Here is a 55,847-nt window from a genome sequence, read left to right as displayed (position 1 = left end):
CAGGCACCTGGCGGTGCACAAGCGGTTTAATCCTGAGGGGTTTTGTCGCTCGTTGCGATCTATTCTAGAGAGGGTTCCACAGTGAGTGCACTACCCGAAGTACCGGCGAAACCGTCGCACAGCAGTCCACCCAAACCCCGTCGTTTCGCCGTTCCGGCACCGCGAGTGTTCTACCCGGCACTCGGCATCATTTTGGCCGTCGTCATCGTCGCCATCACTTTTCCCGTGCGGACGGGCAGCGTTCTCGCCCTGCTGCAGGGTTGGGTGGTGGCCGGCCTCGGCCCGTACTATATGGTCATCGTCGCGGCTTTCGTCGTGTTCGCCATTTGGATGGGCCTGAGCCGTTTCGGCGACATCAAGCTGGGTAAAGACGACGACGAACCCGAATTCGGCCTGATGAGCTGGTTCTCGATGCTCTTCGCTGCCGGGATGGGCATCGGTCTGGTCTTCTGGGGGGCCTCAGAACCCCTCACCTTCTTCACGACTCCGAAGCCGGGCGTGACCGGCGATTCCGCGGATCTCGCCTCCGCTGCGATGTCGCAGACCTTCCTGCACTGGGGGTTCCACGCCTGGGCCATCTATGCCGTTGTCGGCCTAGCCCTCGCTTACTCGATCCACCGGAAGGGGCGGCCGGTTTCCATCCGCTGGGCCCTCGAGCCGCTCCTCGGGACGCGGCGGGTCAAGGGGCGCCTCGGTGACGCGATCGACGTGATCGCCATCGTCGGTACCCTGTTCGGTGTCGCGACCTCTCTCGGACTCGGTGTCAAGCAGATCGCCGCCGGATTGAGCTTTCTCGGTGTGGTCGGCGAGGTCACTAATACCCTGCTCATCATTTTGATCGTCGTCATCACCATCATCGCGACGGCTTCGGTTGTCAGCGGCGTCGGCAAGGGCATCAAGTGGCTGTCCAACATTAACCTCGGCATGGCTGGCTTTCTGCTCGTAGCCGTGCTGCTGCTCGGCCCCACGATGTACCTGCTGCGTTTGCTCGTGCAGTCGATCGGTGGCTACTTTCAGAACGTTGTCGGACTCACCTTTGACACCGGAGCGTTCACCGGCCAGGCTGGCCTCGACTTCCAGGGTGCCTGGACGATCTTCTACTGGGGCTGGTGGATCTCGTGGGCACCGTTCGTTGGCGTGTTCATCGCGCGCATTTCACGTGGACGCACGGTTCGCCAGTTCATTGCCGGCGTGCTGCTCGTTCCGACCCTGGTCACGTTCGTCTGGTTCGCGGTCATGGGCGGCAGCGCTATCCGTCAGGCCTGGGAAGGTGACGGCGGCGGGCTCTTCGACCCCAAGGTCGGCATTATCCCCGAGAATGTGCTGTTCAGCTTTCTGGGCACCCTGCCGTTCGGCGTGATCCTTTCGGTGCTCGCGGTGATCGTTATTGCGATCTTCTTCATCACCTCCGCCGACTCAGGTTCGCTCGTGATCGACATGCTCGCATCCGGCGGGGACACCAATCCGCCCAAGTGGAGCCGCATCATGTGGGCCGGCCTCGGCGGGCTCGTGGCCATCGCACTGCTGTTGGCTGGTGGACTGGCCGCTCTGCAGACCGGTGCGATTTTGACCGCTATTCCGGTGAGCATCGTCATGATCGGCATGTGTATTGCTCTCTACAAGGCCTTCCGCGTCGAACACGAGGATTTGGTGGCTGCCGAACGACGTCAGCGCCGGGAGGAGATGGCCCGCCGGATCGGTAAGTCCGTCACCGCGCATCTCGAGGAGAACTTTGACGACCACTTCGGTGACCAGGTCGACGGGCACATCGAGGCGGCACTGACCGACGATCCGACGCGTCGCCCGCGCTGGGGGCGTCATCCGAAGGCCTAACGCCTGAAATGGGTCAGGGGCGCTACATACCGTTGGCGGCCCTGACCCGGTTGACCAGATCGCGCCACGGCCCGTTCACTTGGGGTTCGGCGAGCACCACCTCGTGCGGGGAGCACCGAATGCGGTAGACGAATCGGTCGGGGGTAGCCTCGCTGTCGGTGACGTCGTCCCAGGGCAGGGAGTTCAGAAACTCGGCCCACGTATTCGGGTCGGGTTGTTCTTCGACTCGCACTTCCCAGGTCAGGCGGATGCCCGCCATCCCGCCGCTGCGGGAGACGATGACTTTCATACCGTGATGCTACTCCGGAGGTCGGGGTACGCCTGCCGGCCTCGGGGATGCCGGTGGGGCTGGTTGATTGGGAAGCGGCGACGGAATTGCCGCCACCACGCCCACCATCGCCCAGGCTCGCAGGACCGCGTCGTGGGCGGCACCGCCATTGCCGTAGAGGCGCGCCGCGGTATCGGCCGTTGCCGCGGCGAACGCGGCGAAATCGCTGGTGCGGGCCAGCGCCCCGCCGGTGAGGGTGTCGTACCAAATGTGGCCCGGCGTCTCCCAGGCGTTGCCGCCGAGGGCATCGGCGACCAGGTAGAACGCGCGGTTGGGAATGCCCGAATTGAGGTGCACTCCGCCGTTGTCGTCGTCGGTTTCCACGTACCCGGCCATGCTGTCGGGTTGTGGATCTTTGCCGAGCACATCGTCGTTGTATGCGGTCCCTGGCGTTTTCATCGAACGCAGGGCTACGCCCTCGACCTGGTCGGTGAACAGGCCTTCGCCGATCAACCAGCTGGCCTCAGCTGTGGATTGGTTCTTGACGTGTTGCTCGACCAGGGTGCCGAAGACGTCGGAGATGGACTCGTTGAGCGCCCCCGACTGGCCTTGGTAGGTGAGGTTGGCCGTGAACTGGGTGACTCCGTGGGTGAGCTCGTGCCCGATCACACTGGGCGAAATCGTGAAGCGCGTGAAAACCTGCCCGTCACCATCGCCGAACACCATGCGTTCGCCGTCCCAGAAGGCGTTGTCGTACTGCTTGCCGTAGTGCACGGTCGCGTCCAAGGGCAGTCCGTTGCCGTCGATGCTGTCGCGCCCGAACTGGGTCCAGAACAGGGCTTGCGTTGCACCGAGCCCGTCGTACGCCTCGTTCACGGCCGGGTCAGTGCCGGCAGGCTGACCCTCGGTGCGCACCCGGCGACCGGGCAGGCGTTCCTGGCCACCGGCATCCGAAATGGTGCGGTCAGACTCACCCGGGGTGCGCGCCGGCAGGGCGCGCGCCCCCGAGTAGGGAAACGGATGCGTCCCGCCCCGCAACTGCCGAATCTGCGAGTCCCGCAGCAGCGAAGCCCGGGCGGCCGCCGCAGCGTGCGCAAATCGGGGATCGTCAAGTTTTGCCAGCCGCACCAGCAGATAGGGCGGAACGATCGTGCATGTGGTGTGGAGCTCGCGAGTGTCCATGTGCAGAGTCTGGCACCCGCCGCCGACATTGCAACCGCGCGTTTTGACCCTGCTGAATAGACTCGGTTCATGCGCTTTGGAATCGTCATCCTTCCCCAGGACCCGTGGCCCGTTGCCCGCAGAAAATGGCTCGGCGCCGAGCAGTACGGTTTTGACCACGCCTTCACCTACGACCATTTGTCCTGGCGCTCGCTCGCCGACGAACCGTGGAACGCGACCATCCCCACCCTGACCGCCGCTGCGGCTGTGACCGAACGGATCACACTCGGCACCTTTGTCTCGTCGCCGAACTTTCGGCATCCGGTACCGTTCGCCAAGGATGTCGCGACGGCCGACGACGTGTCGGGCGGGCGATTTCTGCTCGGCATCGGGTCGGGCGGCACCGGTTTTGACGCGAGCGTACTCGGCCAGCCGGAGTCCAGCCCCCGGCAGCGCCACGACCGGTTCGCCGAATTCGTCACTGACCTCGACCTGCTGTTGCGCGGCGAGGAAGTGGGCTCAACCGACGGAATCAGTTTTGCCGGCGAATGGTACACCGCAGTTGGCGCGCGGATGGTGGCATCAACTGCCAGCGACCCGGCACGCCCGCGTGTGCCGTTCCTGATCGCCGCCAACGGGCCGAAGGGCCTCGGGCTGGTGAGCCGATTCGGGCAGGGCTGGGCGACGACCGGACGAGACGGTGCCGAGGGAGAAGAGTGGTGGGCCAGCCTGCGCGGCCTCGCCGACCGACTCGACGACGTCGTCAGCGACGCCGGTCGCGACCCCGCCGCTATCGACCGCTACCTCTCACTCGACAGCGGCGGAACATATTCCCTGCAGAGCGTGAACGCGTTTGAGGATGCCGTCGGCCGGGCCGCCGAGCTCGGCTTCACCGACGTGATCAGCCACTGGCCACGCGAGCACGGAATCTATGCCGGCGACGAATCCATCCTCGACACGGTGGCCGCCATGCTGAACTGAATCGGTCAAAGAAGCCGGTCGATCGGGGTTTTTCGGCCAGCGGATGTCTAGGCTGGGTTCATGCGCGCACACGACGACCCCACGCCCATCGTTCCCCGCACCCCCCTGACTGACCGGCTCGGCTGGCTAGGCCTGCGCAGCGGCCAGATTCTGCTCGTCATCCTGCTGGCCTCCGTGGTCATCTTCGGCCTGGTGCAACTCAAGCTCGTCGTCATCCCGGTGCTAATCGCCATCATCCTGGCTTCAGCGCTGAGCCCGGTCATCAATGGTCTGCGACGGCGCGGCGTCGCCGCCATCCTGGCCACCTGGATCACCCTCCTCGGTGGCATCGCCGTGTTCGGCGGTATTATCACGCTCATCGTCTTCGCGGTACGCGACCAGTGGGACGAGCTGTTCTCCTCGGCATCCGAAGGCATCGACCACCTGCAGCAGTTTGTCATTGACGGACCGATCGAGATTGACGAGCAACAGATCACCGACGCTCGCAATAATGTCGTCGATTTTCTCACCAGCAGCCAATTCGGCACCGGGGCGCTCGCCGGGGCATCCGCTGTCTTCTCACTGGTCACCGGTGCCGTGCTGCTCGTGGTCATTCTGTTCTTCTTTCTCAAGGACGGCGACCAGATCTGGAATTTCTTCCTGACCCCGTTCAAGGGCGAGCGCCTGGCCCGCGGACGCCGCATCGGTCAGACCTCGGTGCGCGTGCTCGGCGGCTACGTGCGCGGCACGGCGATCGTCGCCGCCGTCGATGCGACGGCGATCGGCATCGGCCTGGCCATTCTGCAAGTGCCGCTCGCCCTGCCGCTGGCCGTCATCGTGTTCATCGGAGGTTTCATCCCACTCATCGGCGCTACGGCGGCCGGGGTGCTGGCTGCGCTCGTCGCGCTGGTCGCGAGCGGGCCCTTCGTCGCGCTTATCGTCATTCTTATCGTGATCGGAGTCCAGCAGCTAGAGGGCAACTTTCTGCAGCCCGTCGTCATGGCGCAGTCGCTCAAGCTGCACCCGCTCGTGATTCTGGTTGGCTTAACCGCCGGAACCATCCTCGGTGGCATCGTCGGTGCCGTGATCTCGGTGCCGATCGCGGCTGTCGCGTGGGCCATCGCCAAGGCCTGGAACACCCCGGATGCCCCGCGTGCCATCCCGCCCAAGCGTCGCCTGCAGAAGCGCTGACCGCGGCATCCGTTCAACCCTGCTCGTGCCACCGCTGCCACCCGCGTGACTGGAGAACCATGATCGAGCAGAGTCCCTTTCACCTGCCACGCCCGCGTCTGACGCCCGAGCAGGCGACCGAGCTGGCCCGCGACCGGTTCGGCGTCTCGGGCGTTGTCACCGAGCTTGGCAGTAACCAGGACCGCAACTTTCGGATCAAAACTGATGCCGGCTCGCTCGTTCTCAAAGTCTCTAACCCGGCCATCACTACGGTGCAGCTCGAGGCCCAGAACGCCGCTCTGGCGCACCTCGGCACCCTGGGGCTCGACCTTCCAGCTGCGATCGCCGGGATCGACGGCGGCGAGATTCAGCGCGTAACGATCGACGGGCAGAACCTCGATCTGCGACTGCTGACCTACGTCGACGGGCAACCGCTCACCGACGTCGTGCGTCTGTCGGTCGGGCAGATTCGCGCGCTCGGTGACGTGGCCGGGCGCATGGTTCGGGGCCTCGCAGACTTCGAACACCCGGGGACCGATCGCTTTTCGCAGTGGGATCTGCGGCGCTGCGGCGAGGTCATCGATGCTCTTCTTGGCTACGTTGACGACGAGGTGCGCCGTGAGCGGTTGCGCACCGTGACCGACGCCGTCCGGCAGCAGCTCGCGCGGGTTGCGGCCGACCTACGCGTGCAGACCATTCACGGTGACCTGACCGACGACAACGTGGTGAATCGCGCTGACGCAGCCGAGACGATCACCGGGGTGATCGACTTCGGCGACGTAGCCCAGGGCTGGCTTGTGGCCGAACTCGCCGCGACCTGCGCCTGCGTGCTGTACCGGAGCCCCCAGCATCCGCTCGCCGTCCTCGACGCAATCGAGGCATTCACAAAGCAGGTGCCGCTGACCGACACTGAACTCACCGCCCTCTGGCCGCTGGTCGTGCTGCGCACGGCGGTGCTCGTGGTGAGCGGCGAGCAGCAGGTACACCTCGACGGCGACAACGACTATGCCGACGCCAACCGCTCCCGCGAGTGGCTCGCCTTCGCTACCGCGGCCGAGCAGGACGGTGCCGAACTCGAGGCCCTCATCCGTTTCGTGGTGACCCAGACCGATGCTTCGATCGCGTATACCGAACACCCGCTGGCGGGCGCCCTCGACCCCAAAGCGATCATCGACCTGTCGGTCACGAGCGCAGCGTTCGACGCCGGAGTCTGGCTCGAACCCGGCATTGACGCGCGGGTGGCAGCCGATACCGCCGCGCGCTCGGGCCACGCCGTCACCCGCTACGGCGAGTATCGCCTGTCGCAGACCCGCATCGACACGGCCGAGGAATCGGTCACCCTGACCCTCGCAATCGAGGTGTATCTGCCTGCCGGCAGCCCGGTGACAGCGCCGATCGACGGGACCGTCACGGTGGTCGATGTCGACACCGTGCGGCTTGAGGGCGCAGACTACGACCTGTGGCTGACCGGGGTTCACGGGGGAGGGCTCGATGGGCAACGGATTCAGGCAGGTTCCGGCCTCGGAACGACCACCGCCCGGGTGACCGTGCAGGTCAGTCGGCTGCGCGGCATCCGTCCCCCGTTTTTCGTCGCACCCTCGGGCGCCGCACTGTGGCAGCGGGTCTGCCCCGACCCCTCAGCCCTGATCGGGTTGGAGACTGCCCGCCCACTCGTCGATCCGGCCGCGCTGCTGCAGCGCCGTCACGCGTCGTTCGCGCGCGTGCAGGAGCATTACTACGCGGCCCCGCCGCAGATCGAGCGCGGCTGGAAGCACCATTTGATTGACACGCACGGGCAGAGTTACGTCGACATGGTCAACAACGTCACGACCGTCGGTCACGGGCATCCGCGCATCGCCGAGGCGGCCCGCAGCCAGTGGTCGCTGCTCAACACCAACTCGCGTTTTCACTACGGCGAGCTTGTGCGGTTTACCGAACGTCTCGCCGAACTCGCGCCCGACCCGCTCGACACCGTTTTTCTGGTCAACAGCGGCACCGAGGCCGTCGACCTCGCCCTGCGCCTGGCCCTCACGTACACCGGCCATGACACCGTTCTCTCGGTGCGGGAGGCGTATCACGGCTGGTCGATGGCGGCGGATGCCGTCTCCTCCTCGGTCGCCGACAACCCCAGGGCGCTTCAGACCCGGCCAAACTGGGTGCACCTGGTCGAGGCGCCGAACGCCGTGCGCGGCAAGTATCGGGGCATGCAGTCGGCGCCGCAGTACCTTAACGACCTTGACGGCGACCTGGCGGCCCTGGCGGACGACGGGCGAACGGTGGCCGCATTCATCGCCGAACCGGTGTTCGGCAATGCTGGCGGAGTGCTGCTGCCCGACGGTTACCTGACCGGTGTCTACGAGAAAGTGCGCGCCAGCGGCGGGCTGTGCATCGCCGACGAGGTGCAGGTGAGCTATGCGCGCCTCGGCCGATACTTCTGGGGTACCGAGCAGCAAAACGTGGTTCCCGACATCATCACCATCGCCAAGGCGATGGGCAACGGGCATCCGCTCGGCGCTGTCATCACCCGCCGCGAGATAGCCGAACGCTTTGCCGACGACGGACCGTTCTTCTCCTCGGCCGGCGGCAGCCCGCTCAGCTGCCGCGTCGGCCTCACCGTGCTTGACATCATGCGCGATGAAGACCTGCAAGGCAACGCCGAGGTCGTCGGACGGCACCTCAAGGTGGGGCTTGAACAGCTCGGCGAACGGTTCGACTTGGTCGGCGCGGTCTACGGCATGGGGCTCTACCTCGGCGTCGAACTGGTGCGCGACCGGGTCGACTTCACCCCGGCCACTGCCGCCGCCGCCCGGCTCTGTGATGAATTGCTGCTGCGGGGCGTCATCGTGCAGCCTACCGGCGACTTCAAAAACGTGCTCAAGATCAAGCCGCCGCTCTGCCTCACCGTAGCCAGCGCCGACCATTTTCTGCACGCTCTCGAAGACGTTCTCGGCGAGCTGAGCTAGCGGCGTGTTTTCGCGGGGCTCGGGCCGAAGGCTCGGGCTCGATGATGAGAACCAGGCCGCCGGCACTATTGGCTGAGAGCATGAGTGCCTCGATCCATTCCCGATTGATGGACGGGATTCGGCTACCGGAATACCGGTAGTAGTAGAGCGTGCTCGTCGGGTCGAGCCAGATGGGCGCTCCAGCCGCTGCCCACGTCGGCGGAATCGTCCCAGGTGCACACAAAACTTTCGCGCCGGCGCAGTTTGGTGCTGATCACGATGGGCTGCGCCAATTCCAGTAGCGTGTGTGCGTCGGCCGCTCACTCTGCTAATGTGTATAGGTTGCCGTTTAACGGCCGCGGATAAAGAGAGCTCAGGCATTTGGCCAAGGGCACCGCGCAGTGAGAGAAAGGGGATCCCACTTTATGGCACTCGAACCAGATGCTAAGAAGGCGATCATCGAAAAGTACGCTACCCACCCAGGCGACACCGGGTCCCCGGAAGTTCAGATTGCAATGCTCACGCAGCGCATTCTCGACCTCACGGAGCACCTGAAAGAGCACAAGCACGACCACCACTCACGTCGTGGCCTGCTTCTTATGGTTGGTCAGCGTCGCCGTCTGCTCGGTTACCTGTCGGACATCGACATCACTCGGTACCGCACACTGATTGGCAGCCTCGGCCTGCGTCGCTAGTTTTCGTGTAGCTAAGTTGCACGAAGCGAGGGCAGCGTTGATAACGCGAACTTCTTCACAACGGGTCGTCACCTTGTAGGTGGCGGCCCGTTGTGCGTGCGACTGCCGAACGGGGGTAGAACGGGGTTGCTAGCATGAGGGGTTGGCAATAACGAACGGATACCACTACGCATGAGCCTCTGGCGCACCAAGAGTATTGAAGATTCGATAGCAGACTCGCTGGAGAAGGGCCACAGCCTTAAACGCACCCTCGGCACCTGGGACCTCATGATCATGGGCGTCGCCGTGGCCGTCGGAGCTGGAATCTTCTCGGTCGGCGCCAAGGCCGCCGGCAGCTACGCCGGTCCGTCGGTCACCCTCGCCTTTCTGCTGGCCGCATTCACCTGTGCGCTGGCGATCATGTGTTACGCCGAATTCGCCTCGGCCGTTCCCGTTGCCGGTTCCGCGTACACCTTCACCTACGCCACCCTCGGAGAGCTGCTGGCCTGGATCATCGGCTGGGACCTCATCCTTGAGATGCTCACCGCGGCCGCCGTGATCGCAAAATACTGGGGCATCTACCTCAGCACGGTGTTCGATCTGGCCGGTTGGAATGTCCCGTCCACGATCCCCGTGCTGGGACTCGACGTGAGCTGGGGCGCCTTCGTCATTGTCGCGATCTTCACCACGCTGCTCGTACTCGGCACTCAGCTGTCGGCCCGGGTCGCGAGCGTGTTCACGATCATCAAGGTCGCGATCGTCGTCTTCGTCATCATCGTCGGTGCCTTCTTCATCAACACGGCAAATTACACCCCGTTCATTCCGGCCGAGGTAGCCACGACGGGGGGCGAGGGGGACGTCTGGATGCAGTCGCTGTTCTCGTTCATGACCGGTGCAGCTCCCGCTCAGTACGGCCTGTTCGGCCTGCTCGCCGGCGCGTCCCTGGTTTTCTTCGCCTTCATCGGTTTCGACGTCGTCGCCACGAGCGCAGAAGAGGTCAAAAACCCGCAGAAGACCCTGCCGCGAGGCATCTTCGCGGGGCTTGCCATCGTCACGGTGCTCTACCTCGGCGTGAGCCTGGTGCTCACCGGCATGGTGCCGTACACGGTGCTGGCTGACGACCCTAAGGCTTCCCTCGCGACGGCCTTCGTCGCTGTCGGCGCGGGCTGGGCCGCTCAGGTTATCTCGATCGGAATCCTGGTCGGTCTCACGACGGTGATCATGGTGCTGTTGCTCGGCCTCTCCCGCGTGCTGTTCGCGATGAGCCGCGACGGCCTGCTGCCGCGCTGGCTCAGCGTGACGAGCGAGAAACGCCGTACCCCGGCACGCATTCAGATTATCTCCGGCGCCGCCGTTGCTGTGATCGCCGGTCTCACCGACGTGGGTGTGCTCGAAGAAATGATCAATATCGGTACCCTGTCAGCGTTCGTGCTGGTCAGCATCGCCGTGGTCGTGCTGCGCAAGAAGCGCCCCGACCTGCCGCGCGCTTTCAAGGTGCCCTTCTCGCCGGTGCTTCCAATTCTCTCGGCCGTGCTGTGTATCTGGCTGATGCTGAACCTCACAACGCTCACCTGGGTGCGCTTCGCGGTCTGGCTGGTCGTTGGCTTCATTGTGTACTTCGCCTACGGACGCCGCCACTCAGTGCTCGGTATCAAGCAGCGTGCTGCCGCTCGCATCGCTACGGTCGATTCTTCCAAGCCGCTATAGTATACGGGATACCCCTATAGTTACAGGGTGCCGGCAATATGTTCTTGCTCGGTCATAAATTTTACCAACGACGGCAGGATGTCTATCATGAGCAACCCGATCGACACGAAACCGAGCGTTGTATTGTTCAGCGGACTGGCGACTCAGAAGGCCCTCGAAGCCGAAATATTCGCCGCTTTCACTGCTGAAACGGGCATAACGATCGATGCCCACTTCGACCCCACCACCGAACTGCAACGCCGCTTCGCTGCCGGGGAGCGGCCGGACATCGTCATCGTCGCTTCCCCGGCCCTCGCGAGCCTGGGCATTGACGGTGTCATCGACCCGTCGACCGTCGTGCCGCTGGTGACGACCGGCATCGGAATCGGCGTGGCTGACGGCGCCGACAAGCCCGATATTTCCACCGTGCAGGCTCTCACCAGCACACTGCGAAACGCTCGTTCTGTCGCATATTCCCAGGCCGGTCAAAGCGGCATCTACTTTCGCACGCTGATCGAGCGCCTCGGCATCGCCGCTGAAGTTGATGCCCGAGCCACTCCGCTCGCGAAGGGGTTTACCGGCATGGCCGTGCGGGACGGCCGTGCCGATCTCGCGGTGCAGCAGCTCAGCGAGCTCGCCTTCGTGCCCGGAATTGCCATCGTCGGGCCGTTACCAGACGAGGTCCAGCACCTCACCGAATTTGCGGCCGCCCTGAGCAACGCGGCGGCGGCGAAGCCGGAGGCGCTGGCGCTGCTCAAATTCTTGAACGGTGACGTCGCCCGCGCCGCGTACGAACGAAGCGGTCTGCGCGCTGTGTGACCGCACAGCGCTCTCCGCGACGACGAGGAAATAGCTATGCGCGAACACACCCCGCTCCGCCTGGACGCGAACCTCAAATGGCTCTTTACGGAACTACCGTTCCTGGAACGTTTCGATGCAGCGGCCGCGGCCGGATTCACTGGCGTCGAATACGCGAACCCCTACGATTTTCCACCCACGCAATTGCGCTGCAGACTGGCGGATGCCGGGCTGCAGCAGGTACTCATCAACACGCCAGCGGGTGCGAGCAAGTCCCCGTCGAGGTTCGGCTACGCCTGTCGACCTGACTCGGTCCGCGAGTTCCGCGATGGCATCTCTCGATCGCTGGAATACGCGTCCGGTCTCGGTGCGACGCGCATCCACGTCATGGGCGGCCTGGTTCCTGAGGGGGTCCGGTGGGATCGTGCTTTCGCGACCTATGTCACCAACCTGGCCTGGGCGGCCGAGCAAGCGGCGTCAACCGACGTGATTCTCGTGCTCGAAGCGATGAATCAGCGGGATGCTCCTGGATTCGTGCTCGCGTCCGTTGAACAGGCCGCTTCGGTGGTGGAAGCCGTCGGCAGCGAGTCCCTTAGAATCCTCTACGACGTCTACCACGCCCAGGTGCAGCAGGGCGATGTGATCAGCCGCCTGCGCGCGCTCTTCCAGCACGTTGCCCACGTGCAGATCGCCGACCCGCCCAGCCGCGCTGAGCCGGGCACCGGCGAGATCGGCTGGAATTCATTCTTTGCCGAACTGCGCACTCTTGGTTATGACGGGTGGATCGGCCTGGAGTACCGACCGGCCGGCGAAACCGTCGCTGGCCTTGCCTGGCGCGATACCTTCACAATCTGATCGCGTGCAGTTCATCCTGAATCATCAGGGCCAGTTGCCGCAGGAGCACGATGTCAATATCCGCACGAATGCGTGGTTCCGGGTCGAACACGCACAGAATACCGATTCGTTCCCCCGACGGTGATTCGATCGGAAACCCCGCGAAAAATCGCACGAACGGCGCACCCGTTACGTACGAGTTGCTGCGAAAACGCTCGTCTTTTTGGGTATCGCCAACCACGAGTGCTCCCGGCTGGATAACGACGGTGGCCGACAGGGAATCGGATCCCGCCGGATTGTCATCCGTCGGTCCTGCACTTGCCACCACTCGCAACCCGGAATGATCGCGAAGTAGGAAGGCCGCGGACTCGGTGCCGAAGGACTGTCGCGCCAAGGCTAGGACCGGATCAAAGCGCGCCTCCCGCACACGTGGTTCGTCACCAGCCTCAACCTCGCGCGGCGCTGTGATCGGCAGTGACCTGGCCTTGTTCGGGCCGAGATGGTCCTGGGCCAGATCGAGTCGATCGGCCATTTCGCGGGCCAGGAATTCGCCCCACAGACGGTAGTCCGATGAATTTCGATACCGACCGGAGACCAGGCCGGAGAGAAGAATTGTGTTCTTAGTTAGTGGCAGGTACACCGTTCGCGGGATGCCTCGGCACACCCTCTCCGTGCGCGCGGTCAAACGACGTGCGTGCGCGTTGGCGATGGACCCGAGCAAGCTGTCAAAAGCGGGGATTGTTCGAATCGGTTGGATGTCCATCACATACATGTACGTTCCGTCGGACGTTTCCCGTTCGAGGGCCCGGAGCAGCAGGCCCATGTTTCGCTCCCACGCCCGTTCAGTGGTGAGATTCACGGCATCATTCACGCCGATAAACACGACGACCGCATTGATCTGGCTCAGATCTTGTCCGATGAGCAGATTCGGGAGCCCTTCCAGAAATCCAAAGGGGTCGGCAACCAGGGTCACATCCGTACCGCGGCCCGTTCGAGTCGATAGTGCACGGGCCAACGATCCGGGCAGCGCTAGATCGTGGCTCGTGACTCCCCAACCGGCAGCGGTGCCGCCGCCAAGAATCAGCACACGATCGCTGTTCGTCCCCGGCGAGTGGGCCTGTGGAGGTCCGGTCGGCCGTGGAATAGTGTCACTGTTCTGCAGAGCCAGTTTCATCCACGCGCGCATAATCCCGACAACTAGTAGTCGTCTCAGTCCCTGCACAATCGCGCCCTCCTTTCAGTCACCGCTACTCTGCCCGAGACTCCGACCGTGCCCACCGACTACGTGGCCCCAGTTCGGGGCTGATTCTGGGTCTGATAAGCTCGGTACGGTCCTTCTTCGGAAGTGGCCGAGCAACCGGAGCGCAGCTGGTAGGAAGCTGGTCCTCGGTGGTGGTTCCCCAGGGCGTTGAATCTGGTGAATTTCTACTGGTGGCCAGCAAAGCGACAGCGTTGAAATAAAACAGTTGACGCGCACACTTAGTCCTGCCCGTTCGGGCTCCTCGTCCCACTCGCCTGTCATACGGGCACGCGAGCCTTCGTCGCCAGCATGGCGAGAAGCAAACTTAAAGGAGAAAACCCCCACATGGAGGGTCCAGAAATCACGTTCGCCGAAACCGTTATCGATAACGGCAAGTACGGCAAGCGCACTATCCGTTTTGAGACCGGGCGTCTCGCCCAGCAGGCGCAGGGTTCTGCCGCCGCCTACATTGACGAAGAGACGATGCTGCTCTCCGCCACGAGCGTCAGCAAGCAGCCGAAGGACAACTTCGACTTCTTTCCGCTCACCATCGACGTCGAAGAGCGCATGTACGCTGCCGGCCGCATTCCGGGCAGCTTCTTCCGCCGCGAAGGTCGTCCATCGACCGACGCGATCCTCACCTGCCGCCTGATCGACCGGCCGCTGCGCCCGTCGTTCGTCGACGGTCTCCGCAACGAGATCCAGGTTGTCATCACCGTCCTGGCCATCGAGCCCGACGAATTGTACGACGTGCTCGCGATCAACGCGGCCTCCATGTCGACCCAGCTCGCCGGCCTGCCGTTCTCCGGACCGATCGGTGGCGTTCGCGTCGCCCTCATCCCCGACGAGAACGGTGGCGGCCAGTGGGTTGCCTTCCCGAAGCACTCACAGCTGGACGACGCCGTGTTCAGCATGGTCGTTGCCGGCCGGGTAGTCACGGATGCCGCCGGCGTGCAGGACGTCGCGATCATGATGATCGAGGCCGAAGCCACCGACGCCGCCTGGAACCTGATCAAGGGTGGCGCCATCGCGCCGAACGAAGCCGTCGTTGCCCAGGGCATCGAGGCTTCCAAGCCCTTCATTAAGCAGCTCGTCTTCGCGCAGCAGCAGGTAGCTGACGCTGCCGCCAAGCCGACCGCTGACTTCGCGTTGTTCCCGCCGTACCAGCCGGCAACCTACGACGCCGTGGCTGCGCTGTCGTACGACCAGCTCAAGACGGTGTACACGATCGCCGACAAGGTCGAACGTCAGAACGCCGATGACGCGCTCAAGGCATCGGTCAAGACCGCCATCGCGGCCAAGGTTGACGCCGGCGAGCTCGACTCGAGCGCCAACAACCAGGTCAACGCGGCCTACAAGTCGGTCACCAAGCTCGTTGTGCGCTCACGCGTGCTCAACGAGGGCATCCGCATCGACGGTCGTGGGCTGGCAGACATCCGTCCGCTCGACGCCGAAGTAGCGGTCATCCCGCGCGTGCACGGCTCGGCCATCTTCCAGCGCGGCGAAACCCAGATCCTGGGCGTCACTACCTTGAACATGCTCAAGCTGGAGCAGTCGATCGACTCGCTGAGCCCGGTCACCAAGAAGCGCTACATGCACAACTACAACTTCCCGCCCTACTCGACCGGTGAAACCGGCCGCGTTGGAACGCCGAAGCGCCGCGAGATCGGCCACGGAGCGCTCGCCGAGCGTGCCCTGGTTCCCGTGCTGCCGTCGCGTGAGGAGTTCCCGTACGCCATCCGTCAGGTGTCAGAGGCGCTCAGCTCCAACGGATCCACCTCGATGGGTTCCGTCTGCGCCTCCACCCTGTCGCTGCTGAACGCCGGAGTGCCGCTGCGCGCCCCGGTCGCCGGCATCGCCATGGGCCTGATCAGCGACACCGTTGACGGTCAGACCCGTTACGCGGCCCTGACCGACATTCTCGGCGCCGAAGACGCCCTCGGCGACATGGACTTCAAGGTCGCCGGCACAAGCGAATTCATCACCGCGATCCAGCTCGACACCAAGCTCGACGGCATCCCAGCCTCGGTTCTGGCCGGCGCGCTGACGCAGGCGAAGGATGCCCGCACCACGATCCTTTCCGTGCTGAACGCGGCGATCGACGCTCCCGACGAGATGGCGCCCACCGCGCCCCGCGTCATTAGCGTGCAGATCCCCGTCGACAAGATCGGCGAGCTGATCGGCCCGAAGGGCAAGACGATCAACTCGATCCAGGACACCACCGGTGCCGACATCTCGATCGAGGAAGACGGCACCGTGTACATCGGCGCCGTCGACGGACCGTCGGCCGAGGCCGCTCGCGCCCAGGTCAACGCCATCGCGAACCCGACCAACCCCGAGGTTGGCGAGCAGTTCCTCGGAACCGTCGTCAAGATCGCCGCGTTCGGTGCCTTCGTTTCGTTGCTCCCTGGCAAGGATGGTCTGCTGCACATCTCAGAGGTGCGTAAGCTTGCTGGTGGCAAGCGCGTCGAAAATGTCGAAGACGTGCTCGGCGTCGGCCAGAAGGTTCTCGTGGAAATCACGAAGATCGATGACCGTGGCAAGCTGTCGCTCGCCCCGGTACTCGAAGAGCCTGCTGACACCGAGGGTCGCGCTGCGGCCTCCGACAGCGCAGACGCTTCGATCGAGGCCTAAGACCCAGGTCTGACCTGCCCCAATAGATCTCCCGATCACCTCTCGCCAGGTCGGTCGGGTAGACGGAAGGCCCGCACTGCTTGCAGTGCGGGCCTTTTCGCGCGCGTCGCCCGAATCCGAGTCGTTGACACGCCTTGCCGGGTCTGATGACCGGGTCTACGTTCGTGGCATGAAAAATCAACGATTAGTTTCGCGATTCCTGCCACGCCTCGGCACCGTCGCCGTGCTCACGGCCGCCCTGTTCGCCGGCGCGGTGAGCGCCCCGGCCCTGGCCCAGACCGATTCCGGTCCCGCAGCCTCGATTGCCGCTTCCGCTCCCGGCTATGTCGCTCTGGGCGACTCATTCACCTCGGGTCAGGGTGCCCCGCCCTACGTGCTCGACGGTACCACGTGCCTGCGCTCCAAACGGGCGAGCTACCCGATCTTCTCGGCCGTAGTCAGCCCCTATAGACTCGTGTCGAACAACGCGTGCTCCGGGGCTAGCACAGCGGATGTCCCGGCTCAGCTGGTGGGGGTCAGCCCCAGTACCGCTCTGGTCACCTTGACCGTTGGCGGCATCGATGCCGGCTCCAACGTCGTGTTGGCGGCCTGTGCGCCCGACCCGGCCAGTCCGGTCTGCCTCGGTGCCATCAACAACAGCCTGGCTCAGCTCAGCGCCCTCGCCCCCAAACTCGTGGGCACGTACGGCCTTGTAGCGGCGACGTTGCCGCGGGCGCAGATCGCGGTACTGAGCTACCCGCGCCAGTTCAAGCCCGGATTCTCCCCGCTGGGCGATGTACTCAATAGGGCCACAGACGCGCTGAACACGGTTATTGCCGGATCCGTTGCGGCCATGGCGACACCGCGCATCCGCTTCGTTGATGCCTCGCAGGAGTTCGCTGGGCATGGTATCGGGTCGCGAATACCGTATTTCGCCTTCGACCCGCTGAACCCCTTCGCGCCGGCCAACTTTCACCCGAACGCGCTCGGCAACGGCCTCGGCTACGCGCGTGCCCTCCTCAATGACGGGGTGCTGCGCCGCAGATGAGAGAGGCCCCATCTAGTTGAAAGAATCATAAGGTAGCGATATACTCAACCTGTGTTGTCTTCAGGTTTTCCCGCTGCCCAATTGAAGTCCGACTTGTTCAAGTCGCTCGGGCATCCATTGCGCGTGCAGGTGCTGGAACAGCTCGTCGCCGGCGAGCGTTCGGTGGGGTCACTCGCCGAAGCACTCGGCTGCGAGCTGTCCAACCTGTCCCAGCAGCTGGGCGTACTGCGCCGGGCCGGCGTCGTCATCACCCGCCGGGAGGGCAACTCCATCTTCTATGCGCTGCGCGACCCGAGTGCGATCGAACTTCTGGCCGCAGCGAAGCGCATGGTGCTGGCCAATCTCACCGACTCGCACGCACTGCTCCGCCACCTCGAACAGGAGTAGTTGCTGCTGCAGCCCGAACCTTCGCGAACCGGCCTAGAGGTCGTTGCCGGCATAGGAGAGGTTGAAGCTCTTATTGGCCAGCGGAAAGTCGGGAACGATGGTTTCAGCCAGGGCGTCCGGTACGGCCGGCCAGTTCAGGAACGACGGGTCGACGACCTTGACCCGGGCGAGCGTGCCATCGGTGGCAAGTTCAACCCGATGCGTTGCTGTTCCGCGCCACGCTTCGACGAGGGCCAGTCCGGTGCCGGCGGTCGTCGGGTTCACGCTGAACGCAGTGCCGGTGTGGCCCTTCAGACGCCGCAGTAGGTCGACGGCGACCGCGGTCGACACCTCTACCTCACGGGCGCGCACGGTATAGCGGGCGAGCACGTCACCGCTGTCTTCGGTCACGATGTGGAAGACTTCGCCAAGATTGACGAACGGATGCTCGTTGCGGGCATCCGTGTCGATGCCCGATGCGCGTGCGACGTAGCCGAGCGTTCCGATCTGGGTCGCGTGCGCGTTGGAGAGGCGGGCGGTGCCGGTGAAACGGCCGCGCACGATGGCATGGCCGAGCGTGATGCTGACCAGTTCGGCCATGGCCGCGGCAATGCGCACCAGATCGGCGGCTTCGGGAAGCGCGTTCACCCGGGTGCCGCCGACGCTGAGGGCACCGCGCAGGAGGCGGTGGCCGGTGACCGACCTATTGATGCGAAGTAATTGCTCACGGAGCCCCTGGGCGTGGGCGTCAATGATGCCGAACCCCACGTCATTGGCCAGGGAGCCAAGATCGGTCACGTGGTTGTAGAGACGCTCGAGTTCCAGAAGCAGAGCGCGCAGAAGCCGGTCGGGCTCCGAAACCTCGATTCCAGCGGCCTGCTCAACGGCCATGACGAAGGCGAGGGAGTGACCAACGGCGGTGTCGCCACTGATCTGCTCGGCCAGGAGTACTCCTTCGGCCGCACTCTTGCCCTCGAACACTTTTTCGACACCGCGGTGCAGGTACCACTGGCGGGCTTCCATCCGCACGATGGTTTCTCCGACCACGGAGAAGCGAAAGTGGCCGGGCTCGATGATGCCGGCGTGAATCGGACCGACGGCGATCTCATAGACGCCGGGTCCCTCAACGGGCGCGAAGGGGAATGATTCCACGTCGGGCTCGAACTCGGGCACGAGCGCGTTGGCGCGCAGCATCGGGTACCAGCCGCGCGGCCAGTGGCCATGGCGCACCAGACGGTGCGGCTGCGGGTGATTGCGAGGAACGACGCCGTACAGGTCACGGATTCCGCGCTCGAAGTTGCCGGCCGGCAGTGAGATCTCGGCCAGACTGGGAATCCAGGCATCGTCACGCGGCACAGTGACCACCAGGTCGGCCCGCAACGATGCGGCCCCGACGAAAGAATAGACGATGCGAAAGTTGTCGATGTCCTCGTGGCAGGCGACCAGGGCCAGGCGGCTGCCGGCATCCAGAAGCGCGCCGGCGGCGGCCGGCAAGGCCGCGCGGTCGAGGTGGCGGAGCTCATCGGCCATGAGTTCGTCAGCCATTAGTTGGTACCTCCGAGAACGGCTGTGGCCTGCAACAGAAGAGTGCCGACCGGTTCGGCCACGAATGCGATCGAGGCCGTCGTGGCCAGGGCCAGAATGATCGGCAGGCGCGGGCCGTGGGTCGAGTAGTCCGGGGTGAACGCTGCGCCGTCCGCGGGAGCACCGATAGTCATCTGCACGGTGAGGCGGGTGAACGCTGCGAAGATCACGAGCAGCAGCACGAGAGCCGCTCCAACGACGCCGCCGAGGCCCACCGACCAACCGGCCATAATGATGCCGACTTCGGAGAAGAAGATGCTGAACGGGGGGAAGCCGACGATGGCGGCCATGGCGATGAGCCAGGGCACGGCGAGGCCCGGCCGTCGCACCAGCAAGGCGCGCACATCCGAGATCACCGGGGTGCCCTCGACCTTGAGGATGCGGCCTGAGATTACGAACAGGGTGGCCTTGATCAGGCCGTGACCGAGGATGTACAGCAGCACCGAGGGGAGGGCGGCTGGGCCGATCGCCACACCGATCGCCATCAGGCCCATGTGCTCGATGCTGGAGTAGGCGAGCATCCGCTTGTAGTCGCGTTGGCGAATGAGCAGGGAGGCGGCCACGAGCAGCGACAGCAGGCCGCCGATGCTGAGCATGGTGCGCAGAAACTCCGGGCCGATCACGAGGTTGGTGATCGACTGGATGCGCAGGATCGCGTAGAGCGCGACCGACAGCAGCACGCCTGACATGAGGCCGGAGACCGGCGCTGGAGCCTGGCTGTGGGCATCCGGCAGCCAGCTGTGCATTGGGGCGAGGCCAGACTTGGTGGCGAAACCAAGCACGGCGAGGGCTCCGCCGGCGGTGATGAGCGCCGGGTCGAGGCCTCGCGTGGATTGGCTCAGCAGTACCCAGGACAGGGTCGGGGTGTCGGTGCCGACCGACGCGGCGTAGATCAACACGATGCCGAGCAGCGCGATTGCGACACCGACGGAGCCGAGGATGACGTATTTCCAGGCAGCTTCGAGGGAACGGCGGGTGCGGTGGTGGCCGACCAGGAATGCGGTGGCGATGGTCGTGGCCTCAACGGCAGCCCACATCAGGCCGATGCTGTCGGCCAGCACAGCGAGTGACATCGCGGCCAGGAACAGGGCGATGAGAGCCTCGTAGCCGGCGGCGTCCTTGGTGCGGCTCGACGCGGCGCTGCTGAGGCCGCCCCAGGTGGAGATGAGTCCGACCGCGCCGACGACGGTGAGCATGTAGGCGGAGAGGGCGTCGGCGCGCAGCATGCCGCCGCCACTTTCGGGTACGTCGCCGTTCAAGACAGCGCTGACTAGGAGCAGGCCGGAGACGAGCACGGCGCTTGACGCGGCAACGCCGACGAAACGGCGCAGTGCCGAGCCGCGCAGCAGCAGGCTGAGGCCGGCGACGGCGAGGGGGCCGACCAGGGGAATCCATAGAACAAATGACATCAGTCGTGCAACTCTCTGAGCTGATCGACGGCCGTGCCGCCGAACTTGGTGCGCATGCGGCCGGCGAACACGTGCAGAATGAGCACGACCAGCAGAACGTCGAGGGAGACGGCGAACTCGAGCAGGATCGGTACGCCGCCGCTGGTCAAGAACGCGATGGTGGCGATGCCGTTGTCGAGCAGTAGAAACCCGATGAGTTGGGAGCGGGCGCGGCGGCGACTGATCAGCAACAGAAAACCGATCAGCACCATGGCCAGGCCGATCGGGGCAGCATGGCCGGTCTCACTGTCACCGAGGCCGAAGACGCGGCTGACCACGACGTAGCTGAGAATGGTCAGTAGGGTGACGGCGAGCAGAGCGGCGGTCGGGTTGAGCCGGGGCGACTCCTGAATCTGCTTGATCGACGCCTTGGACTGGTGCGCGAGTACCCAGGGCAGGCCGACGCCCTTCACCGACAGGATCAGGAGCGACACCAGCACCAGTTCGGACTCGCCCTCGGCGATGCCGATCACCGCGACGAGTGCGGCGAGGGCGACGCCCTGCAGAGCGAGCAATCGGATCGAGGCGAGCAGGGAGTGACGCCAGACCATGAGCGCGCTCGTAAGCAGCAGGGCGCCGGTGCAGAGGCCGATCAGTTGGGGATAGAAAGTTTCAAACACGACGGATGCTCCTCAGGCGACCAGATAGGAGGCGGTGACGGCCAGAAAGGCGAGGGCAAAGGAACCCGCGAGCAGTTCTGGTACCTGGAACAGGCGCACCTTGGCCAGGAAGATCTCGCCGACGCTGAGGAGAACACCGAGTACGAGCACTTTCACGGCGATGCTGACAATGCCGATCGCGAGGCCGAGGGCGCTGAAATCGGTGACGACGCCCCACGGCACAACCAGGTTGCTGACCAGACCGAGCAGGGCGGCCAGTTTCAGCCAGGAGCCGACTTCGAGCCAGGCCAAATCACGGCCGCTCGCTTCGAGGGTCATCGCCTCGTGCAGCATGGTCACCTCGAGGTGGGTGCCTGGGTTATCGATGGGAAGCCTGGCGGTCTCGGCCATGATGGCGATGGACAGGGCCACGAGGGCGAGCACGCTGACCGGCGAGATGATCAGCTCGGGGGAGAGCAACCGGGTTTCAACGATGACCGACAGGGTGCTGGTTCCGGCCGGGATCGAGAACGCGTAAACCGAGAGCAACAGGGTGGGCTCAACGAGCGCGGCGACAGTCATGTGTCGGCTGGATCCCATGCCGCCGAAGGCGGTACCGCCGTCGAGGCCGACCAGGGCGAGGGCGACCACGCCGATCAGCATGACGGAAACGATGACGAACAGGTCGCTGGGAATCAGCGCGAAGGGAATCGTGCCGACGAGCGGCAGCAGCACGCACAGCAGCAGACTCGACACGACCAGGGCGACCGGACCGACCCGCAGCATCCAGCTGCTGTCGATGCCGCGCACCGGGTTCTTTGCGAGCAGCTTGCGCAGGTCGCGCCACGGCTGCCAGATTCCGGAACCGGCACGGCCCTCGATCGTGGCACGCACCTGCCGGATCACACCCATCAGCAGCGGGGCGAGGAACACGAACAGCACAACCTGCACGAGGGCGATGACGATGGCGCTCGACGCGGCATTCATAGCGAGACCACAATCAGCACGATCAACAAAGCGACAAAAGAATAGGAGAGGTAGCGGTGGATGCTGCCGTTGGCGACGTGCCGCACGACCAGGCCGTAGCGCTGGAACAGGTTGAGAACCGGACGATACAGCCGCGTCTCAATCACATCGGAGAGGCTCTGTTCGACCCGCACCCGTTCCACCAGATAACGGGATTCGGCCACGTGGGTGACCTGCACGTCGCGCGATGGCTTCAGCACGTCGTCGAAGACCCGCACGAGCGGCTCGGCATAGGACGTCGCGGTGTACTGCATGCGCGGCCGCGCACGGGAGCCGCCGCCGCCCCAGGGCAGGTCGACGGTGCGGTGTGGGTGGCGCCGGGCCGATACGATGATTGCCACCAACACCGGAATGGCGACGAGGGCCGAGAGCACGACGAGCATGATCGGGTCCAGCACCGCGCCAATACCCGGCAGGGACACACCCCCGAGACCTACCGACTGCACTGCGGCCGTCGGATCGGGGCTGACCGTGGTGGCCACGAGCGCGGCGACTGGTCCGGGGAGCAGCCCGAGTGCCAGCACGGCGAGCGCGCCCAGGGCGAGCGAAATACGCATCAGCGCCGGCACTTCTCGGGCGTTGGCTGCAGCGGTGCTGCGGGGGCGGGCCAGGAAAGCGATGCCGTAGGCCTTGACGAACGTGAGCAGGGCGAGGCCCGCGGTGAGGGCGATCACAGCCACGGCCAGCGGCATGGCGACGGATGCCGCGACCGAGACGACCGCCCCGTCAAGGCGACCGCCGTGGATGAGTGACTGCAGCAGCATCCACTCGGCGACGAAACCGCTCGTGACTGGGATCGCGGCTGCGCCGAGGCTCGCCACGCCGAACGCGGCGGCGGTCACCGGCATGCGGACACCCAGGCCGCCGAGGCGGTCCAGGTTGCGCTCACCGGTGGCGTGAATGACGGCGCCGGCGCCGAGGAACAGGGTGGACTTGAACGCGGCATGGCTGACCGCGAGCAGCAGGGCGGCGACGAGGGCGGCATCCGCTGCCGCGGTGGCGTCGTAGCCGCGCAGCAGCATGCTCGCGCCGAGGCCGAGAAAGACCAGGCCCATGTTCTCGGTGGTCGAGTAGGCGAGCAGTACCTTGAGGTCGCTCGACACGGACGCTTGCAGAATGCCGTAGAGAGCGGATGCGCCACCGACCAGCATGATCGCGATGCCCCACCAGACCGGACCGTCGGGCAGCAGACGCACGCAGACCAGCAGGCCCCCGTAGACACCGATCTTGACCATGGCGCCACTCATTGCGGCCGAGACATGACTGGGCGCTTCGGGCAGCACCCGGGGGACCCAGACGTGCAGCGGCACCAGTTCGGCCTTGCCGCCGAAACCGAGCAAAAAGAGCACGAAGGCCACATTCGCCGCCCAGGAACCGGGTTCGATCGCCTGCAGGTTGGCGAAGCTGGTTCCGCCCGACACGGCAGCGAGCACGGCGAATCCGGCGAGGATGAAGAAGAAGCTCAACTGGGACATGGCCGAGTACCAGATGCCGGCCGAGGCGACGGTGGCGCGGCTGGCGTGGTCGGCGAGCAGCAGCACGGTGGAGCCGAGCGTCATGATCTCCCAGGCCAACAGGAACGATACTGAGTCGGTCGCGGCCGGTACGAGTTGCATTCCCACGAGGAATACCGGCATGGCGACCCAGGCGGTGCGGCTCGCGTCGGGGCCACGGGTGGAACTCATCGAGTAGAGCGACACGAGAATACCGACGCCGGAGACGATCAGCATGAAGAGGCCGCCGAGGCGGTCGGGAGCCAGAAGGAGCGGGTCCATCGGCAGGGCGATCGGAATGAGCAGCCCGCCAGTGGCGCCGAGCAGGGCGGCGAGGCCGGTCACAAAGCCCGTCACCGCGATGAGGGTTGAGAGGATGCCGCCCGCCCGCGACCGCAGGGATGGTGCCGCCACGAGGGCGGTCACCACGGCCAGCGCACCGAGGCCCAGCTGCAGGAGCAGGCCGGCTCCGATCCCCGTCATCGGCCGGTCATTCGGCGTAGGGCTCGCACGATATCGGCCGGTTCCGGCGGACTGCCTGGCACCTCGATATCGACGTGCACAAAGTCGGAGACGGGCCCGATGATGCCGTAGCCGTCGCGGAAGGGGCCGCCGTGCAGGGCGCAGTCGCCGACCGCGATCACAAATCTTGGGGTGGGGGTGGCCTCGATGGTTCGGCGTAGTGGCTCGGCCATGTTGCGGGTGACACTGCCGACGATGAGCAGAACGTCGGCGTGCCGCGGTGAGGGCACGAGGCGCACGCCGTAGCGTTCCACGTCGTAGACCGGCCCGAATGCGGCAGAAACTTCGAGGGCACAGTCGTTGCAGCCGCCGGCGTTAATGTAGCGCACCTGCACGCTGCCACCGAAGACTCCCGCGCCCGGAAGCAGGGGCGGGGCGGGCGGTGCCGGCTCGGCGATGCGTGAGCCGTGACGAATGAGGGTGGCCAGACGCAGGAAACTCATACGAATCCCAGGTGTGCATGCATGTTCACGAAGCTGGTGCCTTCTGTGGGGAGCGCGAATGTCGAAGGTGTTGGGCAGGCGACGGATTTTGCGGTGCGTCTGGTTGATGACAAGACTACCAGCGCAAGTAACTTCATTACTTCTTTATATAACTATATGAAGAATTTAGCAAATAGATCGCTGACGACTAGCCGCGGTCGAGCAACGGGGTGAGGCGATAGGGGATGACCTCGCCCATCGCGAGCGACGTCTCGGTGCGTTCCACACCGTCGCAGGCGAGAATGGTGCCGTCGATGCGGAACAGGTCGGCGGCATCCGTGCAGACCACTCGCACGAGTAGGTCGGCCTGCCCGCTCATGCCGTGCGCCTGCACGATTTCGGGGATCAGCGCGAGGTCGATCACGATCTGGGCGAGTCGTTTCTGCTGCACGTGCACCTCGATGAACGCGGTCAGCGGGTAGCCGAGGGCGGCCGGATTGATACGGCGATCGAAGCCGAGAAAGGCGCCCGAGTCCTCCAATCGCTTCATTCGCGCCTGTACGGTGTTGCGGGAAAGGCCCAGGGTGTCGGCGAGGGCAACGAAGGTGCTGCGCGGGTCGGCGGAGAGCGCTTGGAGGAGCTTCGTGTCGGTCTTGTCAAGGCTGTACATAGTGCAAAACATTAACACGCTCTGGCGAGCCTGAATAGGGCACTCTGCTCACAATTTTTGACAGTGGTTGTGCTCTCTGTCGGGTCGACATAGGCTCGCGACAACTTTAGCAATGACGCTCGGAGCGACCCATGATTGATTTCTCCCCCCCGCTGGTGCAGCTTCTCTCGATTGACGGCGAGCGGATGCCCCGGCCTGACTTCGACTCGTGGGTCGACGATCTCGACGGGACGGCCCTGCTGGCGCTCTACCGCGACATGCTCGTGGTGCGCCGCATCGACACCGAGGCGACCGCCCTGCAACGCCAGGGCGAACTGGGCCTCTGGCCGCCGCTGCTCGGTCAGGAAGCCGCGCAGGTCGGCTCCGCTCGCGCCCTGCGCAGCGACGACTTCATCTTTCCGAGCTACCGCGAGAACGCGGTCGCCTACTGCCGCGGCGTGAACCTCACCGACATCGTCAAGGTCTGGCGCGGCAACGCCCAGTCCGGCTGGGACCCGTACACGGTCAATATGGCCACCCCGAACATCATCATCGGCGCGCAGACCTTGCACGCCACGGGCTGGGCACTCGGCGCTCAGCGCGACGAAATCGATGCCGTGGCCATCACCTACTTCGGCGATGGCGCCACCAGCCAGGGCGACGTCAACGAGGCCATGGTCTTCGCGGCGAGTTTCCAGGCCCCGGTGGTCTTCTTCTGCCAGAACAACCAGTGGGCCATCTCCGAACCGGTCGGGGTGCAGGCGCACCGCAACATCGCCGATCGAGCGCCGGGCTTCGGCATCCCGAGCCTGCGCATCGACGGCAATGACGTGATTGCGGTGATGGCGGCGACCCGCATCGCGCTCGACCGGGCCCGTACCGGCGGCGGCCCCACCTTCATCGAAGCGGTCACCTACCGCATGGGACCGCACACCACGGCGGATGATCCCACCCGCTACCGAGACCCGGCCGAACTAGCCGAGTGGAAGACGCGCGATCCGTTGCTGCGCCTGCACCGGCTGCTGACCAGCCTCGGTGAAATCACTCCGGAGGTCGAGGCGGCTACCCAGGCGATCGCCGATGCCGCGGCCGCCGAACTGCGCGCCGGCTGCATCGGCATGCCGGACCCCGAGCCGCTGAGCGTGTTCGACCATGTTTACTCCACCCCCAACGCCACCCTCGAGCGCCAGCGCGCCGACTACGCCGGGTACCTCACGAGCTTTGGAACGCAATCGAACGGAACGGTGTAATAACCATGACGACCCTGATGACCCACACCAGCTTGCCCGGCCTTGATGCCCAGAAACCGGTCCCGTTGACCGAGACCAAGACCCTCAGCATGGGCAAGGCCATCAACGAGGGCCTGCGCCAGGCCATGCTCGACGACCCCAAGGTGGTCCTCCTCGGCGAAGACATCGGCGCCCTCGGCGGCGTCTTTCGGGTGACGAGCGACCTGCTGGCCCAGTTCGGCGCCCGCCGGGTCATCGACACGCCCCTGGCCGAATCCGCCATTATCGGCACCGCCGTCGGCCTGGCCTACCGCGGCTACCGCCCGGTCTGCGAGATTCAGTTCGACGGTTTCATCTTTCCCGGCTTCGATCAGATCGTCAGCCAGGTGGCCAAGTTCCACTACCGCACCCAGGGTGCTGTCCGCATGCCGATCACCATCCGGGTGCCGTTCGGCGGCGGAATCGGAGCGGCCGAACACCACTCCGAATCACCGGAGGCCTACTTCACCCATACCTCCGGTCTGCGCGTGATCGCCGTTTCCAACGCGCAGGATGCCTACAGCCTCATTCGCCAGGCCATCGCGAGCGACGACCCGGTGCTCTACTTCGAGCCCAAGCGTCGCTACCACGTGAAGGGTGAGGTCGTGCCGGAGCTCGGTGCCCCGATGGAGCAGGCTGTCATCGTTCGTCCGGGAACGGATGTCACGCTCCTCACCTATGGCGCGCTCGTGTCGACCGCGAAGGATGCGGCGCTCGCCGCATTTGACGAGGGAGTCTCGATCGAGGTCATCGACCTGCGGTCGCTGTCACCGGTGGACTATGCGGTGGTGGAGGCATCCGTTCGTAAGACCGGGCGTCTGGTAGTGACCCACGAGGCGGCCCAGTCGGGCGGACTCGGCGGGGAGATCATCGCGACCATCACCGAGCGCTGCTTCAGCTACCTGGAGGCTGCCCCGGTGCGGGTGACCGGCTTCGACGTGCCCTACCCGCCGGCCAAGCTCGAAAGTCACCACCTGCCCGACCTCGACCGCATTCTCGACGGCGTTGACCGGGTCATGGGGCGTCGATGATCAAGGTATTCAAACTGCCCGACCTCGGTGAGGGTCTCACCGAGAGTGAGATCGTGGCCTGGCTCGTAGCGCCGGGTGACGAGGTCACGCTCAACCAGCACATCGCCGACGTGGAAACGGCCAAGGCCGTGGTCGAGCTGCCGAGCCCCTTCGCCGGAGTGGTCAGCGTGCTGCACCAGCCGGCCGGTGTGGTCGTGCGCGTGGGCGAACCCATCGTCAGCTTCGACATCGGTGGCGAGCCTGACCCGTTACCGACAGCGGATGCTGCGGCTCCCGCCGCCGCTGACGCCGCCCCCGTCGAGCAGCGCGAGGCCAACCTGGTCGGCTACGGCCCGACCGTGGAACGCGGCGGTCATCCCCAGCGCCGGGCCCGGCCGGGTGGTGGCCCTGCGGTCCCGGCCGACCAGGCTGGGTCCGATCCGGCCGCTCCAGCTGTGCGGGAAACGCCGGTCCCGCAGTCCACACACCCGCCCACGGCAGCGGATGCCGAGCCGGACCGGGTGGCGCCCGCCCCGGCAGCTGCCGGCCAGCCGGCTGCAGCATCCGCTACCGAACGCCCGCGCTCGACGCCGCCGGTGCGGGCCCTGGCCCGCGACCTCGGGATTGACCTGACCACCGTCACCGGAACCGGCCGCGACGGTCTGATCACCCGGGATGATGTGCGCGCCCACCTCACGGAGTCGGTACCGGCGACCGGTCTGCCCGGGGCGCCGCCCGACCGCTCCAGGCCCGAAACGTTGGTGCGCGAGACCCGTTCGCCGATCAAGAGCCTGCGCAAGCTCACCGCAGCCGCCATGGTGCAGAGCGCGTTCACCGCTCCGCACGTGACCGAGTTCCTCACGATCGACGTCACGCCGACCGTCGACCTACTCGACTCCTTGCGCGCCGACCGGCAATTGGCCGATGCCGGCATCGGTATTCTCGCCGTGGTGGCCAAGGCCCTCTGCCTGGCCGTGGGCCGCACCCCCTCGGTGAACACCCGGTGGGACGAACCGGCCGGCGAGATCGTGCAGTTCCACCACGTGAACCTCGGCATCGCCGCCGCAACCCCACGTGGACTGCTCGTGCCGAACATCGTCGATGCTGACCGGCTCGACCTGCGCGGCCTCGCCGCCGCGCTTGCCGAACTCACCACGGCGGCCAGGGCCGGCTCCACCACCCCGGCGGCGCTGTCCGGCGGAACGATCACCATCACCAATATCGGAGTGTTCGGCATCGATGCCGGCACCCCCATTCTCAACCCGGGGGAGGCGGCGATTCTCGCGATGGGCGCCATCCGTTCTCGGCCGTGGGAGTATCGCGGCAAGATTGCACTGCGCAAGGTGCTCACGCTCAGCCTGTCGTTCGACCACCGACTGGTCGACGGCGAGCAGGGCTCCCGCTTTCTCGCCGACATCGGCACGATCCTCGCCGACCCGGTCCGGGTGCTGACCATGGTCTAGCCCTCTCACGGCACGCGGAGGTGCGGTGGCGCTGACAGGTGCCATCGTTCGTTGATCCAGATCTTGCACCAGCAGCGTCAACCGCTCTAATTCGTCTGGACTTCAGGTGCGCCAGGGTGGTTCGGGGCTGGGGGTGTTGGCGCGGTGGCTTTGGGCGGGGCGCCACGTTTGGGTCGGGTCCCAGAGCAGGGGCCCGCGTACGTGGGGTCTGCCGTTGATTATGCGGATTTTCCATCCGCTGGTGTCGATGGTGTGGTGGTGGAACCAGCAGAGGAGGCACCCGTTGTCGATGTTGGTTGGTCCGTTTTTCCCGTAGGGGATGACGTGGTGGGTTTCGGTCCAGCGGGCGGGGATGGTGCAGCCGGGGATGATGCAGCCGCCGTCGCGGGCGGCGATGGCGGCGCGCTGCTTGGCTGTGAAGCAGCGGACTGTGTCACCGAGGTAGAGCGCGTCCTTGTTGTTACCGACGATCACTTTTTGGGCGCCGCCGGAGCAGATGGTCTCTTTTACTCGGCGCAGGCTGACAGGGGCTTCGATGCCGTCGATCCAGCCGACGCCGCGATCGTTGTTGAGGTCGGTGGCGTTGACGTGGATCATGACGGTGGGGGCGGCGCCGCCCATGGTTGGGGTTTTGGGGTCGCGGGCGGTGGCTTGGAAGACGTCGCGGAGGATGTCGGCGCGTTTCTCGCCCGCGGTGCGGCGGTCCCCGTCAAACCGGGTGTCCCCGGTGAACGGGTCGGAGCTGAACCGCTCAGTCTCCGTGTCGCTACCATCGAGGCCGTCCAGCTCGGCGCTGCTTGCGCCGTCGGCGCTGCTGTCGAGGGATTCGGTGGGCACGAACATCGGGGTGCGTGAGCGAGCGGATAGGTAGGTGTCGAAGAGGGTGTCCATGATGCCGCGCAGTTCCGGGGTGACATCGGCCCGCAGCGGGTACAAGCCGTTGCGCAGCAGCCCGAAGGTCAGCGTGCTCTTTGCCTCGGTGATGGCGTCGTTGGGGGCGGTGCCGTCGGGGTCGAGGCGGGCTTGCCATTCCATGGCTTGGGCGCGCAGTGCGTCGGGGGCGAAGCGGATGCCCGCGCCGGGCAGTCCGGCGGTTTCCGGGGTGATGGCTCCGGTGGCGGTGGCGACGAGGGCGCGTTCGACCCGGTCGAGGTCGTCCGGCAGGACCTTTCCCTGCAGGGCGGTGAGGGTGCTGGCGATGATCTCGGCCGATTCCACCCCGAGTTCCCCGCTGGTCAGCCCGTCGGCGATGACCGAGTATCGCGCCGGGACGGGCAGGCCGAGCGGGGTGCGTTCCACCGCCGTCTCGCCAAGTTTCAAACGCCGTTTGGCTTCGCGGCCCGAGATGCCGGCCAGCTGGGTGATGAATTCCACCCGGTTGCGGCATCCATTCTGGTAGGCCAGCGACCCGTTACCGAGGTCGGTTTCGGCGCGCACGCCGATGTCGGTGGTGGCGCGTGCGCGGTTAATTGGTATTGGGCACCATCGACCTTGCGGCCGAGTTCTTCGAGGGCGGTCATGACCGCCACAGCCTCGGAGTCATCGAGGTGACCAAACCGCACCCCGTCAACAACGGAGGCCAACAATGCACCGGCCTGAGCAATGACCGCCACACGGGAATCCTCGGGTTCCGGCATCGAGCCGGCTGCGGCGGGCGGGGCGGTGAGGGTCATGGCGTCGGTGCCTCCTTCACCCACAATTATAGCCCAAAACACCCCTCAAGGCGAGAGAACCTCACCAATATTATGACGTACATTCAGAAGTTTCTTCCCATCCGCGAGAGCGCGTGAACGGTTCTTTCGGCCCTTCTGAAGCAACAGTTGCCCAGCGAGCTCAGGCATACACTCAACGCGGTAGTACCCGCGCAGGGCCGTGACGGCCTACTGCTGACCGTCCGTCATGGCTTCGATTGCCAGGCCAGTAAGGGGGAGGCGGATCAACATCGAAGCTTGCGCAATCGGGGTTCAGCCGACGCGGGCGGTTGACCGGGGTGCGGCGGTGGAGGACAGTTGAGGCATGAATGCTCACGGTGCACTCCTCGCCCCCTTCACGACGAAGAAGCAGCTGACGGGTACCGCTTTCGTGCACCTCGACGGATGCCTGCACGCCGCTTTCCGCACCAAGGACTTCGCCTCCGCCCTGGAACTGGTCAAGCGGGTCGGCGACGTCGCCGAGTCGATGAACCACCACCCCGACGTGCGCCTCGGTTACGGTACCGTCTCACTCACACTCACCTCGCACGATGTCGGGGGAGTCACCGCGCGCGATCTGCAGCTCGCCGCCCAAGTGCAGCAGATTGCTGACATGCTCGGAGCGACTGCCCACGACCAGCAGCCGACCCGCTACGACATCGCGATAGATTGCACCGACGCGGATGCCGTGCGCCCCTTTTGGCGGGTCGGCCTCGGCTACACCGAGGTGACCGGCGATGATGGCATTGAACTGCTGGACCCGCGTGGCCTGTCGCCCAAGATCTGGTTTCAGCACATGGAGATCGCCCGCACCGACCGCAACCGCATCCACCTCGACGTTTACGTGCCGAGCGACGACGCCGAAGATCGGGTTGCGGCTGTGCTAGAGGTCGGCGGTGTGCTGCTCACCGACGAACACGCGCCCGACTGGTGGGTGCTCGCCGATGTCGAGGGCAACGAGCTCTGCGTCTGCACCGCCGCCTTCTGACCCTTAGAACGGCCGAAGGGTCGCTCGAGCTTCGTCCCGCACCGCCGCCGAGACGGCATCCAACAGGGGCGAAGAGAGGTTCCAGCGCTGCCAGAACAGGGGAACATCGACCGCCGAATTGGGGGCCAGGTCGACCAGGCGACCATCGGCGATCTCGACGGCGCACTGCTGTTCGGGCAGCATGCCCCAGCCAAAGCCGAGCAGAATAGCCCGCACGAAGTCGTTCGACGTTGGGATGTAGTGGATCGGCCCGCTGCTGCCACTGCCGGTATGGTCACGCAGAAACGATTCCTGCAGGTCATCGTTGCGCTCGAAGGCGACGACGGCTGCGCGGGACAGGGCGATCAGGCCGCCATGTTTCGGCAGCCAGCGCTCGATGAACGCGGGCGTCGCGACGGCGTGATAGCGCATCTGACCGAGCGGCTCGGTGACGCAACCCTGCACGGCCTCCCGCGTGGAGGTCACCGCGGCCATGACCGTCCCAGTGCGCAGCAGTCTCGTCGTATGTTCCTGGTCTTCTCGGTGCAGGTCGAAGGCAACACCGAGGGTCTCCCCGAGTCCGGCGAGGGCATCGAGAAACCAGGTGGCGAGGCTGTCCGCATTCACCGCGAGCGACACAGGAAACGCCCGACCGTTAGACCTGCCCTCGTGCAGCTGGCGCACCGTGTCGGCCTCGAGCAACTCCACCTGGCGCGCGTAGCGCAGCAGCACGTCGCCGGCGTCGGTGAGCCGGACCGGGGTCGTGCGCTGCACGAGCACCCGTCCGCTCGTCTGCTCCATCGCCTTGACGCGCTGCGACACCGCAGACGGCGTCACGCGCAGTCGGGCAGCGGCCGCCTCAAATGACCCCTCGCTCACGAGCGCAAGCAGGGTCGCGAGCTGTTCGAGCGTAAATCGTTGCATTAGATCAGCTTATCCAGCCTAAGAAACAATAGCTGTACTGAATTGGCGCGAGCGTCTAGCGTTGCACCAGTGACCTCAACTTTTCTACCAGCCCTGCTTGGCCTCGCCACCGGGCTCTCCCTCATCATCGCGATCGGATCGCAGAATGCATTCGTACTGCGACTCGGCATCGAGGGGCAGAACCGAGTAATCGTTCCGGTGGTCGCGATTTGCGCGGTGTCGGATGCCGTGCTGATTCTGGCCGGGGTGCTCGGGCTCGGCGTGGTCGTGGCCGCAGCGCCGGTGGCGATCATCGTGATTCGCGTGCTCGGATCCGCCTTTCTGATCATCTACGGACTCGTTGCGGCCCGCCGTGCGATCCGCCCTGGATCGCTCGTCGTCTCAGGGGTCGCGGCCAGCACCGGCATGCGGGTCGCCGTAGTAAGCGTGTTTACGCTCACTTGGCTGAATCCGCACGTCTACCTCGACACCGTGCTGTTCCTCGGCGCTGTCGCCAATCAGCAGGGCGCAACGGAACGCTGGTGGTGGGCAGGGGGCGCCATTGCGGCCAGCTTCGTCTGGTTCTGCGCGCTCGGCTTCGGGGCACGCCTGCTGCGCCCGGTGTTCGCCAAGCCGACATCGTGGCGAGTGCTCGACGGGGGAATCGCCGTGGTGATGATCGCCCTCGGTGTGCGCCTGGCACTCGGGCACTAGATCGGTAGCCCCAGGGCCGCAATCGCCATCTCCTCGAGCAGGGCGCGCACGGTGGGCCGCGCCGAGGCGCGTGCGCTGTGCGGCGTGGAGTTCAACAGTCCGAACGTCGCGTGGGCGCGAATGCGCAGCAGCGCCACGTCGACCGTGGGGTGCACGCGCTTCAGCACCCCCACCCAGAGTTCCACGTACTCGCGCTGCAGCACGCGCACCCGGTGCCGGTCGGCTTCGGCGAGGCTGTCGAGGTCGCGGTCCTGTACCCGGATCACGTCGGGGTTGGTGAGGGCGAAGTGCACGTGAAAGCACACGAGGTCGCGGAGGGCGACCGCGGCATCCGCTCTTGACGTGACCACGGCCCGGCCGCCGGCCACGAGGTCATCACTCACGTCGATGAGGAGGGCGGCCAGAACCGCCTGCTTGCCGCTGAAGTGTCGGTACACGGCCGGCCCGCTCACTCCCGCCGCCGCGCCGAGGTCTTCGATGGAGACCCCGTTGAAACCAAACTGGGCGAAGAGCGTCGCGGCCGCACCGAGCAGGGCCGAGCGTCGGTCGGCCTTGGCCCGACTCCGCGTAGTTTCGCTCGGTGCGCTCATGCGAGCCTTTCCGCTGGACATTTTAGTTAATCCTGACTAACCTGAAATTCAGTTAGTGAACACTAACTGTACTTGATACCGGGTCGACCGGCATCGCCAAAGAAAAGATGTCGATGGAGACACTCGCGAGTCAGCTCGACTCCTCTGATCAGGCCTTCGTGACCAACGCCGCCGCCCAGCGGCAGCTCGTGGCCGACCTGAAACAGCGCCTCGCCACGGCCGCCCTCGGCGGGCCGGAGAAGTCCCGGCAGCGCCATCTCGCCCGCGGCAAACTGCTGCCGCGCGAACGCATCGACCAACTGCTCGATGAGGGCAGCCCGTTCCTGGAGATCGCGCCGCTCGCTGCTACCGGCCTCTACAACGACGACAGTCCCGGCGCTGGCGTCATCGCCGGTATTGGCCTCGTTCACGGTCGCTACGTGCTCGTGATCTCCAATGATGCCACCGTCAAGGGCGGCACCTACTACCCGATGACGGTGAAGAAGCACCTGCGCGCCCAGGAGATCGCCCTCGAAAACCGCCTGCCCTGCATCTACCTTGTCGACTCCGGCGGCGCCTTCCTCCCCATGCAAGACGAAGTGTTTCCCGACCGCGACCACTTCGGCCGCATCTTTTACAACCAGGCACGGATGTCTGCGGCCAAGATTCCGCAGATCGCCGCGGTGATGGGATCGTGCACCGCCGGCGGCGCCTACGTGCCGGCGATGAGTGACGAGACCGTGATCGTGCGAGGTCAGGGCACCATCTTTCTCGGTGGCCCACCGCTCGTGAAGGCAGCGATCGGGGAGATCGTCACCGCGGAGGAGCTCGGTGGCGGCGAGCTGCACGCCCGCGTCTCCGGCGTAACCGACCACCTCGCCGAGAACGACGAGCACGGCCTGCAGATCGTGCGCGATATCGTCTCTACCCTGCCGCGCGCCCAGGCCCCGGCGTGGGACGTGATCCCTTCTCTGGCCCCGGTCGTCGACGAGAGCGAACTCTACGGAGCAGTCCCGGTCGACGTGCAGGGCCAGTACGACGTGCACGAGGTGATCGCCCGCATCGTCGACGGCAGCAAATTCCATGAATTCAAGCGCGAGTACGCCACCACGCTGGTGACCGGGTTCGCGCACATCCACGGCCATCCGGTGGGGATCGTCGCCAACAACGGCATCCTGTTTGCTGATTCCGCCCTCAAGGGTGCCCACTTCATCGAGCTCTGCGACCAGCGCGGAATTCCGCTGGTGTTCCTGCAGAACATTTCTGGCTTCATGGTGGGTCGCGACGCCGAGGCCGGCGGCATCGCCAAGCACGGCGCCAAGATGGTCACCGCCGTCGCCACCGCCCGCGTGCCCAAGCTCACCGTCGTGATCGGCGGCTCCTTCGGCGCCGGCAACTACTCCATGTGCGGCCGGGCCTACTCGCCGCGCTTCCTCTGGATGTGGCCGGGTAGCCGCATCTCGGTGATGGGCGGCCCGCAGGCCTCCTCCGTGCTCGCCACCGTCAAGCGTGAGCAGATCGAGGGCGGCGGCGAAACCTGGTCGGCCGAGGCCGAGACCGCCTTCAAAGACCCGATCCTCGAAAAATACGAGACCCAGGGCAGCCCGTACTATTCGACCGCCCGGCTCTGGGACGACGGTGTCATCGACCCCGCCGACACCCGCACAGTGCTCGGCCTCGCCCTGGCCGTCTGCGCCGCAGCGCCGCTCGGCGAGTCCGCCTTCGGCCTCTTCCGGATGTGAGTGAGACCATGACATTTGACACCGTGCTCATCGCGAACCGCGGCGAAATCGCCTGCCGCATCATCCGCACGCTGCGTGAGCGGGGCATCCGCTCTGTCGCCGTCTACAGCGACGCCGACCGTGACGCTCGGCACGTGTCGCTGGCGGATGCTGCGGTGCGCCTCGGCGGCGCCGCCCCCGCCGAGAGCTACCTGAACGCCCGGGCCGTTCTGGCTGCTGCTGCCCGAACGGGCGCGCAGGCCATTCACCCCGGCTACGGATTTCTCAGCGAGAACCAGGCGTTCGCGCAGGCCTGTGCCGACGCCGGGATCGTATTCATCGGACCGAGCGTGCACGCGCTGAACGTGATGGGCGACAAGATCCGCTCGAAGAACCATGTAGCCGGTTACGGGGTACCGATTATTCCCGGGGTCGCCGAGGCCGGCCTCAGCAACGAGCAGCTCATCGCAGCGGCCGTCGACGTGGGCTATCCGCTGCTGATCAAGCCCTCGGCCGGCGGCGGCGGCAAGGGCATGCACGTGGTGGAACGGGCCGAAGACCTGCCGGCCACCCTCGAGACCGCCCGGCGCGTGGCCCTCGGCGCCTTCGGTGACGACACCCTGCTGCTCGAACGGCTCGTGGCCACCCCGCGGCACATCGAGGTGCAGGTGCTCGCCGACAACCACGGCGCCGTCATCCACCTCGGCGAGCGCGAATGTTCGCTGCAGCGTCGGCACCAGAAGGTCATCGAGGAGGCGCCCTCCCCCCTGCTCGACGCGGCGACCCGCGCCCGTATCGGTGAGGCCGCCTGTGCCGCTGCCCGCAGCGTGGGCTACAGCGGTGCCGGCACCGTGGAATTTCTGGTGTCCGCGGCCGCTCCCGACGAATTCTTCTTCATGGAGATGAACACCCGTCTTCAGGTTGAGCACCCGGTCACTGAGTTGGTCACCGGTCTCGACCTCGTGGACTGGCAGCTGCGCATTGCGGCGGGTGAGCCGCTCACCCTCACCCAGTCCGATATATGCCTCACGGGGCATGCAATCGAGGCGCGGGTCTACGCGGAGAATCCCGAGCGCGGATTTCTGCCGACCACCGGTACAGTGCTGCAGCTGCACGAGGCCACGGGCGAGGGGGTGCGGGTTGACAGCTCGCTGACTCCTGGCCTCACGATTGCCGCGCACTACGACCCGATGCTCGCCAAGGTGATCGCCTGGGCTCCCACCCGGCTTGAGGCATTGAACCGGCTCGACCGGGCCCTCGCCGACACGGTCGTGCTCGGCGTGCACACCAATACCGAATACCTTCGGCTGCTTCTGGCGGATGCCGACGTTCGCGTCGGCCGCCTCGACACTGGCCTGATCGAACGCAAACTTCCGGGCCTTACATTTCGTGGAGCCGACGAGCACGTGCTCACGGCCGCGGCGCTGTTTTTGCACGGGCTCGCCGAATCCGCCGTCGCCGCCGGCGCGAACGCTGTCTGGACTCGGCCGAGCGGGTGGCGAGCGGGTTCGCCGCGTGCCGTGCGGTACGCGCTGGGGGTGAGCGCGACCGAATCCGTTGACGTGCGGGTTGTGGGGGAGCCCGGGGCGGCATCCGTTTCGATCGATGACGGACCCGCCGTCGAAGCGGGACTCGTTCGCGTTGGAGACGGCGCGTTCAGCGTCGACTATGACGGCGAGGCTCGCGTGTTTGCCATCGAGCAGGCCGGCACCCGCGTGTACATCGGTGCCGACGGTTTCTCGCTCGAACTGCGGCACCGGTCCCGCGCCGAACAACTCGCGGAACATCTCGCCGGCCGTGACCGCGTGCCCGGTGCGGTCAGTCCAGACGTGCGCTCGCCGATGCCCGGCACCGTCATCGCGGTGCACGCCGCCACCGGCGACGTGGTCACGGCGGGCCAAACCATCCTCGTGGTCGAGGCCATGAAGATGGAGCACAAGCTCGTGGCCGCCACGGCGGGCCGTGTCACCGTAAACCTCAAGACTGGCGATCTCGTGGCACTCGACCAGATCGTCGCGACGATCACCGCCTCCATCTCAGACAAGGAAGACTCAGCATGAGCTACGAACTCACCCCGGAATACCAGTCCCTCACTGACACGGTTCGAGACTTCGCCGACACCGTCGTCGCGCCGGCCGCCTACGAGTACGACACCTTGCGCCGCCTGCCCTACGGCATCATCGCCCAGATGGGTGAGCTGGGCCTGTTCGGCCTGCCATTTCCCGTTGAGTACGGCGGGCAAGGCAAGGACTACTTCGCGCTCTGCCTCGCCGTTGAGCAGCTCGCCCGCGCCGACCAGAGCATCGCCGTCACCCTCGAAGCCGGCGTCGGCCTCGGCATCATGCCGGTCTACCGCAGCGGCACCGAAGCGCAAAAGCACGAGTGGGTACCGCGGCTCGCGAGCGGAAAGGCGCTCGCCGCATTCGGCCTCACCGAAGCGGATGCCGGCTCCGACGCCGCAGGCACCAAAACCACCGCCTCACTGGAGAACGGCGATTGGGTGATCAACGGCACGAAGCAGTTCATCACGAACTCCGGCTCGGACATCACCCGTCTCGTCACGGTGACAGCCGTCACGGGGGAGTCGACTCGCGCCGACGGCTCGATCAAGAAGGAACTCACCGCCATCCTGGTGCCAACACCGACGCCGGGTTTCACCGCGCTGCCGCCCTACGACAAGGTCGGCTGGCACACTTCCGACACTCACCCGCTCGTGTTCGACAACGTGCGCGTGCCGGAGGCCAACCTGCTCGGCGAACGCGGCCGCGGGTTCGCCAACTTCGTGCAGACCCTCGATGAGGGCCGCGTGGCCTTCGCTGCGCTCTGCACCGGCGCCGCGCAGGGCTGCCTCGAAGAGTCCATCCGATATGCGAACAGCCGCAATGTTTTCGGTCGCTCGATCGGCTCTAACCAACACATCGCCTTCAAGATTGCCCGGATGCAGGCGCGTGTGCACACCGCACGCCTCGCCTACTACGACGCCGCGTTGAAACTGATCAACGGCAAGCCGTTCAAGATGGAGGCCTCGATCGCGAAGATGGTCGGCAGCGAAGCGGCCATGGACAACGCCCGCGACGCCACCCAGATCTTCGGTGGATACGGCTTTATGAATGAGAATCCGGTCGCGCGGCACTATCGTGATTCGAAGGTGCTCGAGCTCGGCGAGGGCACAACCGAAGTGCAGCTCATGGTCATCTCGCGGGCCCTGGGCTTCGCCGCCTGACCAGTGATTTTAGGAGAAGCGGATGACCGACCCCGGTACGAAAAATGGCCAGGTAGGTTCGGGGGAGCGCCGTGAGGTCGAACAGCGCGGCCTCTACTTCGAAGAGTTCGACCTCGATGCCCTCTACCAGCATCGCCCCGGCCGCACCGTGACCGAGGCCGACAACGTGCTGTTCACGACGATGACCATGAACACGCAGGCCCTGCACCTCGATGCAGCCTGGTCGGCCACTCAACCGTTCGGCGAACGCCTGGTGAATTCCATGTTCACCCTGTCGACCATGGTCGGCAGTTCGGTCGCCCAGCTGACCCAGGGCACGATCGTGGCGAACCTGGGATTTTCTGCCGTGACCTTTCCGCATCCGTTGCACCACGGCGACACCCTGTACTCGGAGACCATCGTCACCGACAAGCGGCTGTCGAAGAGCCGCCCCGGTCAGGGCATCATCACGCTCGAACACACCGGACGCAACCAGCACGGCGTTATTGTCGGCACGGCCATGCGCACCGTGCTGGTCTGGTGCCGCGAGGTAGCAGCATGAGCGGCCCATTCGATGGCGACCCGTTCGATGCGGGCTCCTTCGACGAGTACAGTGACCCGACCGGCCCGGACCCCTTCGACGGCAGCCCCGCCGGGCTTAGCCCCTTCACCCCGGCCCCGTTCACCCTCGGTCCAGCCCTGCTGTTCTGCCCGGCCGACCGGCCCGAGCGCTACGAGAAGGCCGCCGAACGTTCTGATGCAGTCATCCTCGACCTGGAAGACGCCGTCGCGCCCGCCGACCGGGCGGCGGCGCGGCGCGCGCTGATCGAGCATCCGCTTGACTCGGCCACGACGATCGTGCGCATCAATCCGGCCGACACCGACGATTTCGCACTCGATCTGGCCGCCCTGGCGCGCACGGAGTATCGCGATGTGATGCTCGCCAAGACCGTCAGCGCCGGGCAGGTCGAACGACTCGAAGCATTTCGGGTGATTGCCCTGTGCGAAACCGCCGCCGGTGTGATTTCGGCGACCGAGATCGCCGCCGAGCGCAACGTCGTCGGGCTCATGTGGGGGGCCGAAGACCTCGTCGCCTCGCTCGGCGGAACCTCGAGCCGGTTTCCGGACGGCCGCTACCGGGACGTCGCCCGCCAGGTTCGTTCCCAGGTGTTGCTGGCCGCTCGAGCCCACGACAAGGCCGCGATCGACACTGTGCACCTCGACATCACCGACACGGCCGGCCTCAGCGATGAGGCAGCGGATGCTGTCGCCAGCGGTTTCACCGCCACCGCCTGCATCCACCCGAGCCAGGTCGCCGTCATTCGGGCCGCGTACCAGCCGACAGCAGCCGAAGTTGACTACGCCCTCGGGCTGCTCGAGGCCGCCGCCAGTGCGCGCGGGGTCTTCCAGCACGAGGGCCGCATGATCGACGGCCCGGTCTTGCGTCACGCCGAGGCCGTGCTGCGCCGGGCCGCCCGCTGAAATCCTCCGGGCCCACCTTATGACCGTGGGCCCAGTCTATAAACTGGGCCTGGGGACGGGGCCCGGGCCCCGTCCCCAAGAATGCGCGGGTCAGGCGGCTTTGGCGGCCAGGACTTTTTCGATAGCATCGACGATCTCGGTCGACTCCGGCTCGACGGAGGAAGCAAAGCGGTCCACGATCTCACCGGTGGGTGTCACCAGGAACTTCTCGAAGTTCCACTTGATCAGGCCGGGCAGCAGGCCCTGCTTGAACTTGGTGAGCTCCGCATAGAGCGGATGCTGGTGCTTGCCCCGCACATCCATCTTGGCCGTCATCGGAAAGGTCACCCCGTAGGTCATGCCGCAGAATTGGGCGATGTCTTCCTCGGTGCCTGGCTCCTGGCCCATGAACTGATTGCTCGGCAATCCCAGCACGACCAGCCCGTCGTCCGCGTAACGCTGATAGAGGGCTTCCAAACCGGCGTACTGCGGGGTGAAGCCGCACTTTGATGCAACGTTGACGACGAGAACCGTTTTTCCTTCAAAGGCGCCGAAGGTGGTGTCCGTTCCATCGATGAGGGTGAGGGGGATGTCGTACAGCGCAGAAGTCATTCGAAAACAGTATCGATGCTGAATCCAAGCTGCCTGCACAGTCCCTGTGTAGATCGTGCGTTTCCCCCAATAGGTGACACGGTCACGTAGTCTTGTATCACCTCGGAAGTCATGGCGGTCCACTATCGGACCCGGACTTCTCAGCTCGCGCGGCGCAGCGCATCCTTCCCGCCGAACGGGCCAACACCCCAGCTTCACTCGAACCAGTTCCCCCAGAACGAATTGGAGTGATCTGTGATTAGTCATTGCTCTGGATCCCAGTCGGCATCCGATATATAGATCGCATCAGGAGCATCATGAATTCTTACGTTTCGCATACCAGCGAAAGCACCATCCTTCCCAACGAGTACATTTCTCAGAGCGTTCGTCGAGTGGTCACCGGGAGCGGGTACGTCAGCGGAACCGCGCAGCACCGTGACGCCGGCGAGTACGTGTCGCACCCCACGGTGACCGCGCCGGTTCGTGCCGTACAGCCGCAGATGGCCGGCAGTAGGCACTTGGCCGCGGCAGCGTAACGCGTCGCGGTTCGGTTGCAGCCGAAATCGACAAGAGGGACTCCGCTTAGCGGAGTCCCTCTTTTGTCGTATTCGATGACGGCACCGGTGGCATCGAAATGCTGATCGTCGACGCGCCGGTAGACTACAGACGTGCCTGGCCGGTATTTTGCTTGCCCGCCAGACACGACACGAGATACGCGTATGCGCAGAAGCCCTCAATGCCGGCTTTCCGCATGTCCGATCTCGGTCCCCACACACCTGGACATGCATTACCGCAGACAACGAAATGAGATTCATGAATAACCACTACCTCGACCTGAGCACTCCGCCGGCACTGCCGGCTCGCGGCATGCGCATCATCCCGCTCGGAGGCCTCGGCGAGATCGGCCGCAACATGACCGTGTTCGAGCACAAGGGAAAGCTGCTCATCATCGACTGCGGCGTTCTCTTCCCCGAAGACAACCAGCCCGGCATCAACGTGATCCTGCCCGACTTCACGGCTATCCGCGACCGCCTGCAGGACATCGAGGCCATCGTGCTCACCCACGGCCACGAAGACCACATCGGCGCCGTCCCCTACCTGCTCAAGGAACGCGGCGACATTCCCATTGTCGGATCCAAGCTCACCCTGGCCTTCCTCGCTGCGAAGCTGCAGGAGCACCGCCTGAGTCAGAACTTCATCGAGGTGAAGGAGGGCGAGCGCCGCACCATCGGCCAGTTCGACCTCGAATTCATCGCCGTGAACCACTCCATCCCCGACGGCCTGGCCATCGCCATCCGCACCGAAGCGGGCCTCGTGCTCGCTACCGGTGACTTCAAGATGGACCAGTTCCCGCTCGACAAGCGCCTCACCGACCTTGGCGCCTTCGCGCGTCTGGCCGAAGAGGGCGTCGACCTGTTCATGACGGACTCGACCAACGCCGAGGTTCCCGGCTTCACCACCGCGGAGAAGGACATCGGACCGGCGATCGACACCGTGTTCCGCACCTCCCCGCGCCGCATCATCGTGTCGAGCTTCGCCAGCCACGTGCACCGTATCCAGCAGGTCATCGACGCCGCTGTCAAGCACAACCGCAAGGTGGCCTTCGTCGGCCGCTCGATGGTGCGCAACATGGGAATCGCGAGCGAGCTTGGCTACCTCAATATTCCCAAGGGCCTGCTCGTGGACATGAAGGCCCTCGAGCGCATGAAGGACGACAAGGTCGTTCTTATCTGCACCGGCTCGCAGGGTGAGCCGATGGCTGCCCTCTCGCGTATGGCTAACCGCGAGCACGTCATCAAGATCGGCGAGGGCGACACCGTGCTGCTCGCGAGTTCGCTGATCCCCGGCAACGAGAACTCCATCTACCGCGTCATCAACGGCCTGATTCGTTGGGGCGCGAACGTCGTGCACAAGGGCAACGCCAAGGTGCACGTCTCCGGCCACGCCAGTGCCGGCGAGCTCGTCTACTGCTACAACATCGTCAAGCCGGTCAACGTCATGCCGATCCACGGTGAATGGCGTCACCTGACGGCCAACGCCGACCTCGCCATCGCGACCGGTGTCCCCGCAGATAACGTCATCGTCGTCGAAGACGGCGTCGTCGTCGACCTTATCGACGGTCACGCCAAGGTCACCGGCCGGGTCGTCGCCGACTACATCTTCGTCGACGGTATGACCGTGGGCGGGGCATCCACCGCCGCGATGGAAGACCGTCGCAAGCTCGCCGAAGACGGCACCATCACCATCCTCGGAATTCTCAACGCCAAGACCGGTACGCTCTCCGAGCCGGTCGAGTTCCTGGCCCGCGGATTCGTGCACGACGACGAGTGGGTCAAGGGCGCCACCAAGGTCATCGACGAGGCCATGAAGGCCGCGAACCGCATCAAGATCGTCGATGGCGCCGAGCTCGAAGATCTGTTCACGCAGTCGGTGAGCCGCTGGATGAACCGCAAATACCGTCGCAGCCCCGTCATCACCTCCGTTGTGGTCGACGCGTAAGCAGCACCACCAGAAAAGGCCGCATCCTCCTCGAGGATGCGGCCTTTTCGCGTACGTGGAACGTTAGATGAAGTCTTCGGCGGTCGCGTTCGCGATGTCGATCAGCACGAGCTTCGGGTTCTCCTTGGCGATGGCCTGCAGGCGCCACGGTGTGCTGAACAGGGCGAGCAGGGTGCCGTCGGAGCGGGTGAACACTTCCACCTGGCGGGTGCCGGCGAGCACGAGCGCGCTTTCTTTGTCGGTCTTGCGGGCCACCTGGTATGGGAGTGCTTCCATGCGAATGTCGGCGTGAAAATCGTGCACCATGCGGTCTTCGACGACTTCGAACTGCATCGGTCCGACGGCGCCGAGCACGGGTGCCTGCTCGCCGCGCACCTCGGAGCGCATCACCTGGATGACGCCCTCGTGGTCGAGCTGGTCGATGCCGCGACGAAACTGCTTGTGCTTGCTGCTGTCGACCGGGCGGATCGCCCGAAAATGTTCGGGGGAAAACAACGGCAGGGGCGGAAACTCTACCCGTTCGTCTTCGAAGATCGAGTCGCCCACCCGCAGCGCCGACGCGTTCACGAGCCCGACAATGTCGCCAGGCCAGGCCTGGTCGGTCACGGTGCGTTCCTTGCCGAACAACTGTTGGGCGTATTTGGTGGCAAAGGGCCGGCCGGTCGCCGCGTGGGTGACGATCATGCCGCGGCGAAATTCGCCAGAGCACACGCGCACGAAAGCCACGTGGTCGCGGTGCGCCGAGTTCATGCCGGACTGCACCTTGAACACAAACCCCGAGAACGGCGAGGTGACCTTGCGCGGGTTGCCGTCGATATCGATGCGGGCTTCGGCGGGTGGCGCGAATTCCACCAGGGTGTCGAGCAACTGCTGCACCCCGAAGTTCGCCACTGCGGCGCAGAACAGCACGGGTGTGGTTTGGCCGTCGAGGAACAATTCGGAGTCGTGATTTTGTGATTCCGCGTCGAGCAGCTCCGACTCTTCGACAGCGGATGCCCAGGCTGGGCCTTCCTCGATCGCCGCGTCGGCCGCATCCAACCGCACCGATTCGGCCACGGTCGCGCCGCCCGCGGTGCGGGTGTAGCGCAGAAAATCACCGGAACGACGATCGAGCACGCCGCGCAGGTCGCCGGCTTCGCCGACCGGCCAGTTCAGCGGCGTGGGCAGCAGGCCGGTGCGGGTCTGGATCTCATCCATCAGGGCAAGGGGAGTGTCGCCGGGTCGGTCCCATTTGTTGATGACGGTGATCACGGGCAGCCCGCGCTGCTTGCAGACCGCGAACAGCTTCATGGTCTGCGGCTCGAGGCCCTTGGCGGCGTCGACGAGCATCACCGCGGCATCCACTGCGGAGAGCACCCGAAAGGTGTCCTCGGAGAAGTCGGCGTGGCCGGGGGTGTCGACGAGGTTGATCACGGCGTCGTGGTATTCGAACTGAATGGCTGCGCTCGTCACCGAGATGCCACGGGCCTTCTCCATCTCCATCCAGTCCGAGACGGTGCCGCTGCGGCCGGCCTTGCCGTGCGTGGCGCCGGCGGAGGTGATCGCTCGGGCGTGCAGCAGCAGAGCTTCGGTCAGGGTGGACTTGCCGGCATCGGGGTGGCTGATCACAGCGAAAGTTCGGCGCCTTTTAGCCTCGCGGGGAACCTGAGGGTTGGGCACGGAGGCGTCGGTGGTCATGGCTGCTTTCCTGCGGCTGATTCGGGCAGGATACCTCGCCAGCCGATCGATCAAATGATTCGACAGGCGGCGGCCCAGGGCGGATGTGCGCCTGCACAGGCAGCCCAATTTTTGCGCAATCTTCAGTCTAACAAATCGGCGGCGCACCGGCTGGCGGCTGGCAACCACTGCCCCCTGTTCGGCCGCCAGCGACGTACATTTTGGTAACGGTTTAGCGTGCCGCCGGGAAATATCGGTGGCCTCGCCTAAAGTCGGGCCAAGAGCACTTTACGACGAGAAAACTCGGCAGAACTTAATGGTCAGGTGAGCACCCCGGGAGGAGAACGCAATGCCCCGACAGATGGTCTCATCGTCTCTGGATGCGATGTCGGTCAACCGTGTGCAGCAGGCCGAGACGGGGCAGGTCGAGACCACCGTCGGTTCGAGTCCGGTGCGCCGCCAGATTGCGGGAACCGAGCTGCGCGTGCATCCGTTGGCCCTGGGCTGCAACGCCTTCGGCTGGACGGCGACGAATGAAACGTCCCTGGCCATCCTCGATGCGCATCGCGATCTCGGTGGCAACTTTCTCGACACCGCCGACAGCTTCGCGGCCGGGCGCAGTGAAGTGATCATCGGGTCCTGGCTGCGTTCTCGGGGCGCGCGGGCGGAGACCGTGCTGGCCACAAAAATCGGCCGCAATCTCGACAACCCCGGGCTGACCCAGCGCTCGATCGTCGCAGCGGTCGAAGCGAGCCTGGTGCGGCTCGGTACCGACTACCTCGACCTGCTCTACTTTCACTTCGACGACAAAACCGTCCCGCTCGAAGAGAGCCTGGTTGCCGTGGACGCCCTCATGCGCGCTGGCAAGGTGCGCTACCTCGGTGCGTCGAATTTCTCGGCGGAACGGCTCATGGAAGCCCGGGTGCTCTCAGCCCTCGGCCTGCCCAAGTTCGTCGCCGCCGAAACTCCCTACAACCTGGTGCATCGCGCCGATCTTGAAAAAGACGTCGCCGTCGTCGCCCGCGCCCAGCACCTGGCCCTGATGCCCGGTTTTGCCCTCGCCCACGGTTTTCTGGCCGGAGCTTTTCGCACCAAAGCGGATGCCGCCGGCACCGCCCGCGGGCAGCTCGCCAAGGTCTACCTCAACCGTCGCTCGCTCCGCGTTCTCGCCGTGGTCGACCGCATCGCCGCCGCGCAGGGCACGGCCCCGGCATCGATTGCCCTGGCCTGGCTGCTCGCCCGGCCCGACGTGGTGGCGCCGGTGGCCGGCGCCGGCCGAGCCGACCAGGTGCAGTCTTTGGTCGCGGCGGCCGGAATCCGTCTCGGCCGTACCGACCTGCTCGATCTCGATCGGGTATCAGCCGCCTAAGTTCGAATCCCTAGGCGCCCGACTCGTCGAGTACCCGCTGAATCGCGCGCAGCAGGGCGGTGTGAGCACCGATCGGGTCGCCGAGATTGGCACCGGCGAATGCGCCATCCCTGGCGAGAAAGAAATCGTCGGCGGCGTCTCCGGGCCGGGCGTGGCCCATGCCGCGGAACATGTCCTCGATCGAGCGACCGTACCAATCCCGGTGGGCCGAAACAGCTTGGCGCACAGGGTGGGCCGGGTCGGTGAACTGGGCGGCAGCGTTGATGAAGGGGCAGCCGTGGAAGCCTTCACGAATGACCTGGGCGGAGATTTCGTTGACGACGCCGCGCAGTCGCTGCTCAGGGGTGTCGTATCGCGTGTCGAGGCTGGCGAGAAAATCGCGCGCCAGGCGGTCCCGGCCCTGCAGGTACACGACGATGAGTGCGTCCTTCGAGCGGTAGTACTTGTAGAAAGTTGCTTTGGTGACCTTCGACTCGCTGATAATGCGGTCAACACCTACGGTGTGAACACCCTCGGTATAGAAGAGTCGGTCGGCGGTAGCGAGAATGCGCACCTTGGCGTGCGTTGCTGGCCGAACGGCTTCAGCTGTCAGCGTGGTCATGCGGCACTCCTTTATTGAAGGGACGAATCGGCCCCGGATGAGCACAAATCTGAGAGTTTTCCCCGGTCGGCTCCCAGACTGTAACACACCCTAGACAGACCAGTCTGTCGCATTCGGTCCCACAGGCCGTTCCGGCCAAACTGGGGGTAGATCAGCAAGATCTCACGGGGGCGCTGGTCGCCGTGATCGGGTCTTGTAAGGTGGTGGATGATATGAACGGTGCAGTCGACTTTCCCCTAGACCAGGCCGAACTCTCGTTTCGGGCCGCCGGCGATGCTCTCGTGCGTCGCACCGTTCTGCCGAGCGGAGTGCGCATCCTCAGCGAGCAGGTGCCGGGTGCCCGCAGCCTCACGATCGGTTATTGGGTAGCCGTCGGCTCCCGCGACGAACAACCGGGTCACTTCGGCTCCACCCACTTTCTCGAGCACCTGCTTTTCAAGGGCACGCCGACACGGTCTGCTCTCGACATCGCCATCTCGTTCGATGCGGTCGGTGGCGAACACAACGCCATGACCGCCAAGGAATACACCTGCTATTACGCCAAGGTGCAAGACCGCGACCTCGGCATGGCCATCGATGTCCTCACCGACATGCTGACGTCCTCGAAACTGGATGCCGACGAATTCGAAACCGAACGCGGCGTTATTCTCGAGGAACTCGCCATGGCTGACGACGACCCGGCCGACGTCGCCAACGAGCGATTTTTTGAAGCCGTGCTGGGAAAGCATCCGCTTGGTCGCCCCATCGGTGGCAGCGCCGATGACATTCGCGCTGCCTCCCGCACAGCGGTATGGGAGCACTACCAGGCCAATTATCGCCCGCAAGACCTCGTCGTCACGGTGGCCGGTGCCGTCGATCACGACCAGCTGGTCGCCGCCGTCACCCGCGCGCTCGAACGGGCCGGCTGGGACCTCAGCATTGCGCTGGCCCCGGTCAGTCGCCGTAGCGGTGTGGCAGCCGATATTCAGCAGGGGCAGGCGCTCACCATCGTCAAACGGCCGCTCGAACAGGCCAATCTGCTGCTCGGAATGCCGGGTCTGCTCGCCACCGATGATCGCCGGGTCACCATGAGCGTGCTCACCTCGATCTTCGGCGGCGGCATGTCGAGCCGGCTGTTTCAGGAGGTGCGGGAGAAGCGCGGACTGGCCTACTCGGTCTACTCCTTCGCTCCGGGCTACTCCGACGCCGGACTGTTCGGCATGTACGCCGGCTGCACTCCGGCCAAGGCCGGTCAGGTCGCCGAACTCATGCTCAGCGAACTGCACCGCCTCGCCGATAAGGGAGTCACCGCTGACGAGATGAAGCGGGCGTCGGGACAGCTGAGCGGGGCATCCGCTCTCGCCCTGGAAGACTCGGACACGCGCATGTCCCGGCTGGGTCGCTCCGAGATCACCCTCGGTGAGTTCGCCGACCTCGACGAGGCACTGCGCCGCCTGGCACTGGTTACCGCCGCCGATGTGCAGAAGCTCGCCGCCGAGCTCGTGAGCGGCCCGGTATCGATCTCCGCGGTCGGTGCCCTCGAGGATGACGCCTTCGCCGCGATCCTTCCGGGCTGACCTTCACCTCGCAGCTTGTGCACTATCCGCCCCGGCGGACTTCTGAACTTCGAAATGGACAACGATGCCCCAGTACATCTATTTAGTACGCCACGGCGAGCAGCAGGATGCCGAACACGGCCTGCACGACGGCCCGCTGTCACCGCGTGGCAAACGCCAGGCGCTGCTGATCGCCGACCGTCTGAGCGGGGTTCCGTTCACCGGCGCCTGGCACTCACCGCTGCAGCGCGCTGCCGAGACCGCCGAGATCATGGCGGAACGGCTACCCGCCCTGCACAGCGAATCGTCAGCGCTGCTGTTCGACTGCATCCCCTCCGGTCGAGCGGCCGAAACGCCGTCGGCCTACGACCCGTTCTTCGGCTCCGTCACCGACGATGAGATCGCCGCCGGACGCGCGCAGATGGAAGACGCCGTCGCCGAATTTCTGCAACCGCGCCGCAGCCAGCGGCACGACCTGCTGATCACCCACAATTTCGTGATCGCCTGGTTTGTGCGTGAAGTGCTGGGCGCTCCCGACTGGCGCTGGGTCGGCATCAACCAGGCCAATTGCGGCCTGACCGTGCTACAGCAGAAGCCGGGCCGTCCGTGGACGCTGGTCACCCACAACGACCTCGGCCACCTGCCGGTCGAGCTGCGCACCGGGCTGCCGGAACCGTTGATGTTCTAGAGACGCTTGCGGTACCAGTGCGTCGCATTGGGATTGTCGTTGTACGACGGGATGCTCTCGTACCCGGTGCTCTGGTAGAGCGCCCCGGCGGTGGCGAGGCTCACGTTGGTATCGAGCACAACTTCGGCGGCTCCGAGGTCTGCGGCCCGCCGCTCGAGCTCGGCCAGCAGCATACGCCCCCACCCGCGCCCGCGGGTTTTCGGTTGCAACCACAAATGTTTGACCTCGAAGCGAACGGGTTCGCTTTCGGCCTGCTCTCCTTCGGCACCGGCCAGCCGACGGATGCCCCCGCACCCGACATACGCGCCATTCGCGTCTTCCCCGGCGTGCGCACCGCTGTCGGTGTCGCCGAGCACCACGAGGAACACTCCCTGCGGCGGTACGAACTGCTCGGCGAGCGGATAGGTCGGATGGTAGGTGCCTTGCGGTTGCCGAAATGACAGTTCGGGGCTGCTGAAATATTCCGTGAGCAGGGTGAGGGCCGCGGCGTCCGCTACGGATACATCGTGAAACTGGGGCATCTACACAGGCTATTGCGCGGGCGAGCGCCGACGCGATCAATTGATAGATTAGTTTCATGACAACGACGGTGGCCATAATCGGCGCAACGGGCAAAATGGGCCGCCTGGTTTCCGACCTGATCGACCGAACCGAGGGGTTCGAGGTCGTCGCCCGACTCGACTCGCACAGCGACCTGAGCGAAATGCTCGGGGCGCAGATCGCCGTCGACCTCACGCGGCCGGACGTAAGCCGCAACGTCGTCGAATTTGCGACCGAGCACGGTCTGCGAGTGCTCGTCGGCACCTCCGGCTGGAGTCAGGACGGCATCGATTCGCTCAGCCGCCGCCTTGCCGGCCGCGACGATACGGGCGTCATCATCATCCCGAACTTCTCGATCGGCTCGGTGCTCGCGACGGCGTTCGCGGCCCTCGCCGCCCGGTTTTACGATTCCATCGAGATCGTTGAGGCCCACCAGCCTTCCAAGGTCGATTCGCCGTCTGGCACCGCGGTGCGCACCGCCGAATTGATCGGTCGGGCACGCGCCGAACTCGGTCCGGTTTCAGCGCCGCACACCGACCAACGTGCCCGCGGGCAGCAGGTCTCGAGCGTGCCGGTGCACAGCCTGCGCCTGGCCGGCCTGCTGGCCCGCCAGGACGTCTTCCTCGGCGGCACCGGCGAAACCCTCACGATCAGCCACAACACGCTCACGACCAGCGCCTATGAGAGCGGTATTCTACTGGCCCTCGATGCGGTCCGAACGATAACCGGAGTGACGGTCGGCCTCGACCAGGTCGTCGACCTGGGGTTCGGCTCCGCCAAAACCGACGATGGGGCTTCCACATGAAGGGCAAAATCGCGGTCGTCGTCATGGCGGCGCTGCTCGTCTTCTACCTGGTCCTGGTGGGGGTGCGCGCCGTGCTGTTCATCCAGAGCGGCGAGCCGGTCGGCATCGCCATCGGCCTAGCACTGCTCATCCTTCCGCTGATCGGATTCTGGGCGCTGGCGCGGGAAGTTGCGTTCGGTATCCGCTCCGAACGCCTGGTGCGTCAACTCGACGATCTGGGCGAACTTCCTGTCACTGATCTGCCAGTGCGCCCGAGTGGTCGCCCCTACCGCGATGCGGCCGACGTGCAGTTTCCGGCGGCACAGGCTGCGGTTGAAGCTCAGCCCGAGAACTGGCACGCGTGGCTGCGTCTCGGCCTCGCCTACGATGCGTCCGGTGACCGCAAGCGCGCTCGCGGCGCGATCCGCACCGCGATCGCACTCGAGCGCACCCCGAAGTAGCGGCCGATTACGGCTGGCGCAGCATCCAGGCGATCGCGGTCGCCGGATTGCGATGAAAGAACTCGAACCCGTCGTCCTTCAGCTTCTGGGCGCTGACCTGCTGGTCGGCGAGCAGCAGCTGGCGGGCGGCATCCTGCAACAGCAGCGTCAAAACCTGCTTGGGGACCGGCACGACAAACGGCCGGTGCAGCGCAGTGGCGAGGGCTTTGATGATGTCGTTCGACGTCGCCGGGGTGGGCCCGACCAGGTTGACCGGGCCGGACAGCGTCGAGGTCAGCAGGTGAACGATAGCCGCGGCCTCGTCGTGCAGGCTCACCCAGGGCCAGTGCTGCTTTCCGCCGCCGAGCGGTCCGGCCAGGCCGAGCCTGGCCAGGGGAATCAACGGTTTCAACGCGCCACCCTTGGCGAGCACGAGGCCGGTGCGCAGCGTCACCACGCGGGTCGGCTCCGGCGCTAGCTGGGCCGCAGCCTCCCACTGAGTGACCACGTCGGCCAGAAAATCGGTTCCCACAGCGGATGCTTCGCTCAGGATCTCCCCGGGCCGATCGCCGTAGACCCCCACGGCGGAGCCGTTCAGCAGAACCGTCGGGGGAGTCGCGGCCTGTGCGATGGCATCGGTGATCGTGCGGGTGGCCGACAGTCGTGAGCTCAGAATTTCCTTGCGATACCCCGCCGTCCACGGTAGCCGCGCTAACGATGCACCCGAGAGGTTGACGACCGCGTCGATCGTGTCCATCACGTTCACATCGAGAGCATGGGCTGCGGGGTCCCACCGCACCTCATTCTTGCCCAGGGCTTCTCGCCGCACCAGCCGCACCGGGGTGTGCCCGGTGGCGGCCAATTGGCGACTGAGCTCCCGACCGATGAGACCGGACGCTCCGGCAATCAGAACGCGCACGCCGGTGGCCTAGGCCAGTTCGGCTTCAATGGTGATGGGAATGCCCGCGAGTGCCTTCGAGATCGGGCAGTTGTCCTTGGCATCCTGGGCGAATACCTCGAACTCGGCCTCGGTCAGGCCGGGAATCTTGGCGCTGACCAGCAGGTGACTGCCGATGACCCCGGTGCCGGCCGCGAAAGTGACGGCGGCGGTGGTCTGGATGCTCTCCGGAGTGTGGCCGGCCGAACCGAGGGCGTTGGCGAGAGCCATGGAGAAGCAGGCTGCGTGCGCGGCACCGAGCAGTTCCTCCGGGTTGGTCGTGTTCGACACTCCCTCAGCGCGGGCTTTCCAGTTCACCGAGAAATCAGCGGAGTGCGAAGAATCGAGGGTGACGGTGCCGGAGCCGGTGGGAAGATCGCCGGTCCAGACGGTGGTCGCTTCACTGGTGAGCGTCGTGGGCATGGTGTTACCTCCAGGTGATTGGATTCCACCCTAACCGTCTCACCTGCCCTGCGAACGAGTCCCGTCTGGGAATTGCCTGAGAGCCAGCCGACACGCCCGGGGAGTAGCTGGGGCCCCCTGCCGGGGTGTCCTGGCCGTGATGGAGCGGGTGGTTCAGGCGTTCCCGACGGTTCTGCCAGTCCGGTTGAGCACACCGAATCGCACGAGCAATAGGTAGATCTGGCAGCCGAGGCAATAATCGAAGACAGCGTTGAGAAAGGCCGCGACGAACGCTGCCGCTGCGGCGATGGGGACAGCGCCGGGAACTCCGACCAGACCCAATGCGAGACCGATCAGGGTCACCACGAGGCCGACGCCCTGCGCAAATGAAGGCGGAGCGGCGTCTTCGAGCTCGGTCGGCGGCGCCAGTCGCGGGCGAACCAACCATTTGAATAGCAGGCCGTAGGGGTGCCGACCGGCGCCGGCGAACGCTCCCCAGGCGAACAGGGCCGTAATCACCGCCAGCAGCGCTAGCGCGGCAGCGGATGCCCCGGTCAGCGACAAAAACACTACCGCGAGTAGCAACAGGGCCGTGATGGCTGCACCGAAGCGGGGGCCGCGCGGATCAAGCTTGGGGCGGGACGACGTCGACATGTCAGCTCCGTTGAGTGGTAGTGAGGGAATGGGCGTCCTGGGTGATCGCGTCGAGGGTCGCGGCTATCTCGGTCCGGTTCGGCGCGCCGCCCACGCGGGCTCGCACCCGACCGGTACCGTCCAAAATCAGGGTCGTCGGGGTCTGCAGAATCGAATAGCGGTTGGCGAGATCGGCGCGATGAGTCAGGTCCACGTCCACGTGCACCACTCCGGGGCGCTGCTCGGCCACGTCGCCCAGCAGTCGGCGCGTGCCGGGGCAGCGGGCGCACATCTCGGTCGAAAACTGCAGCAGGGTGGCGGTGGGACCGAACTGGGCCGTGGCCGCGACATCCGTTGGAGTGATGACGTCGCCGGAAACGCGGGCCACGCGTCCCTGGCGGGCTCGCCAGACGAGGCCAAGAACGGTCGTGGCGACTAACAGGGCCAGCAGTACTCCGATCGCTTCGAGTGGATTCATGGTGTCGACGTTACGTGGGTGCGAACCTATTCGGGGGACTGTGACGAGACATTACGGTCGCGCGCGGGCGTTCCCAGTGGCAGACCGGCTAGCCTGAGGCGGTGTCTGAAATTGAGTTTCGATCTGAAATGACCGTGGAGTTGGTGCGTTCGAGCGCCCACGATTCCGACGTGCTGTTTGCCGCCCGGGTGTCGACCCTGGGGGAGCAGAGCCTTCAGCAGAGCCAACTCGACGGCTCAGCGAGCGAGGCCGACGAGAAGCGTGACCGCGGCCTGATCAATTACCTGATGCGCGACCGGCACGGTTCGCCGTTCGAACACAACTCGATGACGTTCTATGTGCGAGCACCCATTTTCGTGTTCCGTGAGTTCATGCGGCACCGCATCGCCTCGTACAACGAAGAGTCGGGCCGCTACCGGGAGTTGGGCCCTGTTTTCTACGTGCCCTCCAATGAGCGCGACCTCGTGCAGGTCGGCAAGCCGGGCGCCTACGACTTTCTGCCTGGCACCGCCGAGCAGACCGCGCTGGTGCAACAGCAGACCCGCGACGCCGCGATTCACGCCTACAAGGCCTACCAGAGGATGCTCGAAGCCGGCGTTGCGCGCGAAGTCGCCCGCATCGTGCTGCCGTTGAACATCTACTCCTCGATGTACGTCACGCTCAACGCGCGTTCGCTGATGAATTTTCTCAGCCTGCGTACGAAGAGGGAGGGGACGACATTTCCGTCGTTCCCGCAGCGCGAGATCGAAATGTGCGCGGAGCAGATGGAAACCCACTTCGAGGCCTTGATGCCGCTGACCTACGCCGCCTTCAATGCGAACGGCCGAGTCTCCCCGTAGCCGGCCGGATGCGGGGAGGCGATAGCCTGTACCTCGTGTCTACCTCTACGAATCCCTTTGGCCAGGTGCTGGTCGCACTGGTCACCCCGTTTACCTTTGATGGCGAAGTGGACTGGGCCGGGGTGGAGAAGCACATCGACGACGTCATCAACGCCGGTGCCGACGGCATTGTGGTCACGGGCACGACCGGTGAGACGAGCACCCTGACCGACCCGGAGAAGATCCGCCTGGTCGAGGTCGGCAAGTCGGTCGCGAACGGTCGCGCCAAGATCATCACCGGCGGTGGCTCGAACGAGACCGCGCACGCCATGCAGCTCGCCCGCCAGAGCGAAAAGGCCGGCGCCGACGGCAACATGATCGTCACCCCGTACTACAACAAGCCGACCCAGGCCGGAATCCTCACCCACTTTCGTATGATCGCGGATGCCACTGACCTGCCCGTCATCCTCTACGACATCCCCGGCCGCACCGGCGTGGCAATCGCCTACGAGACCATCCTGCGCGCAGCCAAGCATCCAAACATCCTCGCTATCAAAGATGCCAAGGGCGACTTCGCCCAGGTCAGCCGGGTGCTCAACCAGACCGACCTCATGTACTTTTCCGGCGACGACCCGAACGTGCTGGCGCACCTGTCGATCGGTGCGACCGGACTGATCGGCGTCACCAGCAACATCACGGCCACCCCTTATCGGCAGATGGTTGACGCGGTGAACCGCGGCGACCTCAAGGTAGCCACCGCGGCGCACCGGCAGCTGGAACCGCTCGTGCGTGCCGTGATGACCCACGTTCCCGGCACGGTTGCCGTGAAGTACATCCTGCACGGTCTCGGCCGCATTGGCAGCCCGCGCGTGCGCCTGCCCCTGGTTGGGCCCGAGGACTCCGAAGCCGCCCAGATCGAGGACGAGCTGTCGTTGGTGCAGAACATTCCCGGCGTGGACTTCTCCAACTTCCGGCCCGACCGCAACGCGGCCGCTGGCGGATCGCTGCCCAAGGTCGCCGGCACCACCCGATAAAGCTTGCACTGGCCGGGTGCGAGCGCGCCGGAGGCGCATCCGCTCGTAAAACGCTAGGCTCAGCCCATCGAGCGTGACCACGTCGGGTCGGCCGTGTGGGGAGTGTCGTGAACGTTGCACGCAAATGGGTCTTTCCCATTCTTCGACTGATTGTCATCGCGGCCATCGCCGTCGCTTTGGTCAAACTGGCGTTCTACCCCGGCAATGCAGCGGACAGCAACCCGGCCGAACCGACCGGCGTCATCGTCGAACCGCAGATTCCCGTCTCCCTCGGCACCATTAGCAACGATGTGACCCTGCCGGGCATGGTCAGCGCCGATCCGGCCGTCGCCGTCAAAGCGACCGCCATCGGCACGGTCGACGAGATCTTCGTGACTGCCGGCCAGGCCGTGAACAAAGACGACAAAATCTGGCTCTCCTGACTCTTCCGTGGGTTAGTTTCGTCCGGGAAGCACGGGTTTGTGCCCGCCGAGGCTGAGCATGGCGAGGGCGATGAGCGCGTCCGGTAATTTGAAGCCGAAGGCGATGCGGGTCATG

General features: G+C 65.3%; 54 protein-coding genes. 31 read left to right on the top strand and 23 right to left on the bottom strand.

Annotation, left to right across the window (positions count from 1 at the left end):
- Window positions 1-81 precede the first annotated feature (81 nt).
- Complete coding sequence (locus CJ028_RS05860; RefSeq protein WP_240607120.1) at window positions 82-1,833, top strand: BCCT family transporter; 1,752 nt, start codon at window positions 82-84, stop codon at window positions 1,831-1,833.
- Between the two features lie 22 nt (window positions 1,834-1,855).
- On the opposite strand, the gene CJ028_RS05855 is transcribed toward CJ028_RS05860, so the two are convergent.
- A complete protein-coding gene (locus tag CJ028_RS05855; protein WP_129590398.1) occupies window positions 1,856-2,122 on the bottom strand; it encodes a protealysin inhibitor emfourin in 267 nt (88 codons plus the stop codon).
- A gap of 9 nt (window positions 2,123-2,131) precedes the next feature.
- Window positions 2,132-3,283, bottom strand: a complete 1,152-nt coding sequence (locus CJ028_RS05850; protein ID WP_105034344.1) for a M4 family metallopeptidase — start codon at window positions 3,281-3,283, stop codon at window positions 2,132-2,134.
- Between the two features lie 69 nt (window positions 3,284-3,352).
- Here CJ028_RS05850 and CJ028_RS05845 point away from each other — a divergent pair, with 69 nt between their 5' ends.
- From CJ028_RS05845 to CJ028_RS05835, 3 genes are read left to right on the top strand one after another with little or no spacing between them, the layout of a single operon-like run.
- Complete coding sequence (locus tag CJ028_RS05845) at window positions 3,353-4,243, top strand: LLM class flavin-dependent oxidoreductase (protein ID WP_105034343.1); 891 nt, start codon at window positions 3,353-3,355, stop codon at window positions 4,241-4,243.
- A 60-nt stretch (window positions 4,244-4,303) separates the two neighbouring features.
- Entirely contained in the window at window positions 4,304-5,413 is a 1,110-nt protein-coding gene (locus CJ028_RS05840) for an AI-2E family transporter (protein ID WP_105034342.1), read from the top strand.
- A 59-nt stretch (window positions 5,414-5,472) separates the two neighbouring features.
- Complete coding sequence (locus CJ028_RS05835) at window positions 5,473-8,355, top strand: aminotransferase (protein ID WP_105034341.1); 2,883 nt, start codon at window positions 5,473-5,475, stop codon at window positions 8,353-8,355.
- Here the strand turns inward: CJ028_RS05835 and CJ028_RS22060 are convergent.
- Window positions 8,291-8,578 carry a DUF7882 family protein gene (locus CJ028_RS22060; RefSeq protein WP_439099029.1) on the bottom strand — a complete coding sequence of 96 codons (288 nt, stop codon included), beginning with the start codon at window positions 8,576-8,578 and terminating at the stop codon, window positions 8,291-8,293. The genes CJ028_RS05835 and CJ028_RS22060 overlap by 65 nt on opposite strands.
- A 181-nt stretch (window positions 8,579-8,759) precedes the next feature.
- Between CJ028_RS22060 and rpsO the strand changes: the two genes are divergently transcribed.
- The 4 genes from rpsO (at window position 8,760) to CJ028_RS05815 (ending at window position 12,347) form a co-directional block, all read left to right on the top strand.
- Window positions 8,760-9,029 carry a 30S ribosomal protein S15 gene (gene rpsO, locus CJ028_RS05830; protein ID WP_092112143.1) on the top strand — a complete coding sequence of 90 codons (270 nt, stop codon included), beginning with the start codon at window positions 8,760-8,762 and terminating at the stop codon, window positions 9,027-9,029.
- Between the two features lie 171 nt (window positions 9,030-9,200).
- Window positions 9,201-10,715, top strand: coding sequence for an amino acid permease (locus CJ028_RS05825; protein WP_105034340.1), 1,515 nt, complete (start codon window positions 9,201-9,203; stop codon window positions 10,713-10,715).
- Window positions 10,716-10,802: 87 nt separating this feature from the next.
- The gene (locus tag CJ028_RS05820; RefSeq protein WP_105034339.1) at window positions 10,803-11,513 is read left to right on the top strand and encodes a substrate-binding domain-containing protein; all 711 of its coding nucleotides are present in this window, start codon (window positions 10,803-10,805) and stop codon (window positions 11,511-11,513) included.
- 36 nt (window positions 11,514-11,549) lie between these two features.
- Window positions 11,550-12,347 carry a hydroxypyruvate isomerase family protein gene (locus CJ028_RS05815; RefSeq protein ID WP_105034338.1) on the top strand — a complete coding sequence of 266 codons (798 nt, stop codon included), beginning with the start codon at window positions 11,550-11,552 and terminating at the stop codon, window positions 12,345-12,347.
- Here CJ028_RS05815 and CJ028_RS05810 read toward each other — a convergent pair.
- Window positions 12,337-13,413 (bottom strand): GAF domain-containing protein, encoded by a 1,077-nt coding sequence (locus tag CJ028_RS05810; protein WP_161498904.1) that lies wholly within the window; start codon window positions 13,411-13,413, stop codon window positions 12,337-12,339. The two genes, CJ028_RS05815 and CJ028_RS05810, sit on opposite strands and share 11 nt — an antisense overlap.
- 498 nt (window positions 13,414-13,911) lie before the next feature.
- Here CJ028_RS05810 and CJ028_RS05805 point away from each other — a divergent pair, with 498 nt between their 5' ends.
- The 3 genes from CJ028_RS05805 to CJ028_RS05795 all read left to right on the top strand — a co-directional run bounded on the left by CJ028_RS05805 (window position 13,912) and on the right by CJ028_RS05795 (window position 17,614).
- On the top strand, window positions 13,912-16,200 hold the full coding sequence (locus CJ028_RS05805) for a polyribonucleotide nucleotidyltransferase (RefSeq protein ID WP_105034336.1): 2,289 nt from the start codon (window positions 13,912-13,914) through the stop codon (window positions 16,198-16,200).
- 169 nt (window positions 16,201-16,369) lie between these two features.
- Complete coding sequence (locus CJ028_RS05800; protein ID WP_129590396.1) at window positions 16,370-17,227, top strand: SGNH/GDSL hydrolase family protein; 858 nt, start codon at window positions 16,370-16,372, stop codon at window positions 17,225-17,227.
- A 51-nt stretch (window positions 17,228-17,278) separates the two neighbouring features.
- Window positions 17,279-17,614, top strand: a complete 336-nt coding sequence (locus tag CJ028_RS05795; RefSeq protein ID WP_205683953.1) for an ArsR/SmtB family transcription factor — start codon at window positions 17,279-17,281, stop codon at window positions 17,612-17,614.
- 33 nt (window positions 17,615-17,647) lie between these two features.
- Here CJ028_RS05795 and CJ028_RS05790 read toward each other — a convergent pair whose 3' ends face one another.
- The 7 genes from CJ028_RS05790 to CJ028_RS05760 form a co-directional block, all read right to left on the bottom strand.
- Window positions 17,648-19,138 carry a hydrogenase large subunit gene (locus tag CJ028_RS05790; protein ID WP_205683952.1) on the bottom strand — a complete coding sequence of 497 codons (1,491 nt, stop codon included), beginning with the start codon at window positions 19,136-19,138 and terminating at the stop codon, window positions 17,648-17,650.
- A complete protein-coding gene (locus tag CJ028_RS05785) occupies window positions 19,138-20,586 on the bottom strand; it encodes a proton-conducting transporter transmembrane domain-containing protein (RefSeq protein WP_105034334.1) in 1,449 nt (482 codons plus the stop codon). Before CJ028_RS05785 ends, CJ028_RS05790 begins: the two co-directional genes overlap by 1 nt.
- The gene (locus CJ028_RS05780; protein WP_105034333.1) at window positions 20,586-21,245 is read right to left on the bottom strand and encodes a hypothetical protein; all 660 of its coding nucleotides are present in this window, start codon (window positions 21,243-21,245) and stop codon (window positions 20,586-20,588) included. Before CJ028_RS05780 ends, CJ028_RS05785 begins: the two co-directional genes overlap by 1 nt.
- A 12-nt stretch (window positions 21,246-21,257) precedes the next feature.
- Window positions 21,258-22,211 (bottom strand): respiratory chain complex I subunit 1 family protein, encoded by a 954-nt coding sequence (locus tag CJ028_RS05775; RefSeq protein WP_105034332.1) that lies wholly within the window; start codon window positions 22,209-22,211, stop codon window positions 21,258-21,260.
- Window positions 22,208-24,226: a proton-conducting transporter transmembrane domain-containing protein gene (locus tag CJ028_RS05770; protein ID WP_105034331.1), complete on the bottom strand. Its 2,019-nt coding sequence runs from the start codon at window positions 24,224-24,226 to the stop codon at window positions 22,208-22,210. The genes CJ028_RS05775 and CJ028_RS05770 overlap by 4 nt, the downstream gene beginning before the upstream one ends.
- Window positions 24,223-24,708, bottom strand: coding sequence for an NADH-quinone oxidoreductase subunit B family protein (locus tag CJ028_RS05765; RefSeq protein ID WP_105034330.1), 486 nt, complete (start codon window positions 24,706-24,708; stop codon window positions 24,223-24,225). Before CJ028_RS05765 ends, CJ028_RS05770 begins: the two co-directional genes overlap by 4 nt.
- A 187-nt stretch (window positions 24,709-24,895) precedes the next feature.
- Window positions 24,896-25,357 (bottom strand): Lrp/AsnC family transcriptional regulator, encoded by a 462-nt coding sequence (locus CJ028_RS05760; protein WP_105034329.1) that lies wholly within the window; start codon window positions 25,355-25,357, stop codon window positions 24,896-24,898.
- A 131-nt stretch (window positions 25,358-25,488) separates the two neighbouring features.
- Between CJ028_RS05760 and pdhA the strand changes: the two genes are divergently transcribed.
- The 3 genes from pdhA (at window position 25,489) to CJ028_RS05745 (ending at window position 29,077) form a co-directional block, all read left to right on the top strand.
- The gene (gene pdhA, locus CJ028_RS05755) at window positions 25,489-26,586 is read left to right on the top strand and encodes a pyruvate dehydrogenase (acetyl-transferring) E1 component subunit alpha (RefSeq protein ID WP_105034328.1); all 1,098 of its coding nucleotides are present in this window, start codon (window positions 25,489-25,491) and stop codon (window positions 26,584-26,586) included.
- A gap of 89 nt (window positions 26,587-26,675) precedes the next feature.
- Window positions 26,676-27,635: an alpha-ketoacid dehydrogenase subunit beta gene (locus CJ028_RS05750; protein WP_240607132.1), complete on the top strand. Its 960-nt coding sequence runs from the start codon at window positions 26,676-26,678 to the stop codon at window positions 27,633-27,635.
- A complete protein-coding gene (locus CJ028_RS05745; protein WP_105034327.1) occupies window positions 27,632-29,077 on the top strand; it encodes a dihydrolipoamide acetyltransferase family protein in 1,446 nt (481 codons plus the stop codon). The genes CJ028_RS05750 and CJ028_RS05745 overlap by 4 nt, the downstream gene beginning before the upstream one ends.
- A gap of 102 nt (window positions 29,078-29,179) precedes the next feature.
- Here CJ028_RS05745 and CJ028_RS05740 read toward each other — a convergent pair whose 3' ends face one another.
- Both CJ028_RS05740 and CJ028_RS20895 read right to left on the bottom strand, forming a co-directional pair.
- Entirely contained in the window at window positions 29,180-30,451 is a 1,272-nt protein-coding gene (locus tag CJ028_RS05740; RefSeq protein ID WP_161498903.1) for an HNH endonuclease signature motif containing protein, read from the bottom strand.
- Window positions 30,394-30,750 (bottom strand): hypothetical protein, encoded by a 357-nt coding sequence (locus CJ028_RS20895; RefSeq protein ID WP_161498902.1) that lies wholly within the window; start codon window positions 30,748-30,750, stop codon window positions 30,394-30,396. The genes CJ028_RS05740 and CJ028_RS20895 overlap by 58 nt, the downstream gene beginning before the upstream one ends.
- A 343-nt stretch (window positions 30,751-31,093) precedes the next feature.
- Here CJ028_RS20895 and CJ028_RS05730 point away from each other — a divergent pair, with 343 nt between their 5' ends.
- Window positions 31,094-31,756, top strand: a complete 663-nt coding sequence (locus tag CJ028_RS05730; RefSeq protein WP_105034324.1) for a 4a-hydroxytetrahydrobiopterin dehydratase — start codon at window positions 31,094-31,096, stop codon at window positions 31,754-31,756.
- A gap of 3 nt (window positions 31,757-31,759) precedes the next feature.
- Here the strand turns inward: CJ028_RS05730 and CJ028_RS05725 are convergent, their stop codons facing one another.
- Window positions 31,760-32,659 carry a LysR family transcriptional regulator ArgP gene (locus CJ028_RS05725; protein WP_105034323.1) on the bottom strand — a complete coding sequence of 300 codons (900 nt, stop codon included), beginning with the start codon at window positions 32,657-32,659 and terminating at the stop codon, window positions 31,760-31,762.
- A gap of 69 nt (window positions 32,660-32,728) precedes the next feature.
- On the opposite strand from CJ028_RS05725, the gene CJ028_RS05720 reads away from it, so the two are divergent.
- On the top strand, window positions 32,729-33,352 hold the full coding sequence (locus CJ028_RS05720; protein WP_105034322.1) for a LysE/ArgO family amino acid transporter: 624 nt from the start codon (window positions 32,729-32,731) through the stop codon (window positions 33,350-33,352).
- Here CJ028_RS05720 and CJ028_RS05715 read toward each other — a convergent pair.
- A complete protein-coding gene (locus CJ028_RS05715; protein ID WP_205683951.1) occupies window positions 33,349-33,963 on the bottom strand; it encodes an SACE_7040 family transcriptional regulator in 615 nt (204 codons plus the stop codon). The two genes, CJ028_RS05720 and CJ028_RS05715, sit on opposite strands and share 4 nt — an antisense overlap.
- Before the next feature lie 92 nt (window positions 33,964-34,055).
- Between CJ028_RS05715 and CJ028_RS05710 the strand changes: the two genes are divergently transcribed.
- Genes CJ028_RS05710 through CJ028_RS05690 form a run of 5 tightly spaced genes read left to right on the top strand, consistent with a single transcriptional unit; the run spans window position 34,056 to window position 40,326 of the window.
- Window positions 34,056-35,663, top strand: a complete 1,608-nt coding sequence (locus CJ028_RS05710; RefSeq protein WP_105034320.1) for a carboxyl transferase domain-containing protein — start codon at window positions 34,056-34,058, stop codon at window positions 35,661-35,663.
- 8 nt (window positions 35,664-35,671) lie between these two features.
- The gene (locus CJ028_RS05705; RefSeq protein WP_105034319.1) at window positions 35,672-37,702 is read left to right on the top strand and encodes an ATP-binding protein; all 2,031 of its coding nucleotides are present in this window, start codon (window positions 35,672-35,674) and stop codon (window positions 37,700-37,702) included.
- On the top strand, window positions 37,699-38,865 hold the full coding sequence (locus CJ028_RS05700; protein WP_105034318.1) for an acyl-CoA dehydrogenase family protein: 1,167 nt from the start codon (window positions 37,699-37,701) through the stop codon (window positions 38,863-38,865). Before CJ028_RS05705 ends, CJ028_RS05700 begins: the two co-directional genes overlap by 4 nt.
- 22 nt (window positions 38,866-38,887) lie before the next feature.
- Window positions 38,888-39,406: a MaoC family dehydratase gene (locus CJ028_RS05695; protein ID WP_105034317.1), complete on the top strand. Its 519-nt coding sequence runs from the start codon at window positions 38,888-38,890 to the stop codon at window positions 39,404-39,406.
- Entirely contained in the window at window positions 39,403-40,326 is a 924-nt protein-coding gene (locus CJ028_RS05690; RefSeq protein ID WP_105034316.1) for an HpcH/HpaI aldolase/citrate lyase family protein, read from the top strand. Before CJ028_RS05695 ends, CJ028_RS05690 begins: the two co-directional genes overlap by 4 nt.
- A 90-nt stretch (window positions 40,327-40,416) precedes the next feature.
- On the opposite strand, the gene CJ028_RS05685 is transcribed toward CJ028_RS05690, so the two are convergent.
- Entirely contained in the window at window positions 40,417-40,917 is a 501-nt protein-coding gene (locus tag CJ028_RS05685) for a glutathione peroxidase (RefSeq protein WP_105034315.1), read from the bottom strand.
- 296 nt (window positions 40,918-41,213) lie between these two features.
- On the opposite strand from CJ028_RS05685, the gene CJ028_RS05680 reads away from it, so the two are divergent.
- Window positions 41,214-41,432, top strand: a complete 219-nt coding sequence (locus tag CJ028_RS05680) for a hypothetical protein (protein ID WP_129590395.1) — start codon at window positions 41,214-41,216, stop codon at window positions 41,430-41,432.
- A 277-nt stretch (window positions 41,433-41,709) separates the two neighbouring features.
- Window positions 41,710-43,395, top strand: coding sequence for a ribonuclease J (locus CJ028_RS05675; protein ID WP_105034313.1), 1,686 nt, complete (start codon window positions 41,710-41,712; stop codon window positions 43,393-43,395).
- A gap of 63 nt (window positions 43,396-43,458) precedes the next feature.
- Here the strand turns inward: CJ028_RS05675 and CJ028_RS05670 are convergent, their stop codons facing one another.
- The gene (locus CJ028_RS05670) at window positions 43,459-45,072 is read right to left on the bottom strand and encodes a peptide chain release factor 3 (RefSeq protein WP_105034312.1); all 1,614 of its coding nucleotides are present in this window, start codon (window positions 45,070-45,072) and stop codon (window positions 43,459-43,461) included.
- 328 nt (window positions 45,073-45,400) lie between these two features.
- Between CJ028_RS05670 and CJ028_RS05665 the strand changes: the two genes are divergently transcribed.
- A complete protein-coding gene (locus tag CJ028_RS05665) occupies window positions 45,401-46,420 on the top strand; it encodes an aldo/keto reductase (protein WP_105034311.1) in 1,020 nt (339 codons plus the stop codon).
- 10 nt (window positions 46,421-46,430) lie between these two features.
- Here CJ028_RS05665 and CJ028_RS05660 read toward each other — a convergent pair whose 3' ends face one another.
- A complete protein-coding gene (locus CJ028_RS05660) occupies window positions 46,431-47,021 on the bottom strand; it encodes a TetR/AcrR family transcriptional regulator (protein ID WP_092341016.1) in 591 nt (196 codons plus the stop codon).
- Window positions 47,022-47,233: 212 nt separating this feature from the next.
- Between CJ028_RS05660 and CJ028_RS05655 the strand changes: the two genes are divergently transcribed.
- Window positions 47,234-48,577: a M16 family metallopeptidase gene (locus CJ028_RS05655; RefSeq protein WP_105034310.1), complete on the top strand. Its 1,344-nt coding sequence runs from the start codon at window positions 47,234-47,236 to the stop codon at window positions 48,575-48,577.
- A gap of 64 nt (window positions 48,578-48,641) precedes the next feature.
- Window positions 48,642-49,244, top strand: coding sequence for a histidine phosphatase family protein (locus CJ028_RS05650; RefSeq protein ID WP_092341105.1), 603 nt, complete (start codon window positions 48,642-48,644; stop codon window positions 49,242-49,244).
- On the opposite strand, the gene CJ028_RS05645 is transcribed toward CJ028_RS05650, so the two are convergent.
- The gene (locus CJ028_RS05645; protein WP_105034309.1) at window positions 49,241-49,765 is read right to left on the bottom strand and encodes a GNAT family N-acetyltransferase; all 525 of its coding nucleotides are present in this window, start codon (window positions 49,763-49,765) and stop codon (window positions 49,241-49,243) included. The genes CJ028_RS05650 and CJ028_RS05645 overlap by 4 nt on opposite strands.
- 56 nt (window positions 49,766-49,821) lie before the next feature.
- Here CJ028_RS05645 and dapB point away from each other — a divergent pair, with 56 nt between their 5' ends.
- Window positions 49,822-50,589, top strand: a complete 768-nt coding sequence (dapB, locus tag CJ028_RS05640) for a 4-hydroxy-tetrahydrodipicolinate reductase (RefSeq protein ID WP_105034308.1) — start codon at window positions 49,822-49,824, stop codon at window positions 50,587-50,589.
- A complete protein-coding gene (locus CJ028_RS05635; protein WP_105034307.1) occupies window positions 50,586-51,029 on the top strand; it encodes a tetratricopeptide repeat protein in 444 nt (147 codons plus the stop codon). The genes dapB and CJ028_RS05635 overlap by 4 nt, the downstream gene beginning before the upstream one ends.
- A gap of 7 nt (window positions 51,030-51,036) precedes the next feature.
- Here the strand turns inward: CJ028_RS05635 and CJ028_RS05630 are convergent, their stop codons facing one another.
- The 4 genes from CJ028_RS05630 to CJ028_RS05615 form a co-directional block, all read right to left on the bottom strand.
- Complete coding sequence (locus CJ028_RS05630) at window positions 51,037-51,927, bottom strand: TIGR01777 family oxidoreductase (protein WP_105034306.1); 891 nt, start codon at window positions 51,925-51,927, stop codon at window positions 51,037-51,039.
- 9 nt (window positions 51,928-51,936) lie between these two features.
- Window positions 51,937-52,368: an OsmC family peroxiredoxin gene (locus tag CJ028_RS05625; protein ID WP_105034305.1), complete on the bottom strand. Its 432-nt coding sequence runs from the start codon at window positions 52,366-52,368 to the stop codon at window positions 51,937-51,939.
- A 153-nt stretch (window positions 52,369-52,521) separates the two neighbouring features.
- The gene (locus CJ028_RS05620; protein WP_105034304.1) at window positions 52,522-53,001 is read right to left on the bottom strand and encodes a DUF4395 domain-containing protein; all 480 of its coding nucleotides are present in this window, start codon (window positions 52,999-53,001) and stop codon (window positions 52,522-52,524) included.
- A gap of 1 nt (window position 53,002) precedes the next feature.
- Window positions 53,003-53,458, bottom strand: a complete 456-nt coding sequence (locus tag CJ028_RS05615; RefSeq protein WP_105034303.1) for a TlpA family protein disulfide reductase — start codon at window positions 53,456-53,458, stop codon at window positions 53,003-53,005.
- Window positions 53,459-53,586: 128 nt separating this feature from the next.
- Between CJ028_RS05615 and thyX the strand changes: the two genes are divergently transcribed.
- From thyX to CJ028_RS05600, 3 genes are all read left to right on the top strand, one after another.
- Entirely contained in the window at window positions 53,587-54,297 is a 711-nt protein-coding gene (gene thyX / locus CJ028_RS05610) for an FAD-dependent thymidylate synthase (protein ID WP_105034302.1), read from the top strand.
- Between the two features lie 35 nt (window positions 54,298-54,332).
- Window positions 54,333-55,310, top strand: a complete 978-nt coding sequence (dapA, locus tag CJ028_RS05605; RefSeq protein WP_105034515.1) for a 4-hydroxy-tetrahydrodipicolinate synthase — start codon at window positions 54,333-54,335, stop codon at window positions 55,308-55,310.
- 107 nt (window positions 55,311-55,417) lie between these two features.
- Window positions 55,418-55,732 carry an efflux RND transporter periplasmic adaptor subunit gene (locus CJ028_RS05600; protein WP_105034301.1) on the top strand — a complete coding sequence of 105 codons (315 nt, stop codon included), beginning with the start codon at window positions 55,418-55,420 and terminating at the stop codon, window positions 55,730-55,732.
- Window positions 55,733-55,847 lie beyond the last annotated feature (115 nt).

It is taken from the genome of Cryobacterium aureum (genome assembly GCF_002954245.1).
GTDB lineage: Bacteria > Actinomycetota > Actinomycetes > Actinomycetales > Microbacteriaceae > Cryobacterium > Cryobacterium aureum.
This window is presented reverse-complemented; position numbering and strand designations above follow the sequence as displayed.

What these genes read in the sequence shown, in the direction of transcription:
- CJ028_RS05855 (WP_129590398.1), bottom strand. Translation starts at nt 2,122, where the DNA reads ATGAAAGTCATCGTCTCCCGCAGCGGCGGGATGGCGGGCATCCGCCTG.
- CJ028_RS05850 (WP_105034344.1), bottom strand. Translation starts at nt 3,283, where the DNA reads ATGGACACTCGCGAGCTCCACACCACATGCACGATCGTTCCGCCCTAT.
- CJ028_RS05845 (WP_105034343.1), top strand. Translation starts at nt 3,353, where the DNA reads ATGCGCTTTGGAATCGTCATCCTTCCCCAGGACCCGTGGCCCGTTGCC.
- CJ028_RS05840 (WP_105034342.1), top strand. Translation starts at nt 4,304, where the DNA reads ATGCGCGCACACGACGACCCCACGCCCATCGTTCCCCGCACCCCCCTG.
- CJ028_RS05835 (WP_105034341.1), top strand. Translation starts at nt 5,473, where the DNA reads ATGATCGAGCAGAGTCCCTTTCACCTGCCACGCCCGCGTCTGACGCCC.
- rpsO (WP_092112143.1), top strand. Translation starts at nt 8,760, where the DNA reads ATGGCACTCGAACCAGATGCTAAGAAGGCGATCATCGAAAAGTACGCT.
- CJ028_RS05825 (WP_105034340.1), top strand. Translation starts at nt 9,201, where the DNA reads ATGAGCCTCTGGCGCACCAAGAGTATTGAAGATTCGATAGCAGACTCG.
- CJ028_RS05820 (WP_105034339.1), top strand. Translation starts at nt 10,803, where the DNA reads ATGAGCAACCCGATCGACACGAAACCGAGCGTTGTATTGTTCAGCGGA.
- CJ028_RS05815 (WP_105034338.1), top strand. Translation starts at nt 11,550, where the DNA reads ATGCGCGAACACACCCCGCTCCGCCTGGACGCGAACCTCAAATGGCTC.
- CJ028_RS05805 (WP_105034336.1), top strand. Translation starts at nt 13,912, where the DNA reads ATGGAGGGTCCAGAAATCACGTTCGCCGAAACCGTTATCGATAACGGC.
- CJ028_RS05800 (WP_129590396.1), top strand. Translation starts at nt 16,370, where the DNA reads ATGAAAAATCAACGATTAGTTTCGCGATTCCTGCCACGCCTCGGCACC.
- CJ028_RS05790 (WP_205683952.1), bottom strand. Translation starts at nt 19,138, where the DNA reads ATGGCTGACGAACTCATGGCCGATGAGCTCCGCCACCTCGACCGCGCG.
- CJ028_RS05785 (WP_105034334.1), bottom strand. Translation starts at nt 20,586, where the DNA reads ATGTCATTTGTTCTATGGATTCCCCTGGTCGGCCCCCTCGCCGTCGCC.
- CJ028_RS05775 (WP_105034332.1), bottom strand. Translation starts at nt 22,211, where the DNA reads ATGAATGCCGCGTCGAGCGCCATCGTCATCGCCCTCGTGCAGGTTGTG.
- CJ028_RS05770 (WP_105034331.1), bottom strand. Translation starts at nt 24,226, where the DNA reads ATGACGGGGATCGGAGCCGGCCTGCTCCTGCAGCTGGGCCTCGGTGCG.
- CJ028_RS05765 (WP_105034330.1), bottom strand. Translation starts at nt 24,708, where the DNA reads ATGAGTTTCCTGCGTCTGGCCACCCTCATTCGTCACGGCTCACGCATC.
- CJ028_RS05760 (WP_105034329.1), bottom strand. Translation starts at nt 25,357, where the DNA reads ATGTACAGCCTTGACAAGACCGACACGAAGCTCCTCCAAGCGCTCTCC.
- pdhA (WP_105034328.1), top strand. Translation starts at nt 25,489, where the DNA reads ATGATTGATTTCTCCCCCCCGCTGGTGCAGCTTCTCTCGATTGACGGC.
- CJ028_RS05750 (WP_240607132.1), top strand. Translation starts at nt 26,676, where the DNA reads ATGGGCAAGGCCATCAACGAGGGCCTGCGCCAGGCCATGCTCGACGAC.
- CJ028_RS05745 (WP_105034327.1), top strand. Translation starts at nt 27,632, where the DNA reads ATGATCAAGGTATTCAAACTGCCCGACCTCGGTGAGGGTCTCACCGAG.
- CJ028_RS20895 (WP_161498902.1), bottom strand. Translation starts at nt 30,750, where the DNA reads ATGACCCTCACCGCCCCGCCCGCCGCAGCCGGCTCGATGCCGGAACCC.
- CJ028_RS05730 (WP_105034324.1), top strand. Translation starts at nt 31,094, where the DNA reads ATGAATGCTCACGGTGCACTCCTCGCCCCCTTCACGACGAAGAAGCAG.
- CJ028_RS05725 (WP_105034323.1), bottom strand. Translation starts at nt 32,659, where the DNA reads ATGCAACGATTTACGCTCGAACAGCTCGCGACCCTGCTTGCGCTCGTG.
- CJ028_RS05715 (WP_205683951.1), bottom strand. Translation starts at nt 33,963, where the DNA reads ATGTCCAGCGGAAAGGCTCGCATGAGCGCACCGAGCGAAACTACGCGG.
- CJ028_RS05710 (WP_105034320.1), top strand. Translation starts at nt 34,056, where the DNA reads ATGGAGACACTCGCGAGTCAGCTCGACTCCTCTGATCAGGCCTTCGTG.
- CJ028_RS05705 (WP_105034319.1), top strand. Translation starts at nt 35,672, where the DNA reads ATGACATTTGACACCGTGCTCATCGCGAACCGCGGCGAAATCGCCTGC.
- CJ028_RS05700 (WP_105034318.1), top strand. Translation starts at nt 37,699, where the DNA reads ATGAGCTACGAACTCACCCCGGAATACCAGTCCCTCACTGACACGGTT.
- CJ028_RS05695 (WP_105034317.1), top strand. Translation starts at nt 38,888, where the DNA reads ATGACCGACCCCGGTACGAAAAATGGCCAGGTAGGTTCGGGGGAGCGC.
- CJ028_RS05690 (WP_105034316.1), top strand. Translation starts at nt 39,403, where the DNA reads ATGAGCGGCCCATTCGATGGCGACCCGTTCGATGCGGGCTCCTTCGAC.
- CJ028_RS05685 (WP_105034315.1), bottom strand. Translation starts at nt 40,917, where the DNA reads ATGACTTCTGCGCTGTACGACATCCCCCTCACCCTCATCGATGGAACG.
- CJ028_RS05680 (WP_129590395.1), top strand. Translation starts at nt 41,214, where the DNA reads ATGAATTCTTACGTTTCGCATACCAGCGAAAGCACCATCCTTCCCAAC.
- CJ028_RS05675 (WP_105034313.1), top strand. Translation starts at nt 41,710, where the DNA reads ATGAATAACCACTACCTCGACCTGAGCACTCCGCCGGCACTGCCGGCT.
- CJ028_RS05670 (WP_105034312.1), bottom strand. Translation starts at nt 45,072, where the DNA reads ATGACCACCGACGCCTCCGTGCCCAACCCTCAGGTTCCCCGCGAGGCT.
- CJ028_RS05665 (WP_105034311.1), top strand. Translation starts at nt 45,401, where the DNA reads ATGCCCCGACAGATGGTCTCATCGTCTCTGGATGCGATGTCGGTCAAC.
- CJ028_RS05660 (WP_092341016.1), bottom strand. Translation starts at nt 47,021, where the DNA reads ATGACCACGCTGACAGCTGAAGCCGTTCGGCCAGCAACGCACGCCAAG.
- CJ028_RS05655 (WP_105034310.1), top strand. Translation starts at nt 47,234, where the DNA reads ATGAACGGTGCAGTCGACTTTCCCCTAGACCAGGCCGAACTCTCGTTT.
- CJ028_RS05650 (WP_092341105.1), top strand. Translation starts at nt 48,642, where the DNA reads ATGCCCCAGTACATCTATTTAGTACGCCACGGCGAGCAGCAGGATGCC.
- CJ028_RS05645 (WP_105034309.1), bottom strand. Translation starts at nt 49,765, where the DNA reads ATGCCCCAGTTTCACGATGTATCCGTAGCGGACGCCGCGGCCCTCACC.
- dapB (WP_105034308.1), top strand. Translation starts at nt 49,822, where the DNA reads ATGACAACGACGGTGGCCATAATCGGCGCAACGGGCAAAATGGGCCGC.
- CJ028_RS05635 (WP_105034307.1), top strand. Translation starts at nt 50,586, where the DNA reads ATGAAGGGCAAAATCGCGGTCGTCGTCATGGCGGCGCTGCTCGTCTTC.
- CJ028_RS05625 (WP_105034305.1), bottom strand. Translation starts at nt 52,368, where the DNA reads ATGCCCACGACGCTCACCAGTGAAGCGACCACCGTCTGGACCGGCGAT.
- CJ028_RS05620 (WP_105034304.1), bottom strand. Translation starts at nt 53,001, where the DNA reads ATGTCGACGTCGTCCCGCCCCAAGCTTGATCCGCGCGGCCCCCGCTTC.
- CJ028_RS05615 (WP_105034303.1), bottom strand. Translation starts at nt 53,458, where the DNA reads ATGAATCCACTCGAAGCGATCGGAGTACTGCTGGCCCTGTTAGTCGCC.
- thyX (WP_105034302.1), top strand. Translation starts at nt 53,587, where the DNA reads ATGACCGTGGAGTTGGTGCGTTCGAGCGCCCACGATTCCGACGTGCTG.